A 54741-nucleotide genomic window follows, 5' to 3' on the forward strand; every position below is an offset into this window, starting at 1 on the left:
GCCGAAAGATCCTGCCGTGTGATCGCCAACGCCATCTCAGCCTCCCGAACCAACCACCGGGAGGAGCGAATCACGACCGGAGCGCTGGTGGGATCACATGCGAGTCAGCGATCAAGGCGGTTGGTATGAGATTGAAGTTGAGGTGGGTGGCCTCCGGGAGGCGCCGCCTCCCGGACCCTCTGCCGGGGAGCCAGCGGGCTCCCCGGGCCCCGCGATCTGTTGGAAGCGCCTGACGTCCTGGATGTTAGGCGACTGCCCTGTCCGCCCGCGCCGCCCCAGAAATCTGCCTGCGACACCACAGCCGGCGCTCTTCCCTCAAGACGCGGAGTCCGGGGTGGCCGCCGCCACCCTGGCGGAGGTCCGGAGGCAGAGCCTCCGGCAGCAACCATGACAACAGTTCAGGGCGAGAGCAGCCCGACCGTCGCTCCCGTCATGCAGCAAGCGATGGTGGCGGCGAGCAGCGAGGGCAGGCCGAGGCGCACGATCTCGGCGCGCCGTTCCGGGCAGAGGGCGCCCATGCCTGAGACCATGATGCCGACGCTGGCGAAATTGGCGAAGCCGCAAAGGGCCCAGGAGAGAATGAGCTTGGTGCGCGGTGCGAAGCCCGCCCCACCCTCCCCGGCCAGGTCGAGATAGGCGACGAACTCGTTCACCACCCCCCGGATGCCGAGGAGGCGGGCGGCGCCGGTGGCGTCCTCGGGGGCAATGCCCATGGCAAAGGCCAGGGGCCAGAGAAGGGTGCCGGCGATGGCCTCCAGCGTCAGGCCCGTCAGGGGTTCGATGATCATGTTCGCCAAGGCGACGAGCGCCACGAACACGATCAGCCCGGCCATGATGCTCAGCAGCAGCGAGAGCCCGTCCGAGGTGCCGCGGGTCAGCGCGTCCATGCTGCTGTCGTAGAGGCGCGGGGCCTCGATATCCGCGGCTTCGGGGGCGGTTTCGCCCGGGATCATCAGGCGCGCGGTCAGGATGGCGGCGGGGGCGCTGACGAGGCTGGCCGCGAGGAGCTGGCCCGCGGCGTCGGGCACGGCATTGGCCAGCATGGCGGCATAGACGACCAGCATGTTGCCGCTGATGGTGGCGAGGCCGGCCGTCATCACCACCAACAGCTCGGATCGGGAGAGCGAGGCGAGCCAGGGGCGGATGAAGAGCGTGGCCTCCACCATGCCGGTGAAGACATTGGCGGCCACGGAGACGCCGCAGGCGCCCGAGATGCCGAAGGCCGCCCGCAGCACGCGGGACATGAGCCGCACCAGGGCCGGCAGCACGCGCCAGTGATAGAGCAGCGCGGACAGCGCGCCGACCAGGAGCACGATGGGAAGGGCCTGGAAGAACAGGATGAAGGACGCCCCCGGCCGCGCCTCCGCGAAGGGCAGCGGAGCGCCGCCAAGATAGCCGAAGACGAGGCTGGTCCCGGCCTGGGTGGCGCGGGCCAGGGCATCCACCGCCGTCCCCACCAGGCCGAAGGCAGCGCGCAGCGGCGGGATGTGCAGCAGGGCGGCGCCGAGGACGAGTTGCAGCGCCAGTCCGGCGATGACCGCGCGCCAGGGAACCGGCCGGCGGAAGCCGCCCGCCGCCCAGGCCAGGGCAGCCAGCGCGATCAGGCCGATGGCGGACTGAATCTGGAGGGGTGTCACCCCCTCCCTTTGCCCCGGAGGTCGCGGGAGAGGCCCTGGGCCGCCAGCGAGGCCTCGTATTCCGGCCAGCGCCTGGCGTATTCGCGGCCGAGCTGGTGCAGCGTGTCCCAGGTGTAGATGCCAGTGTCGTGGCGATCATCGAAGACCAGGCGGACGGCGTAGTTGCCGACCGGCTCCACCGCCACGATCCCCACCTCCCGCTTGCCGTAGACCAGGGTTTTCTGGCCTGGGCCATGGCCCTGCACCTCGGCGGAGGGGCTTTCGACACGCAGGTATTCAGCAGGCAGGCGGAAGGCGCTGCCGTCGTCGAAGCTCACCTGCAGGCATCGCTCCGCCCGAAGGAGGCGGATTTCCGTGGGTGTCGGCACCTCGTCCGGTCCGGCTCAGTCGGCGAGGCGGCGGGCCTCGTCGGGCAGCATGATCGGGATGCCGTCGCGGATGGGATAGGCCAGGCCGGCGCCTTCGCTCACCAGCTCGCCGGCCGCGCGGTCATAGCGCAGGGGGCCCTTGGTGACGGGGCAGACAAGGATCTCCAGCAGGCGGGGATCGACGGCGGGGGCCTCGCCCACCGGAGCAGGGGCCGGGGCGGGCGTGTGGCTGGGCGTTTGGGTCATCGGAGGTGGTCCTCAGCTCGGGCGGATGTCTTGGCCCGACCCGGGCAGGCTGTCCATCCGCAGCATCGTCACCAGCATGACGGCGCGGGCGGCAGGGTCCGGCGCCTCCAGCAGCGCCTGCTTCTCGGCGGGCTCGAAGGGGCAGACCATGCCCAGGGTGGTGACGAGGGATTGGTCCTCCAGCCGCTCGATCGCCTCCCAGTTCGCCTCTATTCCCTTGACGCGGAAATAGGGGCGGAGGGCGCCGAGCAAGGCGGCGCGGTCGAGCGCGGGGTCGGGCGGGCGGCTCAGATCCGCGGCGAAGGGCGCATAATCGGGGCGAATGCAGCGATAGCCATCGCGCATCGGCCGCTCTTCCGCGACCCGGAAGCGGATCATGCCGGTGAGGGTGATGAGGAAGCGGCCATCCTCCGTCTCGGCGAAGGAGGACAGGCGGCCGAGGCAGCCGACACTGTAGAGGCCGGGACCGTTCGCCGTCAGCGGGAGTGCCTTGTCAGGCTGAATCATGCCGAAGCTGCGGGCATTCCCCAGGCTGGCCTCCACCATGGCCAGATAGCGCGGCTCGAAGATGTTCAGCGGCAGGCGGCCGCCGGGCAGCAGGAGCGCGCCCGGCAGAGGAAAAACCGCGATCTCCACGGGCAGCTTGCCGAGGCTGGTGGGCTGGAAGGGCATGACCAAACGCGTCCCGTTCGCCAGATGATGGGTGGAAACGCGCCAGGGCGCGTTTCCTGGCACGTCCCCTGGCGCATTTCCCTGCGCGCTTCCCTGGGAGGGAGCCGGTCGCGGTCCCGCGGGCCTAGCTGAACAGCATCGAGGAGAGCTTGCGGCGCCCCGCCTTGGTCGCCGGATCCTCGAAGCCCCAGGCCTCGAAGAACTTCAGGAGCTGCTTGCGGGCGGCCTGCTCGTTCCATTCGCGATCGCGGCGGAAGGCCTCCAGCAGCGCGTCGGCAGCGGCTTCGCGGTCATCGGCGGCGTTGAGGGCGACGGCCAGGTCGATCCGGGCCTGGTGGTCATTGGGGTCGGCGGCCAGGCGGGCCTCGAACTCGGCCAGCTTGCCACGCGCCTCCCGGCCGGCCTTGGCCAGTTCCAGGGCGCTGCGGACGGCGGTGATCTCGGCGTGGTCCTGGATCTTCGGGGGCACGCTTTCGATGACCTGGGCAGCCTGTTCCTCCTCACCCAGCTCCATCAGGGAGCGGGCGACGCCGGCGAAGGCGGCCGCATTTTCCGGCTCCTGCTGGGCCAGGGCGCCGTAGAGTTCCAGGGCGCCCTGGTGGTCGCCTTCCTCGGCGGCCTGCTTCGCCTCGGCTAGCAGATCGGCGGAGGGCATCTGGCCGCCGGCCAGCTTCAGCAGGTTCTCGGTGAACTTCTTCACCTCGCTCTCCGGCAGGGCGCCCTGGAAGAGGTCGGCGATCTGGCCCTGCCAGAAAGCGGCGACAGTGGGCACGGACTGGAGCGGCAGGCCGAGCTGGGCGAGCTGCTGGACCAGGGCGCGGTTCTTGTCGATATCGATCTTCACCAGCCGCACCCGGCCGCCGGCGGCGCGGACCACCTTTTCCAGCGTGGGGGTCAGCTGCTTGCAGGGGCCGCACCAGGTGGCCCAGAAATCCACCAGAACCGGCACCTCGCGGGATGCCGCCACGACATCCTGCATGAAGGTCTTCTGGTCGCCGTCCTTGATCAGGTCGTCGGCGGGGGTTGGAGTCTGGTCGAGAAGGGTGCTCATCGGTGCTTCCAGCGGCTCGGGTGGTCTCTGTTGCCCCATAGATGCGCTGTATGGGCGCTCAGGCAAGCGGTTGGGTCAGGTCGATCGGCTCGGGCGGGTGGCCGAGGGCTTCGAGGAGGCGGCGGAGATCGGCCGGGGATAGGGCCGTGGTGGCCGTGTTGGTGAGGGGATGGACGTTCACCGGGCCGGGACCCTCCAGCAGGCGGTGGTCCATCACGAGGCGGATGCTGCCCGGCGGGGCATTGATGAGGGCGAGCGGCGTGACCGAGCCGGGACGGACGCCGAGCCTGTCCCACAGCTCCTGCTCATTCGCCAAGGAGAGGCGGCCGGTGCCCAGGCGGCGTGCCAAGGCATTGATGGAAAGGGGCGTGTCCTCCTCTGCCACCACCAGCAGGAAGGGCTGCGGAGGTTTCGCGCGGAGGAAGAGGTTCTTCACATGCAGGCCAGGGAGGCTTCCCCGCAGTTCCTTGCTTTCGGCCACGGTGTGCAGCGCGGGGTGGCGATGGGTGGTGGCCTGGATGCCCTGGGCTTCCAGATGGGCGAGGAGGGATTCGGGGGTTGCCGGCATGGGGCCTTTGATCGATCGGCCCGAGGGGGGTTGCAAGGCCCGGCGGGTCATGACATACGGCCGCCACACACGGAGCGCGGGCGTAGCTCAGGGGTAGAGCACGACCTTGCCAAGGTCGGGGTCGAGGGTTCGAATCCCTTCGCCCGCTCCAATCTTCCTCAGGACAATCTGTCTCTGGTGAGATTGGGATCGCGCTTCTCCGTGTGTTTCCGCTGCATTTTCCGCGCCTACCTTGATACTTCGAAGGCGGAACGAGCGGCGTTTTCTTTCTCCAGAGAGCACTGGGTCTCCGGAGCTTGGGACTTGAGTGGGTCAGTCTACAAGCTCTAGCGCGTTGCAATTCTGCCGCTTTTGCTCTGAGCACCTGCCCGGAATTGGCAGCGCATTTCCTGGGGCGTTCCGTCCCTTCCACCAAAACATCATCGTCACACCCGAGCTTTAGCGGAGCGCCTTGGAGCCGTAGGCAGGGTGCTGTCGTTTGCTCGACAGACGCCGTTCATCTGCACAACAAGCACGAGGCACCACCATGGCCAATCTCCCTCCCCTTCCCCCGGCCGGTCGCGCACCGCAGGGCGGCAAGAATGCGACCGGCGGGAAAGCCAACCCGAAGGACGCCCGCGCTGGCGCCGGCAGCAGCGGCGGCAAGCAGGGCGGCGTGAGCAGCGCGACCCAGAGCAGCCGCAAGACGGGCGATCGCTGAGCGACGCTGCGCCAGCGTTTTCCTCCTCCATCGGTAAGGTTCTGAAGAATGGTCAAGCGACGCAAACAGGAAGACGCCGTAGGGGTTCTCGAATTCGAGGGACGCTCCAGTGACGACCCGACGTTCAAGCAGTGGCTCGCCGACCACAAAGCCCGGAATGGCGGGAAGCTCCGGGTGAGCAAGGGCGCCACAGGCGTTCGGGTCATGTTCAGCAAGGAAGCGGACATGGCTTTTTGGAAGGACCGCTCGGACGTGGAAGCGAAGGGCCGCAAGCCTCACGCGGCCTGAGGCAGGGGGGGCTCTCCTCCTCGGACGAGAAGCAGGAGACGTGCTGCGATCCTGCACGTCCAGGGCTGCACGTCTTGAAGCGCTTCGCGGGGCGGCACGAACGCGGCTGGCGGGAAGGCAAACCCGAAGGACGCCCGTGCTGGTGCCGGCAACAGCGGCGGCAAGCAGGGTAGCGTGAGCAGCGCGCCCCAGAGCAATCGTAAGACGGGGGATCGCTGAGGCAATGCGGCGCGCTCAGCCTGTGCGCGCGGCCGCCCCGGTAGTTGTTGGAGGCTCCTGAAGCTTCGAGCCTCGACCTTTGCTTCGTTGACATGGCCAAGCGTCAGCCGCAGCCTCAGCGAAACAACAAGTCTTCGGGCGGTGCGGTGCCTCGGCCCGTCCCAGGGAGACGGGACGGGAACTTCCAGATGCGCAGATCACGCCGTGCCATGTTGGCTGCGGCCATGGCGTTGCCCACTACGCCGGGCATCGTTTCGGCACAGGCGCCATACCCGTCCCGCACGATCCGCCTCATCGTGGCCTGGGCGCCGACAGGCGCGATCGACACCGTTGCACGCAAGCTGGCGCAGAAGCTCACGGAGCAGATGGGACAAAGCGTCATCGTCGAGAACCGCTCGGGTGCCGGCGGCAGCATCGGTGCGGCTGAAGCCGCCCGTGCCGCGCCGGATGGCTACACCCTCCTGGCAATCGACAGCACCTACGGCCTGATGCCGTTTCTGGTGAGCCGGCTGCCCTTCAATCACACTGAGGCCTTCCAACTCGTCACCATCAGCGCCTTCACGCCGGTGATCGCTGCCGTGCACCGCGATTCGCCTTATACAAGCCTACAGTTTCTGACCGAGGCTGCCCGGCGGCAGCCGGAAAAGATCACCTACGGCAGCGGCGGCGTCGGTAGCTCGGTGCACTTCGCCACGGCTGCCTATGAGCTGGCGGCCGGCGTGCGACTGTTCCATGTTCCCTATCGTGGTGGCGGGGAGGCGGTAACGGCACTCCTGGCCAAGCAGGTGGATGTCGTCTTCGCCTCGCCGGGCGCGGCGATGGGCAGCGGCGCCACGCTCCTGCGGCCATTGGCGATCAGCGGCCCGGGACGCCTGGCTTCCCTGCCCGAGGTGCCGACCTTCGCCGAGGCCGGTATGCAGGGCTACGACGTGATGCACTGGTCCGGTCTTGCGGTGCCGCGCGGCACGCCCGCGCCGATCGTGGAGCGACTCTACACCGAGGCGGCAAAGGCCCTGGCCTCTCCGGAGATGGCGGAATTTCTTGCCTCCATTGCCTGCCTACCCGGCGGCAAGCCCCCGGCTGAAGTCGAGCAACTGCTGGCCGAGGAGACCGTACGCTGGCGAAAGGTGGTCGAGGCCGCGGGAATTCGGCCGCAGTGAGTCACATGACGGCGCCGGCGCAATCCCATGACGTGATCGTGGTCGGCTCCGGCTGTGCCGGGCTGGCCACGGCCATCGCTGCGCGCGCATTCGGCTTGGACTGCCTTGTCCTGGAGAAGGCGGACCGGCTGGGCGGCGGCACCGCCATTTCCAGCGGGCTGCTCTGGGTCGGCGGCAACCACCTGCACGCCGCGGCTGGGGGCACCGACAGCCCCGAGGCCGTGAGGGCCTACCTCCGCTACGTCGGCGCCGACGGAATCGACCCGGCCCGGATGGAGACCTTCGCGGCCGAAGCGCCCCGCGCCCTGCGCTTCTTCGAGGCGGCCGGCATCCCGTTCCGCCTCAGCCCGCGACTTGACCACTACGGCATGGCGCCCGGCGCCAGCTCTGGCGGAAGGCTGGTCGAGACGCCGCCGATCGACGCCGAGGAACTGGGCGAGCACAAGGACAACGTCCTACTTCCGGCCGGCCCGCTCTACCGTCTGGGAGGACGCGAGGCCGCGGCCCTCGGCGGCCCCAACCGACCGGCCACCTGGGAAGCCGCCCTTGAGGCCGCACGCGCCCGCCCGGGCGTGCGGGGCAGCGGCGCCGCCCTGGTGAGTTGGCTCGTCCGCCTCGCAGCACGGAATGGCGTCACGATCCGCACCGGCACCGCGGCGGAGCGGCTGACAATGAAGGACGGGCGCGTGACGGGCGTCGTCACAGCCGACGGTGAAACCATCGCGTCGCGACGCGGCGTCGTGCTCGCCAGCGGCGGCTACGAGTCCAACCCCGACCTCGTCCACCGCTTCGAGGCTCTGCCGGGGTGGCAGTCCATGTTTCCAGAAAGTCTGACCGGCGACGCCCTGGTGATGGCGACCGAGATCGGTGCGGCCGTTCACGTTATCGGCAACAACCTGTCCCTGTTTCTCGGGTTCCGGAACCCGGAGGAGGCGCCGGGTGGCACGGCGGTGTGCCGCCTGTCCGGTACGCAAGAACTGCCCGCCCCGCACACGATTGTCGTCAACGGGGCCGGCCGGCGTTTTGCGGATGAGAGCTTCTTCCAGGCCGTCGCCCCGCGCCTGCGGGAATTCGACGTCCGAAGCCGCGAACAGCCTAACCTGCCTTGCTGGCTCATCTTCGACGCCGCCTATGCGAGGGCACACTCCTTTGGGGGAAGGTCGCCTGGCGCTGTCATTCCGCACTGGGCCGCACGCGCCAACTCCATCGCCGAGCTCGCCGGGGTCCTCGGCATCGATCGGGAGGGGCTGGCGGCCACCGTGCAGCGCTTCAACGACGACGCTCAACATGGAACTGACGGAGAGCACGGACGCGGCAGCTCACCTTGGGGTCTGACGCGCTTCGATCCGAGCACGACGCTCGGCCCGATCGAGGAAGCACCCTTCTATGGCATTCAGCTGCACCCGACGGCGCTGTCCTCGGCAGGCCTGCTCGCCGACACCACAGCGCGCGTCATGCACGTCCGCGGGCGGCCTATCCCAAGGCTCTATGCCGTGGGCAACGCCGCCGCCCGCACGGAGACAGGGTCCGGCTATCAGACCGGCTTCTCCCTCGCGTCCGGGCTGACCTTCGGCCTGATCGCGGCTCGAGACTTGGCAGCCAATGCGGGCCGCTCTTCGTAATTGATGCACCTCGGCAACGGCGCACATCAGAGCTGGTTGTTTTCTCGCCACCGAGTCCACTTAAGACCGGCGCGCTCCAGGGCAAACCGCTAATCGCGCTCGTCGGGCAGACGCGTGCACTCGCCATCGGGACCAGGAACAGGAACACGCGCAGGAGGTGGTCGATCCTCCGCGAGTGGATGGCGGATGGCGCCGCTTGATCAATGAGGCCCTCTCCGCGCATCCGCCAAGTGGCTACAGGTCCGAGTTTGGTCGGGAGCTGCCTGGCCGCTCCTGGGGCTAAATGCCGAGAAGCAGACATGCGGTTACGCCTGCGGCCTGGCCGCACACGGCCCTTTGCGGTTGTTCGCCTGCATCGAGAGGGCATGGCCGGTGCTACTCCACTGGCCATGCCCGCTCCTTATAAGCCACGAGCTTGGCTGATGGCCCTCTCAACAGGCGCTTGGTCACTCAGTGGTTTGGACAGGTCGAAGCGACGACGTGGCAGAAGCGGCGGCTGGGCCATGAACTTCGGCCGCGTTCCGCGATGAGGCTGCGCCGCATGAACGAGGAAAGGATGGCACAAATAGACCGTGCCCGCTTTCCCCGTCGCGAGAACCTCGTGCCTGCGGCTGGCTTCCTCGAAGCCGTTGCTGGAGAGGTCTCGCAGGGTCGCCCCCTCCTCCCCGTAGCGCGCAAGCCTGCGCGCGATATCCTGATGCGAACCGATGCGGATGCGGGTCGGTGCGTCGTCCTCTCCCACGTCGGAGAAGAGGAAGAGCATGAGGAGCGCGCGTCCCTTTGAGGCGAGATTGGCCCGCCACGCCATGAAGTCGGATGGATCGTCGCCTGGCAGGGCGAAGCTCACGTCCACATGCCAGCCATCATCCCCGGGCGCCTCTGCTGAAGGAAATCGGATCGGGAAGGTGCCAAGGCCACCGGGAGGCAACCAGTTCCCGGCCCCCGCGAGCGCATCATAGGCGGCGTGCAGGGCCGGGGTGTTGGCTGCATCGCGGAAGGGCTGATCCGTGTAGCCGCCGAGACGAATGACCGGTCTTGTCCAGCTCGATGGATCGTCCGGGTCGCAGCCGGTTTCACGCCATAGGATCGCGCGTCCCTGGTCTGCCAGGGATTGCGGGAAAGCATCATCAATCCGCACGAAGCCGTTGACGACGAAGCCCTCGATCTGCGCTGAGGTCAGCGCTTTGGTCATATCGGGCATGGAGAATTCCGTAGGTCCAGCTTGCCGCGACATGCGCGGCGGGAGGGCGCTAGGAGCTTCAGCGCCGTTGCCTGTCAGCAGTAGATCGCGCCTAGATAGGCGCGTGGCCGCTGGTCACTACGCCACGCGCTCACACGGCCGCATCTCAAACGACGTGGCAATGCGGACTGGTCGGGTCTCAGGCCGGTGTGTACTTGCCGCTTATCTGCCGCGCCGGCACCCCGATGGGCAGCGCCTTCTCGCCGCGCGCAACCAGCTTCTCGTTCTCTTGGGCCCGCGTCTCGGGGGTCCAACGCCGCTTCAGCTCGTCTCGTACGCGGAAGTGCAGCCGGCCGAGGCCTGCCGTCTCCAATTCTACCGTATCGCCGTCGTGCAGCGCGCTCAGGCCGCGGTGATTGGTACCCGTCGCCACCACGTCGCCGGGTTCCAGGGTGTGGATGCTGCTTAGCCAACTAATGCAGCGCGGGATGCGGTGCGCCATGTCGGAGGTGTTGAAGCCCTGCCGGAGTTCACCGTTGATCCAGAGGCGGATATCGAGCGACTGCGGATCGCCCACCTCGTCGGCGGTGACAAGGAAGGGGCCCATCGGCGCGAAGGTATCACGGGACTTGGCCTGGAAGAATACGTTGTTCGCGGGCGGCATGCCGCGCGCCGAGCCGTCGATGAAGTTCATGTAGCCGAAGACGTGCGTCATCGCCTCTGCCTCCGAGATGTTGGCGGCCCGCTTGCCGATTACCAGCGCCATCTCAGCCTCCGCCTCGAACACGATGGCGGGGATGTCGGGCAGCACCATGGTATCGCCAGGGCCGATTACGGCACCGGGCGACTTGTGGAAGGCATTGATCGGCGGCCGCTCGGATAGCGTGCCGTCCTCCATGTAGTTTACCGCCATGCAGTCGATCTGCCGCGTACGGGGAAGAGGGGCACGCAGTCGCGCTTCGGACAGCTTCTTGCCCATCTCCTTCGTCAGCTCTGCCTCGATCGTCGGCCTGAACGCGTCGAATTCCGCGATCAGGGCTGGCATCAGGTCCAGCGTGTCGCGGTGGGGCAGCGACGAGAGCAGCGGCGTCAGGTCGACGATAGCGTCGCCCTTGATGGCACCAACTCGGTAGTCATCGAAATACGTGAGTCGCAAGATTCTTCCCCCCGGTTCGCTTTCCGTCGCGGGCGGCGCCGGGCGCGCGACGGCGGCACGGAAGCCGCCAAGCACGGCGTCGTGCCGCCACCGGAATGCTATAGGCAAGCAGGGTGGCCATCAATGCGGGCTGCTGCGTAGGGCCCGCACGTGCCGCTGTGGCCTTGGTTTCGCTGCACCGCAAGATATGCCGAGGCGCCCCATGGCGCGGCAATTACCGCTTGTTCATCGGCGCCAAGCCGCTACGCTGGCTGAAAAGTGCAAACGAGGAAGCGGTTCCATGTTTAGCCACGCTGCCTTCGCGCCCGGCCATCCCGTGTCCCGCCGCGCGGCGCTCGGCCTACTCGCCGCGCCCGCGCTGGTTCCCGCCGCGCGCGCGCAGCCGCGGCCTCTGCGGTCGATCGTGTTCGTGCAGCCTAGTCCGTCTGCGATCAACTCCTACGCCCTCCATGTCGGCATCGGGGAGGGCTATTTCCGTGAGGAGGGCCTGTCTGTCCGCAGTGAGGCCGTGAACGGGTCGAGCCCCGTGCTCCAGGCACTCGCCTCCGGCCAGGCGCAGTTCGGCCGGCCGGGGCCTGCACCGGTGCTGCGGGCGCGGGCGCGCGGCGCGGACGTGGTGTTCCTTTACAACGGTCTGCCGCACTCCTCTTTCGGAATCCTGGTGCGGCAGAACTCGGCTTACCGCACGCCGGACCAGTTGCGCGGCAAGGTGATCGGCGTCGGCACGGCGGACGGGGCGGAGGTGGGCTTTGCGCGCGCCATCCTGAACGACCTGGGCATGCAGGAGCCGCGCGACTATCGCTTCATCCCGGTTGGGGACGGCGGCCCGGCGGTGGCCGGCTTCCTGCGCGGCGACATCGAAGCCTATGTCGGCGCCTCCGCCGATGCCGCAATCATGAACCACCGCGGCATGGCCGTGCGTGACATTACGCCGAACAAGTACCAAACCTTCTTTGGAAACGGCGTCGCTGCCATGCGTGCCTTCATCGATGGCAACCCACAGGTGGTAGAAGGCTTCGGCCGGTCGCTGGTGCGCGCCACGCACTTCGCCAACGTTCCCGCTAACCGCGAAAAGGTGCTGCGCCACCTCGCCGTCGGCAACCCACAGGAGCTGGAGGACCGGCGTTTCGCGAACGCGCTCCTCGACGCGGTCCTGCAGAAGGGTCAGCCACACGACCCCGCCAGGGGCTGGGGCTACCAGGACCCCGTGCACTGGGAGGCCTGGCACCGCAGCCTAGTCGAGAGCCGCGAGCTCGACGCCCCGCTGCCCGATCTTTCCGCCGCCTACACCAACCGCTTCGTCGAGGCCTGGAACCGGAGATGAGCAGGAGCCTCACGGCCGCTGAACTCCCCGCCGCGCCGGCTACCCGGGGCGACCGCACGGTCTTCGCGCTGCGTGGAGTCGGCAAGACATACGCGCGACGCAACATCGAGGCGCTGGGCCGGGTGGACCTGACTTTGGACGCCGGCACCTTCTCCTCCGTGATCGGGGCCTCGGGCTGCGGCAAATCCACCCTGCTCAAGATCATGGCGGGGCTGGTGCCGCCGACTTCCGGCAGCGTCATGTTGGCGGGGCGGCCCGTTACCGGCCCACGCCGCGACATTGGCATGATGTTCCAACAGGCGACGCTGTTTCCGTGGAAGACCACGTTAGAGAACATCGTTCTGCCGATCGAGATCCGCGACGGCCGCGCCGCCGCGCGCGTCCACCACGGCAACGCCCACGCTCTGCTGGAACTGGTAGGGCTGAAGGGCTTCGAGGGCGTCTACCCGAAGGAGCTGTCGGGCGGCATGGCACAGCGCGCGGCGATCTGTCGCATGCTAATCACCGAGCCGGAAGTGCTGTTGCTGGACGAGCCCTTCTCCGCGCTGGACGAGTTGACGCGCGACTTCATGAACATGGAGCTGCAACGCATCTGCCTCCAACGGGGCGCCACCGCCTTCCTGGTCACCCACTCCATCCCCGAGGCGGTGATCCTGTCGGACACCGTCTACGTCATGTCGCCTCGTCCTGGCCGCATCGTGGAGACGGTGGCGGTCGACCTGCCGCGGCCACGCACGCTGGATATGGTGACGACCCCGCGCTTTGGCGCACTGGTGGACCGCATCCGCAGCCACCTGGACAAGGGATCCTTCCTGTGAGCGAGGTCGCGCTTTCTGCCGCCCTGGAGACCGAGAACACGGTCTGGACGGAGCAGGATTCCTGGTTCGACCGCATCCCGCGCTCGGTGGCAATGGCCGCGCTGGCGGTCGTCGCGATCGGGCTGTGGCAGGCGGTGTCCTGGAGCGGCTTGATCTCGCCCATCATCCTGCCTTCGCCCGGGGACACACTGCGGCACCTGATTTTCGTGGGAGGCAACCTGTTGTCCGGCGGCTACATGCTACAGTCACTGTGGGTGACGCTGCAGGAACTGGTGCTGTCCTTCGCGCTGGCGGTCGGAATCGGTTTCGCCCTTGGCGTGCTGGTGGGGGAGACGGCCTTCGGCGAGCGCGCCGTAATGCCCTATCTGGTCGCGGTGGACACCATGCCCAAGGTCGCCTTTGCGCCGCTCTTCATTGCGTGGCTGGGCTTCGGGATCGAGAGCAAGGTGGCGCTGGCCACCTTCATTGCGACCTTTCCCATCGTGGTCGGCACGGCGGCAGGGCTGCACGCCTCCGACGAGAATGCCCGCATGCTGTTCAAAACGATGGGGGCGAGCCGCTGGCAGACACTGGTGAAGATGAAGCTGCCGACCGGCATGCCGCAGTTCTTCACCGGGCTGAAGATCGCTTCCGTGGGCGTCATGGCCGGCGTGATCACCGGCGAGTTCCTGGGCGGCGGCCGCGGCTTTGGTGAGCTGATCCGGGTGGCCTCCACCAACCTCGACACCGCGCGAGTCTTCGCGCTGATCCTCTACCTCAGCCTGCTCGGACTGCTAAGCTTCGGGCTGGTAGCCTGGGCACAGCGGCGGGTGGTGTTCTGGCAGAGTGCGAGCGTGGCGCGTGAGGTAGGGTAGCCATTGGCAATGTCCCGATCTGCTGGCCTTCGGATCTGTATAACTTCAAGAGGCCGTATTCGAGCGTCCACGCTGCTCAGCCCAGGTGCTGGGGAAGTATCCCAGCAGCGTGGGTAGGCTTGGGCTGCTGAGAACCTGGCCGTCGAGCACCGCCTCCACGATGTCCGGTGCCAGCAGCGTCAGCTGCAGCAGCCGTCCCATGTAACCGCGGTCCAGCTTCTCCGCCTCCGCCATCTCGCTGATCGACGCGTAGTGTCCCTCATCCGGCATGCGCTGGTACCGGAACGCCCGGGCCAAGGCCTTCACCAGCGCCGGTTCACCGCGCGTCTGCGTGGTCGCTGTTGTTTGGGCCGGTGTTGCCACACCATCGGGCATGACGACCGTTTTCCGCCCCGGCCCGCATGTCGTCGGCGACTTTCGTCCAGACGAAGGAATGCGGATCGGCGCTGTTGGTCTCAATTTAGCGGCGGATTGCCGTCTGCAGGATCTCCACCTAGGGGAACATGCCGCGTCGGATCTGGCACAGGGTGAGGTGGGCAAACCAGCCATCGACGAGGTTGGGAAACGAGGCGTTGGTTGGGCCGGCCGAACAGGTCGGCATGCGGACAGGGCGGCACCAGATGCGCCTGCAGGATGGCATGCACCTCGTTCTTGACCCGGGTGCGATGCCGCACGACCTGGTTGCGTCGCGCCACCAGCCGGCGCCGCCGCTCGGTGCCGGCATCGGGCACCCACACCTCGGGCAGGAAGCCCGCCGCGCGAAGCGAGGCCAGCACGCCGGCATCGATCTTGTCGGTCTTGACCTGGGGGTGAGCGATTGCCTTGACCTGCAGTGGGTTGGCCACGACCACCCGCGCCACATAGGAGCTGAGCACCCGCACCACCGCCATGGAGTTGCCGGTCGCTTCGACGACGACCTCATCCTCCTGGCTCAAGGTCCGCCCGAACCCCTCCAGGCCCGAGCGGGTCATGTCCACCCGTCCCGCTGGTCTGAGGCGTCCAGCCCCCAGAACACCACCTCCGCAAAGGTGCGGTGGATGTCCATGCCGATCACACGTCCCATCTCCTGCTTCTCTCCAGTGCAAAGACGGGAGCAGTGGGCAACACGACAACTACGGATCCGCGCTCTCGGCGCAACCGGGTCGGTCGCAGGGGCGGCCAGCTACTAACACGAGCTCTCGGCTCATTGTATACAGTGGCTTGCCCACTACGTGCTCCCGGTGCCCCTCGTCCCGGATGGTCTCACCATACGTCAGGACTGAATCTGTCCCAGCTGGATAAGCAGGCACCGCCACCCTCATAGCAGTTACGAACCCGATCGAGCGGCTCAGCGGCGAGATCAAGCGCAGGACGGATGTGGTCGGCATATTCCCGAACGAGGCGGCCGCCGTCCGACTGATCGGCACGATGCTGCTGGAGCAATCCAACGAATGGGCCACCCAGCGCCCCCGCTACATGACGCTGGAGACCGTCTCCGCCGTCAGCGATACTGGACCCATCAGCCCCGGCGCCGTGCCTGCCTGATAAACGGCTCAACCCGCCAGGGGACATCGCTCCTACACCACGCGATGAGACACGACCCAGATACGTCGGCAGCAAGGCAAACCCCAAGGACGCCCGCTCCGATGGCGGAGCCGGCAAGGGCAACCAGAGCGGTGTGAGCAAGGCCACGCAGAGCAGCCGGAGCCCGGGGGATCGCCAAGCGATGCTGCTTCAGCGTTCTCCGCCTTCATCGATAGGGATCTGCCCCATGGTCAAGCGTCGCAAGCAGGAAGAGATCTCCGGAGTGCTGGAGTTCGCGGGCCTCACCAGTGAGGACCCGACGTTCAAGCGCTGGGTTGCCGAGCACAGGGCCCAGAACGGCGGGAACCTCCGGATGAGCAAGGGCGCCACCGGTGTCCGGGTGATGTTCAGCAAGGAAGCCGACATGGCCTTCTGGAAAGCGCGCTCGGAGACGGAAGCGAAGGAGCGAAAGTCTCACGCAGTCTGAGGAATAGAGGCGGCTGCCCGTCTCAGAGCGCTCCACAGGGCGGCGGGAGCCGCGCAACCCCAAGCGCTCGCAAGACCGCCGTCGCCCGAGGCGCTTAATGGCGCGCAGGCTCTCGTTGCGCTCCGCCGCGCCGGTGGTTCTCGTCTTCCATGGCCTGCCGTTGCGCCGCGGTGGCACTACCAGGGCCGCCTCGCGGGCGGCAGAAGCCTCATAGACCCCTCGGGTGTCGTAAGCTCCATCTCCGCTGATGACCCCGATCCTCTCCTCTTCCGGCACCTGCGCCAGAAGTCCCGGCACGATCCCACCTTCGCCGTGCCGGTGGCCCGTCATCTCGACTGCGCGCACCTCGTGACTGTCCGCGTCGGTGATCAGGTGCACCTTGCGCCAGACGCGCCGCTTGTCAGCTCCGTGCTTCCTCACCTTCCACTCGCCCTCGCCGAGCACCTCCAATCCCGTGCTGTCGACAACCAGGTGCAGCGGTCCGCCTGGGGACGGTAGGGGATCGTCACCGTCAAATCCCTCTGACACCGCGAGAGAGTGCTGTCATGCGGCACCCGCCAGTCCAGGCCCGCCAAGCGGATCAGGCCGCCCGCCATGCCCTGGGCCGCCCGTGGGGGCGATTGGCACAGCACCTTCAGCGTCAGCACCGTCTGGATCGCAGCATCCGTGAAGGTCTGGGGCCGGCCACGCCGGCCCGTGCCCTCACCCCTTGCCAAGGCAGATCGGGCAAGATCCAAACTGTCAGGTCGCCGCGCGACCAGGGCCCGATCGTACTCACGCCAGTTCCGCGTAGGTACCGCCTCCGCGGCCGGCCAGAACCCGTTCCTTCCTCCACCTTGGCACCTCACCGTTGCTGATTTACGCAATAACGCCCAGAAAAGTGGAACGACCTGCTCTGCGCGGCCCAGCCATGCCTTCCTGTGCTGCGCCGGGCCGCTTGCGGAATGGGCGCCGACCTCCGTAGTAGACGGCGAAATCATGTGCAATGACGCCCAGCCCGGAGAGCTCAGGCCTTAGTCGGGTGGCGGTAGCCGATCTAACGAAGGATCATAGTTTGAAGGCGGTCATCCTATGTGCCGGCCAGGGCCGACGCCTGCTTCCGCTCACGGAGCATCTTCCGAAGTGCCTCCTTCGTGTTGCCGGCCGCACAATTCTTGAGTGGCAGCTTCTGGGACTTGCCGCGTCCGGAATTCGGGATGTCACCCTCGTCACCGGGTTCGAAGCCGACACGCTGGAGCAAACCCTCCCGGGCATCACCCCTCCCGGCATGCGGATCGGCACGATCTTCAATCCATTCTTCGCGGTTGCCGAAAACATCGGCAGCTGCTTCCTCGCCCGGGACGTGCTGCAGACACCGGACACGGTGCTGCTGAACGGCGACACCCTGTTCGCGGCGCCGGTGCTGCAGCACCTTCTCGCGGCGCCCGAAGCCCCTATCACCGTGACCATCGATCGCAAGCAGACCTATGACACCGACGACATGAAGGTCTCGGTGGATGGAACGCGACTGAAGGCGATCGGAAAGACGCTGCTGCCGGCCGAGACGAACGGCGAATCCATCGGCATGCTGCTGTTCCGCGGCAATGGCGGAGCCATGTTCGCCGCAGGGCTCGAGGCGGCGCTGAGGCAGCCGGACGGGCTTCGCCGCTGGTACCTCTCGGTGATTCATGGGCTGGCCCAGACCGGCGTGGTGGCGGTCACCTCGATAGAGGGCCTCCCTTGGGGAGAGGTCGACTACCCGGCGGACCTGGCGAATGCCGATGCCCTTGCCCGCTCCTGGGACGATAGCCTCCCGGTCCTGGCCGCCGAGCCAGCGGGGAAGAGGTGATGGCGGCCACCCCCCTCCCGTCACTGAACTCCCTTCCCAAGCGCCTGGGACAATTCGGCACCCTGGCCGAGGCTCTCGATTATGCCGCCGAGGGCGTGACAGGGCTCGGCTTCCATGACGGGCGGGGCGATCTGACGACGGCGCTGCCCTACCGCCAGCTTCGCCAGGATGCCATCGCCCTGGCGCGCCGCCTTCTGCATGCCGGGCTGGCGCGGGGCGACCGGGTCGCCATCGTCGCCGAGACCCATCCGGACGTCGTGAGGGCCTTCTTCGCCTGCCAGTATGTCGGCATGGTGCCGGCGCTGATGCCGCTGCCAGCCGCATTCGGGGGCCGCGAGACCTATATCGAGCATATCCGGCGCCTGACCCTGGCTGCACGGGCTTCGGCCCTCTTCGTGCCCGACACCCTGCAGAACTGGCTGGCTCCCCTGGCGCAGGAGGCCGGGCTCAAGGCCTTCGGCAGCGTCGCTGCGCTGGCACCCGCCCTGGATGACACCCCCCTGCCCGCCCCCACGGGCGAGGACGAAATCGCCTATCTGCAATTCTCCTCAGGCAGCACGCGCTTCCCCATGGGCATCGCGGTGACCGAGCGGGCGCTGATGGAGAACATCCGGGCCATCCTGCAGCATGGCCTCAAGGTCGTGCCGGAGGACCGGGCGGTGTCCTGGCTGCCGCTCTATCACGATATGGGTCTGGTCGGATTCCTCCTCGCGCCGCTGGCCGGCCAGGTGACCGTCGATCTCCTCTCGCCGCAGGAATTCGCGCGGCGGCCGCATCTCTGGCTGCGCATCCTCTCCGCCCACCGCGGCACCCTCTCCTACAGCCCCAGCTTCGGCTACGAGCTCTGCGCCCGGCGGGGGCGACCTGACCCCGCCAAGGGACCGGCACTCGACCTATCCGCCTGGCGCGCCGCGGGCATCGGCGGCGACATGATCCGCACGCATGTTCTCACCCGCTTCGCGGAGACCTTCGGCCCGGACGGCTTCCGCGCGGAGGCTTTCGTGCCGAGCTACGGCATGGCGGAGGCGACGCTCGCCATCAGCTTCACGCCGCTTGGAAGCGGGGTGCTGACCGACACGGTGGATCTCGACCGTCTGGAGCGCGACGGGATCGCCGCTCCCGCCAGTACCGAAAGCGCCCGCATCCGGGCCTTCGCCCTCTGCGGCCCGCCCCTACCCGGGACCGAGGTCGAGATCCGTGACGCCGACGGCACCGCCCTGCCGGAGCGCCGGATCGGGCGGATCCTGGTGCGTGGGCCGGGGCTGATGCGCGGCTATGACGACCGGCCGGAGGAGAGCGTGGCTGTCCTCTCGCCGGACGGATGGCTCGATACGGGCGATCTCGGCTACCGGCTGGACGGCCAGATCGTGATCACCGGGCGCGCCAAGGAACTGATCATCGTCAATGGCCGCAATGTCTGGCCGCAGGACCTGGAATGGTCCGTCGAGCACGCCCTGCCTTCGGTCCGTGACGGCGATGTCGCCGCCTTCGCGGTCGAGGAGGAGGGGACGGAGCAGGTCGTCCTGCTGATCGAGGCGCCCGGCGCCCCCGGCAATGCCGAGCGCGAGCGCCTGGCGGCCGAGGCAGCGGGCACGCTCCGCGCCCGGCATGGCGTGGAGGCCCGCGTCGTCCTGGTGCCGCGAGGGAGCCTGCCGCGCACTTCCTCCGGCAAGCTCAGCCGCATCCTGGCGCGCAGCCGCTATCTCGAAGGGACTTTCGCACCTTCCGCCGCAGAGTTGGCAGCCGCCCCGCGATGACGGACGCGCCGCTCGCGGCCGTCACCGGCGGGACCGGCTTTCTCGGGCGCCATGTGGTCGCTGCCCTGGCGCGCGAGGGCTGGCGGGTTCGCATGCTGGTCCGGGGCCAAGCGGCGCCCCTGGCGGAGGCGCCTTCGGTCGAGCTGGTGCGCGGCGACCTGGCGGATGTGGAGACGTTGCGTCGGCTCGTCCAGGAAGCGCAGGCCGTTGTGCATCTCGCTGGCCTCACCAAGGCCCCCCGGCGCTCGGATTTCTTCGAGGTAAACCGCGACGGCAGCGCCCGGCTTGCCGCCGCCGTCGCCGCGGCAGCGCCTTCCGCGCGCTGCGTCCTGGTCTCCTCCCTCGCCGCCCGGGAGCCGCAGCTCTCCGCCTATGCCGAAAGCAAGCGGGCTGGCGAGGCGGCAGCACTCGCCGAGCTCGGGGAGGCGGGGCGCTGGGTGGTGCTGCGGCCCTCCGTCATCTACGGCCCAGGCGACCGCGACGGCCTCGCCCTGTGCAAGCTGGCCTCGGCGCCCATCGTGCCGGTGCCCCGCGCGCCCGAGCCCCGGATCGGCTTCGTCCATGCGAGGGACGTGGCCGAGGCCATCGTCACCCTTTGCCGCTCGGGCCCCCTGGCAACGACATTCGAGGTCACGGATGAGCGCCATAACGGCTATGGCTGGCGCGAGATCCTGAAGCATGTTGCCGACCTGCTGCAGCGGAAGCCGCATTTCCTTCCGGTGCCGGATTCCGTGATGCTCGCCGCCGGCGCGGCGGCGGATGCCTGGTCCTCCGTCACCGGCCAGGTCACCCTGTTCGGCCGCGGGAAAGCCCATGAGATCCTGCACCGCGACTGGGCTTCGAGCCTGGAGCGGCAGCTTCCCGCCCTTGTCTGGGCGCCCCGCATCGCGCTGCAGCCGGGATTGCGCGAAACCCTGGACTGGTGGGCGAGCCTCGGCCTCCCCGGGGCGGTGGCCCATGGCTGAACTCCGGTCCAGTGCCAGGGGGTCCAGCGCCAGGGAGCCCGGCGCTATCGCCGGATCGCCTCGGCGCGGGCTGCGTCATAGTGGTGGAGGCAGTGGCTGTGGCCTTCCCGCGGGACGACGGGCCCCGACTGGTCCGATGCGGTCAGCCGGTCCCCATCGATCCGTCCTGCGGCAAGCCGGTCGGACGTATCTCCCCGCAGCGCCACCTCGCCTCCGGGAGAGACGGTCCCGACAAGGATCGGCCTCTGCACGGCGGAATGCCGGTGGCGCGAGCTGCGCATCTCGATGACGCCGGTCTCGACGCGGAACCAGACACTTCGTGGATTCTCCCGGCAGGCCGGGCTCAGGGCGAGCGGAAGCTGCCGGCCCCGGTACCAGCCGTCGAACCGCGTGGTAGCCTCGGGCCGTGGCGCATCCCGTGCGACCCCCGCCGGCGCGCCGCCGCCTTCCGCCGCGCAGCCGGCCAGCAGCGGCACGACCATCAGGGCGAGGGCCGCCAAACACGCCCGGAGGATTGGATGAGCCAGGCCAGCACCCCCACGGATCGTCTCCCCATGAATCGGCCGGTGGTCTTCATCCACACCAATGCCAAGCAGCGGCTGGGCGCCCTGGTGTCGGCCCATTCCTTCCGCCGCAATGCCCGCGACCCAGACGCCTTCGAGGTCCGGCTGCTCGAGGCCGAGCACTCCGCCCCGCTGCGCGCGGCGGAGGGGCGGAGCTTCCTCCGCGGGGGACACAGCCGCGTCTGGCATATGGACGACCTGCAATCCTTCACCCCACTCCGCTTCGCCGTGCCCGATGCCATGGGCCATCGGGGCGTCGGCCTTGTGGTGGACCCTGATGTCTTCGCGGTCGGCGATGTAGGCGAGCTCTTCGCCCGCGACCGCGAAGGGAAGGCGATATGGTGCCGCGCCCGGCCCGGACACAACGGCGCGCCGGACTACCTGGCCACCAGCGTCATGCTGCTGGACTGCGCGCTACTGCCCCATTGGCGCTTCGAGCCAATGCTGGAGGATCTCTTCGCCGGCCGGCTGGACTATGTGGAGATGATCGAGCTGCGGCGCGAGCCGCGCGAGAGCATCGGGCTGCTCGATCCCGTCTGGAACGACTTCGACCGGCTGAGCCCCGAGACCCGCCTGCTGCACACCACCAAGCGCCGGACCCAGCCCTGGAAGACCGGGCTGCCGGTGGACTTCACCCCGCGCGAGCGCGGCTTCGGCCCGATCCCGGCCGCGCTGGTCCGGCCGCTCCTGCGGCTCTGGACCGCCCATGCGCGCTACCGCCCGCATCCCGATGCCCGGCAGGAGGCCCTTTTCTTCGCCCTCCTCGCGGAGTGCCTCGATGGGGGCTCGGTCACCCGCGAAGAGGTGGCGGACGGGATCAGGGAGCGGCATATCCGGCCCGACTCCATGGTTCTGGTGGATCGGTACCGGGGCCACCTCCCGCGTCCGTCGGCAGCAGCCGCCTGATCCGCGCCGCCGCCAACTCGGCCACGACCGGGGGCTGGCCCTGCGCCGGCGCGTCCACCTCTCCGACGAGGCCGTGATGGTCGAGCATCCGCCAGAAGAACCAGAGGTCGCGCGGCCATCCGGCCAGGCCGCGCCGTACCAGCGCGCCCCAGGCCCGGCCGGCGGTGCGAAGGATGGGCGAGGCCTCACCCTCGCCCATATCGGCGAGGCGGAGGGCGCGCATCAGCCGCAGCCAGCCCCCCCCTGGCCCCGCCGAGTGGACCGGAACGAGCCCGACCGGCTTCCCAGTCGCCACCGCATCCGACAGCATCGCCGCGCTGTCCGCCGTGACAGCCAGTTCATCTGCGAGGGCCAGCAAAGCGGAATAGGGATTCTCCGCGCCCGGGCCACCCAGGAAGGCAGTCGGCACGGGCGCATCGGCGAGCACGGCCCGGACCCTGCGCTCGACCGCATCCGGCGTCCGGCGGCTGCCGATCGCCAGCACGCTCCCGCCCTGCGCCCCGGCGCGGGTGAGCAGTGCCCGGCAAGCCGCCTCGGCATCGGCCGGGTGGAGCCGCCAGGGCCAGGAATGGCCGCCCAGGACCAGGGCGAGCCTCGGCGGCGGGAAATCCTGCAACCGCCCGCCCCACCGCGCCGCAGCCTCGGCCAGCCGTGCCGGCGTCTGCCGGGTGAGGGAGATCGGGGCTTCGAGCACCGTGGGGCTTGGCGGAACGCCGTATTGCGGCGTGGTCACCACAAGGTCGAACCGCGCCGGGTCGCAGCGCGGCCGGCCGATCTGCACGATCCGGCTGCGGCCACCGGAGCGGGCGCGGATCCACCGCGACACCGGCACGCTCCGCCGCCCCACGCCGATGACCAGATCCGGCCAGGGCGGGGCCAGAAGGGCGCGCGATGCGGCGTCCAGGCTCGCGCGCCCAATACCGCCGAAACGCGTCGGGAGCAGCCGGAGCCAGTTATAGCGAAGGCGAAGCGGCTCCACCCGGCCACCCAGGGCTTCGGCCAGGGCCAGCACCTGGTTGTTGTCGCCGGTCCGGGGGCCGAGCAGCGCCCAGATGCGCGGCCGGTCCGGGTTCTGCCCTGTGTCCAACCAGATCTGACCTTGCCGGAAAAGCACAGGATGAAGACCGGCCGGGGCCCGGACAAGGGTACTGGGCGTGGTGGAGTGCGCGGCGCGCCATGCGCATAAGCTATGTGGCGGGGACCGCCCTCCCCTCCCGGGTCGCCAGCGCGGTGAACGTGCTGAAGATGTGCCGTGCCTTCGCGAAGGCAGGGCATCAGGTGACGCTCTATGCCCGCGGCCGGCAGGCGGATGCGCCATCCATCTTCGCCGCCTACGGGATCGAACCCTGTTTCGACCTTGTGCTGCGCGCGCCGCCCACGCTGCCCCTGGCGAAAAACCTGCTCTATCCCCTGCTCGTGGCACGGGCGATGGCCTCTCGGCCGCCGCCCGACCTCATCTATGGCCGCCACGCCTATGCCCTGGCCTGTGCCATCGGCCGGAGCGCTGCGCCCCTCGCCTACGAAACCCACGCCCTGCCCCTGCGGCGTGCCCGTCGCCTGGCCGAATCCTGGCTCTTCCGCCAGCCCCGCTTCGCCCTGCTGGTCGCCATCTCCCGCGCCCTTGCCGAGGACTACGCCGCAGGCATCCCGGCCCAGGCCGGGCGGCCGGTGATGGTGGCGCATGACGGTGCAGACCCGGTGGCGGATCCCGCCCCGCCGCCCGGTTCCTGGCCTGGCCGGCCAAGCGCGCCGCAGCTCGGCTATGTCGGCCATCTCTATCCCGGCAAGGGCATGGAGATGGTGGCGGCTCTCGCCGAGGCCCTGCCGGAATGCGACCTGCATGCCGTCGGCGGCACGGAGAAGGACCTGGCGAGCTGGCGTGCCCGCTGCGCCGGGAGGGCCAATCTCCATCTGCACGGCTATGTGCCGCATGCCCTCGTGCCGTCCTATCTCGCCCGGTTCGACCTTCTGCTCGCCCCGCCGGCGCCCAGCGTGGCCTCCGCGGCCGGACGGGAGATCGGGCGCTGGATGTCGCCGCTGAAGCTCTTCGAATACATGGCGGCGGGAAAACCCATCCTGGCCTCGGACATTCCGGCGCTGCGCGAGATCCTGCGCGATGGCGAGACCGCGCTGCTGCTGCCACCCGGGGAGACCGGAGCCTGGGCCGCCGCCGCCCGTGCCCTGCTGGCCGATACCTCCGGCGCCGCGGCGCTCGGCGACCAGGCCCGCGCCGCCTTCCTCGCGACCTATACCTGGGACGCCCGGGCCACTCGGATCCTCGCCCGGTTGCAGGACCTTGCCGCATGAACGACAGCTCGGGTCCCGCTCTGGGCGATGTCCTGTTCCGCCGCATCCTGCGGAATGCCGGGCTGGTGCTCGGTGGCAAGCTGGCGACGGCGCTGCTCAATCTGGCGGCCTTCAGCATCGCCATGCACAGCCTGGGCGCGACGCAGATGGGCGTGCTGGTCCTGGTGCACGGCTTCGCGCAGACCGCCTCCTCCCTCGTGAAGTTCCAATCCTGGCAGGCCGTGCTGCGCTACGGCTCCGGCAACACCGAGCCGGCGCGGCGGGCCGAGTTCCAGGCCATGCTGCGCTTCACCGCCGGGCTCGACCTGGGCTCCGCCGTGGTGGGCAGCCTTGCCTGTGCCGCCGCGGCCTGGTTCTTCGGCCCGTCCTTCGGCTGGCCACCGGAAATCGTGCCCCTCGCCGTGCTTTATGCCACCAGCACGGCCTTCCTGGTCACGGCGGCGCCGATTGGCCTCCTCCGCCTGTTCGACCGCTTCGACCTGCTGGCGCGACGGGATGCGCTGGGAGCCGGCTTCCGGCTGGCAGGGGCGGCGCTCGCGGTGGCGCTCGGCGCGGGGCTGCCCGGCTTCCTGGGCGCCTGGTACGCGGCGACGGTCCTTGGCGGGCTGGTGGTGATCGCCGCCGCCTGGCGGGAGACGGCCCGGCATGGGCTGCTGCGGCCCGACCCGGCGGGCCGTCGCCTGCGCGCAACGGAGGCGCATCCGGGGATCTGGGGCTTTGCCTGGTCCACGAACCTGATGACCACGCTTTCCCTTGGCTCGAGCCATGTCGCGACGCTCTGCGTCGGGTGGATGCTCGGTCCGGCCGAGGCCGCGCTCTTCTCCCTGGCGCGCCAGATCGGCGAGGCGGCGCTGAAGCCCAGCCGCTTCCTGACCCCCGCCCTCTATCCCGAGCTGGCGCGGCTGGCGGCGGCGCAGGACCGGGCGGCGCTGCGCCGGCTGCTCCGCCGGGGACTCCGCCTCTCGGCCGCCCTGGCGCTTGCCCTGCTTCTGGTCCTGGCTGCGCTGGGGGAATGGCTGCTCCGCCTCGTGGGCGGGGCGGAGGCTTCCGGCGCCTATCCCGTGATGCTGCTGCTGGCCACCGCCGCGTCCATCGGCTTCGCGGGCTTTGCCCTGGAACCGCTGCTGGTTTCGGTCGAGCGCCACGGCCTTGCGCTGCGGCTGCGAACCGTGGCCACGGCGGCTTATCTGCCCCTCGCCCTCATCGGCCTGGGGCTTTTCGGGCTGGCGGGGGCCGGCCTTGCCTCGGTCTTCTCAGCCCTGATCTTGCTGGCCGGGCAGGCTGTGCCCGCCCTGCAATGGCTGGCCAATCCTGCTCCGGCGGGGTCAGAACAAAACTTGCATTACAGTTCGGGGAAGCTTTTAACCACCCGGGCCCGGGGGGGCATGGGCGTGATTGACAGGGGAAAAGGCGATGCTGGACGAGCAGGCGGCCCTGCGGGAGATCACTGAGGCGCTCGAGGAATCAGGGAAGCTGACCGGCCCTGTGACGATGGAAACCAGCATCCTGCACGACCTGAGCTTCGACTCCGTCGGAGCCATTGATTTCATCATGCTGCTCGAAACCCGCCTCGATACCATCATCCCGATGGACCGGATGGCGGAGATCGAGACGATCGGAGATCTCGTTCGCGTGCTGACCAGCGAAACCGCGGCCTCCTGAACCATGCTGGCAAAATTTCGAGCCCTTCGCGCCGAGCACGCGGCCGTGTCCGCGGCTGGGCAGGACCCCTTCGGCGTGGCCTTCGATGCCGTGCTGTCCGCCACCGAGGCGATGCTGGGCGGGCGGCGCATCCTGCTGCTCGGCACCAATAACTATCTCGGTCTGACCTTCGACCAGGATTGCATCGACAGCGCCGTCGCGGCGACCGAGGCGCAGGGCACCGGCACCACCGGCTCGCGCATCGCCAATGGCACCTATGGTGGCCATGCGGCGCTGGAGCGGCGGCTGGCCAGATTCCTCCGCCGCCGGTCGGCGATGGTCTTCACCACCGGCTACCAGGCCAATCTCGGCGCGCTCTCCGCCCTGGCCGGGCGCGGGGACCACCTGCTGCTGGATGCGGACAGCCATGCCAGCATCTATGACGGCGCTCGGCTCGGCGGTGCGCAGGTCACGCGCTTCCGCCACAATGATCCCGACGACCTCCGGCGCCGCCTGCGCCTGCTCGCCAGCCAACCCGGCGAGAAGCTGATCGTCGCCGAGGGCATCTACAGCATGCTCGGCGACACCGCGCCGCTGCGCGAAATGGCCGCGGTGAAGCGCGAGGCCGGTGCCTGGCTGCTGGTGGACGAGGCCCATTCGCTCGGCGTGCTTGGCGAACAGGGCCGTGGCCTCGCGGAGGCGGAAGGGGTGGAGGAGGATGTCGATTTCGTCGTCGGCACCTTCAGCAAGAGCCTCGGCGCGATCGGCGGCTTCTGTGCCTCCGACCTCGACGGCTTCGATGCCCTGCGCCTTTCCGCCCGCGCCTATATGTTCACGGCCTCGCTGCCGCCATCCATCGTCGCCTCGGTGTTCCAGGCGATCGAGGTGATGGAGGAGAACCCGCAGCTGCGGGACAGGCTGCGGCGGAACGGGCAGCAGCTGCATGCCGGCCTTGCCGTCGCCGGCTTCGCCTTGGGCGCCATGCCCAGCCCCATCGTCTCGCTGCCCATGCCGGATCGCGAGACCGCGGTGATGTTCTGGAACGCCCTCCTGGCGGAAGGTGTCTATACGAACCTGGCCCTTGGGCCGGCCACGCCGGGCGGGAAGCCGCTGCTCCGCATGAGCGTCAGTGCCGCCCTTACCCCGGCGCAGATCGACACCGCCATCGCCGCCATCGCGCGGGTGGGCCGGACGCTGGGGCTGCTCCACAGCGCGCTGGCCGCGGCGGAGTAGGAAGCCTGGCCCCTTCGGGCTCCCCTCGGCCAGCGGCATAGGACCGGCGATGCAGGAGGCGGCAGCACCCCGTCCGTCAGCCCTCGGATTGCAGCCCGGGGCCTTCGCGGCATCCGGGCGTAACGGATTCGCCGTGGCGCTGCTGCTGCTTGCGGTGGCCGTGCTGGCGCGCCTCGCCTTCTACGGGAACCCGGTAATCGAAGGCGACGAGCAGTTCTACCTGCTTGTCGGCGACCGATTGCTGCAGGGGACGCTGCCCTATGTCGGGGTCTGGGACCGAAAGCCCGTCGGGCTGTTCCTGATCTATGCCGCCATCCGCGCATTGGGTGGCGAGGGCATCGTCCAGTACCAGATCGTGGCGACACTCTTCGCCGCCGGCACCGCCTTCCTCGTCACGCGCATCGCTGCCGAGGTCGCATCGTCACGGGGAGCGCTGTTCGCCGGAATCACCTACATCCTCTGGCTGAACGTCTTCGGCGGCGAGGGCGGCCAGTCGCCGATCTTCTACAATCTTCCCGTCGCCGGGGCCGCCTTGTTGACCCTATGGGCTGTCGCGCGGCCTGGATCCCCGGCGCGGCTGCTCGGGCTCGGCGCCGCGGCGATGCTCGCCATCGGCTTGGCGATGCAGATCAAGTACACGGCGGTGTTCGAGGGGATGTTCTTCGGCTGCGCCCTTCTCTGGGCCGGATGGCGCTCGCGTGCCGCTCCCTTGCGTCTCCTGCTCTGCGCCGCCGCCTGGATTGCCTGCGCCCTGCTGCCCACCCTGGCCGCGCTGGCCTCCTATGCCGCCATGGGCGAGCTCCAGGCCTTCGTCTTCGCCAACTTCACCTCGGTGTTCCAGCGCAACACGGCAGCGGTGGGCTCGGCGCTCGGGCGACTGGCCTCCATGGCCGGGCTTCTGCTCCCCCTGGCCGCATGCGCCGTGCTCGGGCTGCGGATGGCGCGCCGTGCCGCCGGGAAGCCGGAGGCGCTTCGCGTGGCGGGCTTCCTGGCCGGATGGCTGGCGATGGCCGTGGCGGGCGTGCTGCTGTTCGGCACTTACTACAACCACTATGCCCTTCCGCTGCTGGTGCCGCTCTCTGTCGCGGCCGCGTCGCTGCTCGGCTCATCCGCGGCGCGTCTGGGCCCCATTCCGGCCATGCTGGCGCTGTCGCTCGTGGCGGTAACCGCCACCGGGGTGATCACCGCCATGCACCTGCGCTCCCGCGGGAATGGCTCGGAGGTCCGGGCACTGGCCGAGGCGGTGACGCCCGGCGCCTCCCTCTACGTCTTCGACGGCGAGACCATCCTTTACTTCCTCACGCGAAGTCCCCTGCCGACCCCTTACGTCTTCCCGACCCATCTGAACGACCTGCGGGAGGTGGGCGGGATCGGCGTCGACCCCGTGGCCGAGCTGCGCCGCATCCTGGCCTCGCGCCCCGCCTTCATCGCCACGACCGACACCACGCGTCCCCGGATCAATCCGGCATCCTGGGCCTTGCTGTCCGAGGCACTGCGGACCGAGTACCAGCCGATCCGCAGCGTGAAGATCGGGAACCGGAACCGGGTGCTCTATCGGCGGCTTCGGTGACCAGGCCAGCCGGCGCCCGGCGTGAAGCCTAGCGCACAGCCCCACGCCGCCGCAGCCGCCAGAGCAGGAGCGGCGCCGCGAGCACGGGATGCCGGCGCTGCCAGTCCGTCAGCTCCACCGTCACGCCCGAATGGCGCGCGACCTTCGAGGCGAGGTAGTCCGGCCCACCATCGAAGGTGAAGGCGGCCTTGACGAGGCGCATCACGTTCAGCGCCTTCCCGCAGGCGCGGCGCAGCGCCCAGGACCGGTTCCAGTCGCCGACCGGCCCTGGCCGCAGCCGCCCCTCGCCATCCGTGGCAGCCGAAAGGCCGAGCCGGGCCAAAGCGGGCGGCAGCACCCGCCTGTACCAGTCAGGCGATGTGGCGAGCAGCCGGTCCGGCCGGTTGCCGCGTTCGGCGCGAAGCTCGGCGCGATAGGTATGGGCGAAGAGCCCGCGCCAATATTCATCCGGCGTGCCGGCGGGCGGCCCCAGCCGCACAGCCCAGAGGGCCGCGGTCTCCACCGCCTGGGCCACCGCCCTCTCCACCCGCAGCCGGGCCGCCGGATCACGTGCATGGACCAGGGTGGAGGGCTGGCAGAACCGGGCCCAGATCGTGGTGTCCAGCGCCTCGGCGCGGACCTTTCGCTCGAACTGGCGCAGGCTCATCACCGCCACCTTGGCGCGGACCGGACCGGCCGGGCCGTCGCAGCGCCAATGCAGGACGTTGGGCGGCAGAAGGGCGTTGAAGAAGGCCAGCAGCGGGCGGCGGTAGAAGGCCTTGCGCCCGCTGGTCAGCACATAGAGGTCCAGCAGGCCGGAGCCGTCACCGTCCCGCCGGCAGGCCCCGTAGAACAGCACCGCCTCCACGCCCGTGCCGTGCCGGGCCAGGATGTCCTCGGCCAGTTGCCGGGCGGCCAGCATGGCAGGGTTCGGCTCCGGCGGGGGGGACAACTCGGCTGCGACCAACCCCTCCAGCGCGTCACGGGTGGGCGTCGTCATGGCGTCACGAAGGCGACGTGCCCGGGCGCGGAAAGGATCAGTCCCTCCGGCCCCGGGTTGAACACTTCCCCATCCAGCACGAAGCCTGTGCGGAGACGGACAGCGAGCCGCTCCGCTTGGCCGCTGCGATAGCCCGCCCCCGGCATCCAGGGACGCGGCCGACCCTGGCGGGCTGCCCAGAGCGCCGCCAGCAGACGCTTCGGCGGTGCCGCCACATCGAGCCAGCGCACCGGCCCCTGCCCCTCTCCCCAGAAGGGCCAGAGACCCAGCATCAGCCGGTCGAGGGAGGTAGCCATCACCAGGAAGCGGTGGCCCTCATGCGGCGGCAGGCCTTCCGGCGCCACGGTCATGGGCGCGCCGGCCCGCAGCGGATGGTCGCTCTGCCAAACCGCGCGCCGCGCAATGCCCGCCAGGGCCAGCAGCACCGCGAGACGGTCATGGATGCCGCGGCGGTGCAGCGCCCGTTCGGCCAGCAGCTTCGCCTCGGTGAAGGCACCGGCGCCGAAGAGCAGGCCGCGCAAGGGTTCCGCTCCATCAAGTCCCGGCCTCGCGACCTCCAGCACCGGCAGCAGCCTCCTGCTCAGCGTTCCACGCCCGGCCGCCTCCCGCAGCTGCCCGAGCGCCGCCTCCCCAGGGCCTGGCGTGCCGAGCACGCGCGCGGCGAGGTTGGTCTTCCCCGTCGCCAGCAGCGCGATTTTGGGCGGATGCTCGCCGAAGGCTGCCGGCAGGGCCGTCAGCACCTCGCGCAGCGTGCCGTCGCCGCCCTGCACGGCCAGAAGATCCACCCCTTCGGCCGCAAAGCCCGCCAGGGCCGTCCTCAACTCCGCCCGGGTGGCCGGTGCCGCCCGCGGCAGTCCTTCCGCCTGCGCGCCGAGCCCGAACCGCCCTTCGCGCAGCGAGCGGCTCATCGGGTTGGTGATAAGGCCGATGCGTCGTGCACCGGCGGGTGCGCTCATCCTTCCAGCCAGGAGCGCAGCGGTGCGCGGCGCCGCGCCAGCCCCGCCTGCACCGTCACCACCACCTGCTCGAGGCAGCCGAAGACCGTCCAGGCCGCGACCGCCAGCATGCCCAGATCGGGCCGCCCGGCCAGGGTGCCCAGGCTGAGCAGCAGCAGATTCGGGTTCCGCCGCGCGATCCACAGTCGGAAGAAGCTGTCGAAGCGGCGCCAGACATGGATCTCCATGCCGTAGAGGGCGATGAACAGCCCCTCCTGCAGCCGCTGCAGCACATAGCCGCCGAAGACGATGGCGCCGATCGTTACGGGATGGGCGAGCGGAAGGCCCGCGGCGCCCAGGCCATAGATCCAGGCGAGCCACCAGAACGGCGGGTGGATCAGGTCGATGGCGTGGTCGAAGACATTGCCGAAGGGCGTCGAGGTCAGCGTCACCCGCGCCAGCTTGCCGTCCACCGTATCGAGGAAGGTCATCACCCAGGCGGCCAGCAGCCCAGGCAGGAAATAGCCTTCCGCGAATAGCCAGAGCGCCAGGAAGACCAGCACCAGGCTCGCCAGGGTCACCTGGTTCGGCGTGATGCCAAGGACGGCGCAGCCCCGCACGACATGGAAGGCGGGACGGGGCCAGACATGTTTGGTGATGGCATCGGTGACGCCCTTGTAGGAGCCGCCGAACATCTCCCATTCGGCCGCCCGGCGGGTCTCGGGGGCCAGCCGCAGGAGATAGGGGTTGCCGCGCTTGCGCAGCGCCTTGTTGTAGCTCTCCGTCAGCGCGGCGGGCCGTAAGGGTTTCAGCCCGGCGAAGGCCGCGTCCGCCGCCTCGCGTCCTGCTTCCAGCGCGGCCGCGACGGCGGCGGCGGATGCCCCGGCCGGCAGATGCGCCGCGACTGGCCGGCCATCCTCCGGCCGGCAGAGCAGCACGCCCGGGCTTTTCGCCAGGCCGGCGACCAGCGACGCGTCAAAGACATGGTCCGCCCGCAGGAGGAGCAGGCCAGTCCCATTGGGTGCGCCCGCGCCGTCCCAGGGCGCGACATCCGCGATCCCGGCCCGACCGAGGGCCCGGCGGAGCAGGACGGAGCCGGGCATGCTCCAGATCGGGACAGGCGATTCCCCCAGCAGCCGGGCCACGGGCGCGGCTGGCGCCGGCGCGGCGGACGGGCGAGATTGGGGCGCCCCATGTCCTTTATCCTCGCGCACCTCTCGGACTTGCACCTGCCTGTTCCCCCTGGGGCTCTGCGCCCGCTCGGGCAGCTCGCGGGGAAGCGCTTGCTGGCCTATCTGGCCTGGCGGCGCAAGCGCCAGCGGGCGGTGCCCTCCGATGCGTTGCTGGCGGATATCGCGGCCTCCGGCGCCGACCACATTGCGGTCACGGGCGATCTCACGAACCTTGCCCTGCCCGCGGAGTTCGCGGCCGCGCGGGACTGGCTGGAGCGGCTGGGCCCGCCCGACCGGCTGACGGTGGTGCCGGGCAACCATGACGCGACAGTGGCCGTGCCATGGGCCGCCGGCATCGGAACCTGGCAGGCCTGGATGACGGATGACGCGCCGGCCCCGGGCGCCGTTCCCTTCCCTTTCCTGCATCGCCGCGGGCCGCTGGCGCTGATCGGGCTTTCCTCCGCGGTGCCGACCATGCCCGGCTCGGCGGCAGGTCGGCTGGGCGCGGCGCAGCTTGCCCGCCTGCCGGCGCTGCTCGATGCCATGGGTCGCGAGGGGCTGTTCCGGGTCGTGCTGGTGCATCATCCGCCCGCCCTAGGGCCGGGTGGGCGGCGCAAGGCGCTGGGCGACCGTGCGGCGCTGCGCGGCATCCTCGGCCGACACGGGGCGGAGCTGGTGCTGCATGGGCATCACCACGTTCCGCTCCAGGACGAGCTTCCAGGGCCGGCGGGCCCGGTGCCCGTGCTGGGCACACCGCAGGCCCTGGCCACCGGGCGCGAAAGGCCAGGCTGGCAGCTGCACCGGATCAGTCGGGGCGGGGAAGGCTGGCAGCTCGAAACCACCCTCCGTCTCCAGGATCCGGCCACCGGCGCCTTCCGCGATGCCCGGCACTGGACGCGGCGGCTGGCGCCGTCGGTCAGTAGCGAAGCCGGATCGTCATGCGGGATTCACCCGGCGGCGCGGTGAAGCGCACATCGCTGAAGGACGGCAGGCCGATGGTGGTCGGGGCGTCGTTGGAGAAGCCGTAGCCTTCGGCGGGTATGCCGATCAGGTTGCGGTTGAAGTCGTGGTCATTGTTTTCGTCATGATAGACCGCGATGGCGTAGTCGCCGGGCGCGGAGAGCGCGAAGCAGGCCTCCACCGAGGGGGCCCGCAGCATGATGCGCTGGCGTGCCAGATAGGCGCGGCGGGCCAGGAAGGCCTCAGCCCGGGGGCCATAGATCGTGACGGTGACATTGCCCGCCACCCGGCGCGCTCCGGTGACCGTCACCCGCAGCCTTGGTCCTGCCGGCGCTTCCGGCGCGGCGCAGGCCGTGGCGCGGGGCTCGGCCGCCCGGGCCAGGCCGGCGCCCGCGAGCAGCGGGACTGCCAGGAAAAGGAGGGCCAGCACCGCGAGGCGCACCGGCTGTGACCCTGGCTGTACCCCTGGCGGAAACCCGGCGCCGGGCCCGAACTGGCGGGGCCTGGGGCCAGCACCTATAGTCCGCCCGAAGTGGTCCCGGGCTGTGCCAGGGCCCGCCTGGCTTACCCGTGATACCGGCCGCGCGAGATTCCACATGCCAAGCGCCACGCTCACCAAATTCGGTTATCCCGCCACGCTGATCGGCGAGACCGACCACTGGACCGTGCTTCTGCGGCCGCAGCAGGTCACGCTCGGCTCGCTGGTGCTGATCTGCCGCGAGCCGGTCACCAGCTTCAGCGCCGCCAGTCCCGCGGCCTTTGCCGACCTGCATGCCGCCGTCGCCCGGATCGAGGCGATCCTGCGGGAATTCGTCGGCTATGAGAAGATCAACTACCTCATGCTGATGATGGTGGACCCGGACGTCCACTTCCACGTCATCCCCCGCTACAGCGGCGAGCGCACCCATCTCGGCCGCAGCTTCCCCGATGCGGGCTGGCCCGGCCCGCCGGCGCTGGGCCAGGCGGTGGAGCCGGAGGATGCGCTGCGCGACGACCTCCTCCGGCGCCTGCGCGACGCCTGGGCAGCCGCCGGAGCGTGAGCCGCCGACCCGCCGCCGGCATCGACCGGGGGCCACCGGCCGCGAGCGGGCTGGTCAGCCGCTACATGCTGCGGCTTCTGGCGAAGCCGCTCGCGGGGACGCTGCTGCTGGTCTTGCCGGCGCTGCTGATGGAGCGGCTGCTGCGGCTGTTCAACCTGCTGGCCGGTGCCGGAAGCCCTGCTTCCTCCATCGTCGAGCTGCTGCTCTACCTGATCCCGCATTACCTCGGCCTGGCGGTCCCGGCGGCCCTTTTCCTCGCCGTCTATGTGGTCGTCGCGCGGCTGAGCCAGGACCATGAGCTGGATGCGCTGCAGGCCTCAGGCTTTTCGCTGGCGCGGCTGAGCTGGCCGTTCCTGGCGGTCGGGCTGCTCTGCGCGGCGATTGGTGTCGGGCTCTACGGCTATGTCCAGCCACTCAGCCGCTATGCCTATCGCGCGGCCTTCCATGCGCTGACCAATGCGGGCTGGAACGCCACGCTGGTACCCGGGGAATTCGTGCAGATCGGCAAGCAGTTGACGGTGTTCGTCGACCGCCGCGATGCCGCGGGCGGGCTCCTGCACGGCGTGTTCCTGCACCAGCGGCGGGAGGATGGCGCCGAGGTGCTGACCACCGCCGCCACGGGGCGGCTTCTGGTCAGCCCCGAGGCGAGCGAGCTGATGATGGAGCTGGAGGAGGGGCAGCAGGTCACGCGCCTTCCTAACGGGGAGACCTCGACGCTGAGCTTCGCCAGCTCGGCCCAGTCCCGGCCCTTCGTCCGGCGCCTTCCCATCTTCCGGATGCGGGGCGTGGATGAGCGGGAGATGACCCTGGGGGAACTCTGGGCGGCCGACGCCTCGTCGGACCCACCAGTGGCGCGCCGCCGCATGGAGGGCGAGTTGCACGGGCGGCTCGTGCGTGCGGCCTCCCTTCTGCTCCTGCCGCTGTTGGCGATGCCCATGGGGCTGGCGGCCAAGCGGTCCCGGCGATCGGTCGCCATCCTGCTGGGTGCCGTGATCCTGGTTGTCTATCAACAGGCGCTGCAGCTGATGGAATCCCTGGGCGATGTCGGGCGGATCGATCCGCGCCCCGCACTCTGGATCCTCTTCCTGCTCTTCGCCGCCTTCGCCATCGCGATCTTCCGGCACAGCAACCGGCATCCGGATGAAGGGGCCTTCGACAGCGTGCTGGCCCGGCTCGATGCGATCGCGAGCATCGTCGCAGGTTGGCTGCCGCGGCGGCTGAGAGCCTCTCCGTGATCTTTCCCAGGGTCATCGGGCGCTACCTGACGCTGGTCTTCCTTGGCCGGGCGCTGGCGGTGCTGCTGGGGCTGGCAGCGCTGCTGCAGCTCCTGGACCTGCTCGACAAGGCGAGCGACGTGCTGGCCCGGGGGGGCATCCTGGATATCGGCCGCTACGCGCTGCTGCGCCTGCCGACCACAATTGGGCGCCTCATCCCGCTGGCCGTGCTGGTCGGCGCGATCCTTGCCTTCCGGCGCCTTTCCGCCACGCTGGAGATGACGGCAATCCGGGCAGCGGGCATCGGCAGCTGGCGCATCCTGGGTGCGCTGGTGCCCGCCTGCGCCCTGGCCGTGGCCCTGCAGCTCGTGCTGCTGCTCGGCGTCGCGCCGCGGGCGGAGCGGGCCCTGGCAGACTGGTGGGACAGGCGGGAGGCGGTGGACCGCCCAATCGACCTGCCGCGCCGCCTCTGGCTGCGCAACGGCACCGATATCCTGGCCGCGGACGCGGTCTCCCGGGATGGCAGCGTGCTCGGGGGCGTGCTGCTCGTGCGCCGCGATGCGCAGGGCCGGGCTCTGGCCTGGATCGATGCGCGCCGCGCGGCCCATGGGCCGGAGGGCTGGCGGCTGGAGGAGGTGCGCCTCGTCCGGCCGGGCGAGTCCCGCGCCGCCAGCATGGTGGAGCTGCCCTGGCCGGAGGGGCCGCCGCCCCGGGCGATGCGGGACCTGGCGAGCCCGACGGAGTCACAGCCGCTTGGGCGGCTGCTGGCGGGCCGGCGGGGCGAAGGGCCCGTCACGCGGGGCCCGGCCTTCTATGCGACGCGGCTGCAGGCCACCGCGGCCATGGCGGTGGAGCCTTTCATCATGCTGCTGCTGGCCTTGCCTTCGGCCTTCGGCCTGCCGCGGCAGGATGGTGCCGCCCGGCGCGCGGCGATTGGACTCATGCTCGGCCTGGGCTATCTCGTCATCGGCGGCATGATGAACGCGGTCGGCGAGGCAGGCGGGCTGGGCCCGGTGCCCGCCGCCTGGATCGCGCCGCTGTGCTTCGCCATCGTCGGGCTCCTATGCCTCTGGCGCGAGGAAGCCTGAGGGCCTGCGCGGGGCGCGGTCCGGTATCGGGAACGGGAGAGCAGCATGTACGGTCCGTGGCGCGGCGGACGGAGCTTCGATCTCGGGCGCATGACGCTGCGGGAGCTGGTGGTCGCCTATGCCGCTCATCCGGCGATCCATCTCTATGTCCTGCTGGCGGTGCTGAGCGCCGGGCTTGCCGTGTATTGGGCGGAAGGTTCGGCCCTCCGCCCGCTGCTGGCGGTGCTGGCCACCATCTTCGCCTATCCGCTGGCCTGGTACCTGATCCACCGCTTCATCCTGCATTCGCGCTTCCTCTACCGCTCGCCCCTGACGGCGGCGCTGTGGAAGCGGATTCATTTCGACCACCACCAGGACCCTCACCGGCTGGACGTGCTGTTCGGCGCGCCCGTGACGACGGTGCCGACGATCCTGGCCATCCTGGTGCCCATGGGATGGTGGATCGGTGGCGGGCTCGCGGGGGTGGCGGCGGCGGTGTCGGCCGGTTTCGTCATCACCTGCATCTATGAATTCTGCCACTGCATCCAGCACCTGAACTTCAAGCCGCGCTCGCGCCTGCTGCGGCGGATGAAGGAGCTGCACCTCGCCCATCATTTCCACCATGAGGGCGGCAATTACGGCATCACCAGCTTCGTCATCGACCGGACCTTCGGCACCTACTACGCCGAAGCACGGCAGCGGCCGCGCAGCCCGCATGTCTTCAACCTTGGCTATGACCGGGCGGAGGCGGCCCGCTTTCCCTGGGTGGCCAAGCTGACTGGTGCCCCGCCGCGCGACCGCCCGGCCCGCCCCGGCGAGGCGGCGTGATCCCGCCGGGCGAGCGGGCCTCCTCCATCGAGATCCTGCCGGTTACCGATCGCACCGGCCTCGAGCGTTTCATCCGCCTGCCGCACACGCTGTTCCACGCCGATCCCGCCTGGGTGCCGCCGCTTCTGATGGAGCGCCGCGACGCCCTGTCGCCGAAGAAGAACCCTTGGTTCCGCCATGGCGAGGCCGCCTTCTGGATCGCTCGGCGCGACGGCCGCGATGTCGGGCGCATCAGCGCGCAGGAGGACCGACTGGCGCCAGGGACGGATGGGGCGCGGCCTGCCTATTTCGGCCTGCTGGCGGCGGAGGATGATCCCGCCATCTTCGCGGCGCTGCTGGGCGAGGCGGAAGGCTGGGTCCAGGCGCGCGGGCTCCGCCTGATACAGGGCCCTTTCAGCCTCTCGATCAACGAGCAGACCGGTCTCCTGATCTCGGGCTTCGACACCCCGCCCATGCTGATGATGCCGCATGACCCGCCCTATGCCGGGCCGCGGCTGGAGGAACTCGGCTACCGCAAGGCGCGCGACCTGCTGGCCTATGTCGCCGAGCCGTCCGTCCCGATGCCGCCCGCAGCGGCACGCGCCGTCGCGCGCGGCCTGCCACCGGGCGTCACGCTGCGGCCGATGCGCCGGGCCGCCCTGCGGGCGGAGGTCGAGGCGCTCATCGACATCTTCAATGAGGCCTGGGCGGGCAACTGGGGCTTCGTACCCTTCACCAAGGAGGAGGTGGCGCATCTCGCCTCCGAGCTGCGCCCCCTGCTGCACGAGCGGCTGGTATGGTTCGCGGAGATGGGGGGCAAGCCGGTGGCCTTCGGGGTCTGCCTCCCCAATCTCAACGAGGCGATCCGCGACCTCTCCGGGCGGCTGCTGCCCTTTGGCTGGGCGCGGCTGCTCTGGCGGCTGAAGGTCGCGGGCGTGTCCACCGCGCGTGTGCCGCTGATGGGCGTGCGCCGGCAATTGGGCAGGGGGATGCTGGGCCGGGTGCTGCCGCTGTTCCTGGTGGAAGCGATGCGACGGGAGGCGCTGGCCCTCGGCATCAAACGGATCGAGATGTCCTGGGTGCTGGAGGACAACTTGCCCATGCGGCATCTGGCGGAAGCCTTCGGCGCCCGCGTCTACAAGACCTACCGGGTCTACGAGAAGGAGCTTGCCGCGTGACGCCGGGCGGCGTGACCGCCCTGGTTCTCGCGGGGCAGCGCCGGGGGGTGGATCCGATGGCCGCGGCCGCGGGCCTGTCTCACAAGGCGCTGCTTCAGGTGGCGGGCGTGCCCATGCTGCTGCGCGTCCTTGGGGCTTTGCGGGCGACTCCAGGGATCGGCCGCATCGTGGTGTCGATTGAGACGCCGGAGACGGTGCTCGACGGCGTCGACGGCCTTGAAGGCGTGATCCTGCGCCGCTCGGCCACGAGCCCCGCCCAGAGCGCCGCAGCCGTGTTCGAGGAATTCGGCGCGCCCTTGCTGGTGACCACCGCGGACCATGCCCTGCTGACACCGGCGATGGTGACGCATCTGCTGACGGCGGCGCCACCGGAGGCGGCAGCGGTTGCGGCGCTCGCCCGGCGGGAGACGGTGCTGGCCGCCTTCCCGGGCACGCAGCGCACATGGCTGCACTTCCGCAACGGCGACTTCAGCGGCTGCAACCTGTTCCTCCTGGCCCGGCCCGAGGCTGCCCGTGCCCTCCGCTTCTGGCAGCGGTTGGAACAGCTGCGGAAGCGGCCATGGGCGATGGCCCGGATGCTGGGCGTGCTGACCCTTCTCCGCTATGCGCTCGGGCGCCTGACGCTGCGAGGCGCGCTGAATGGAATAGAACGGCGCTGCGCCATACGGGCCGCGGCTGTGGAGATGCCATTCGGGGCCGCCGCCGTGGATGTGGACAAACCGGCCGACCTCCTGCTTGTCGAGGCGACGCTGCGGGCACAAGCATGTTGATCGGCTGCCACTGACACCAGCTCGGATCGGGTGGATCCGTGAAATGGGTGCGCCCTGCCCGACCCGTTCATTCCCCGCCGCCGTGACGTGGACAGCCTCCGCTCGCTGGCCGTGCTGCTGCTGATCCCCTTCCACACCGCCCGGCTGTTCGACAGCGAGCCCTGGCACATGAAGGATGCTTCCGCGCCTTTCTGGGGCGCCGAGGTGACGCTGCGCATCATCGGCCTCTGGCAGATGCCGTTACCGTTCCTGCTGGCCGGCATGGCGGCGGCATGGGCGCTCCAAAGCCGCAGCACCGGCGCCTTCCTGCGCGAGCGGGCCGCGCGCCTGTTGCTCCCGCTCGCCTTCGGCATGCTGATCCTCGTGCCGCCCCAGCTCTGGGTGGAGAGAATCACGCCCGAGGCGCCGCTTCGCCAGAGCCCGATCGACTTCGCCGGTGGCTATTTCGACTTCCTGCCGCACCTCCTCGACTGCTGCTACCCGGCCGGGAACTTCTCCTGGCACCATCTCTGGTTCCTGCCCTACCTGTTCGTTTATGCGGTGGTGGTCGCCGGGATCTCGCGCCGTGGGGCGCTGCCTGGCCTGGCCCGTTGGATCGCGGCCGCGCCCTGGCGGCTGCTGCTGCCGGGCGCCGTGCTGGTTGGGATCGAACTCACTCTACGGCCCAGCTTTCCGAGCACGCATGACCTGGCCAACGACTGGGGCGACCATGCGCATTACCTCTTCCTGGTTCTGTTTGGCTGGTGGCTGGGGCGGAACCCGGCGCTGGAGCAGGCGGTACTCGGCGCCCGGCATGCCCTCACCCTTGCCGCCGGGGCCGGCCTGCTCCTCTGGTTCGCGGCAATTCCCGTGGCGCGCGGCGGTTTCGGTGTGCTGGAGTTTCCCTGGGCCGCGCGGCACGCTCTGCGCATCGGCACGGAATGGTTCGTCATGATCGGCATGCTCGGCCTCGCGCGGCATTGGCTCGATCGGCGGCTACCTGGGCTGTCAGCCTTCGCGCCGCTCTCGCTGGCCTTCTACATGTTGCACCAGACCGTCATCGTGGTGCTCGGCTGGGCGCTGTTCGGATGGACCGGGGAGCCGCTGCTGAAGGCCCTCGTGATCGGTGGCACTGCGCTGGTGATCAGCGTCGCCGGCGCGGCGCTTGTTTCCCGCCTCGCCTTGCTGCGGCCACTCTTCGGCATGGCGCCGAGGCGGCGTGGGTCCATCAGCATCGCCTGACGGGCGCGGCCCGGAACCCGTGTCGCCCGACCTGCGCATCCCGGAACGCGAAGTTCGCTGTCGGGACAAGGCCGTGCCGAAGCTGGCCCGACGCTCGTCCTCGAACGAGGCAGGATCGCGATGCTCGATGACCGAGGTCCTGCTCACGATAACAACAAAGATTCGGGCCAAAGCGGTGCGTTGACGGCCAGCCACCGAGCCGAATCGGGCTCCTTCTCATCGGACCTCAGAACCCGGCGCGCAACAAGGCGTTGATGCCGCACATCACCGCCGGAACACGTCATGGAACAACCTGAGCAACTCGCGACGAGCAAGCTCCAGAGCATGGTGGAGGGATTCTTCTGGCTGTTGCCCAATATCGGCATCGGCCTCCTCGTTCTGGTGGGCTTCTGGATCGGCGGATGGGTCGCGCGGCGTGCGGTATTGTTCGCCTTCGCTCGCCGCCATCGCGAGGACCTGGGCTTGCTGCTGGGCGGCTCGGCCCGCTGGGCCCTGATCGTCGCCGGATTTCTCGTCTTCGCGACGATCATCTTTCCGTCGGTGAAGCCCTCCGATCTTTTGGCAACACTGGGCGTGGGATCACTCGCGGTGGGCCTCGCCTTCCGCGACATTCTGCAGAACTGGTTCTCGGGCCTGATGATCCTCTACAGCCGGCCTTTCCGCATCGGCGACCAGATCGTCTCGGGTAGTCATGAGGGCACCGTGGAACGGGTGGAGGCGCGGGCCACACTCATCAAGACCTATGACGGGCAGCGGGTGCTGATCCCGAACAGCAATCTTTACACACGCAGCATCACGGTGCGGACGCATTTTCCGGTGCGGCGGAGCCAGTGCGACGTGACGATCGGATATGGGGATGATCCCGATGCGGCGGTCTCTGCCTTGGTGCAGGCACTCGCAAGGGTCGAGGGCGTGGTGAGCGATCCGCCGCCGGACGCGCGCGCCTGGGAATTCGCTGATTCCGGCGTGGTTCTCCGCGTGCGCTGGTGGACGGAAAGCAAGCGCAACAGGGTCGTCGCGGCCCAGGGACGGGCCGTCTCCGCCATCCGGAACGCGCTCCGGGAAGCCGGGGTGGATATCGCCTTCCCCACTCGCATGGTGCTGTTCCATGACCAGACGGAGGAAAGTGACGGAGACCGCGAGCGGCAGCGCGAGGGATGGCCGGCGGGAGAGAGGCCGCCGGCACCACGCCACCTCAACGAGCTGACCCTACGGCGCTCCGGACAGGATTGACGACCGCAACAACTTTGGGAAGGCCAGGCATCCCCCGCCCGGCCATCCCGCTTCACCTGGCGGGGCTGGCGGAGGCTGGCAGCCTGATCAGGTATCGCGCCGGCAAGGCCTCACCTCGGGCCTTCACCTCGTTGACGCTCAGGAATGCCGCATCGGCCCGGAGCGCCATATGAAGGGCCAGGCACCAGCACAGCCCGAGATATCCCCCGAGCACCGCGCCGATCCATGCCTCCCGAGCCATGACTTCGCAGCAGGCAGCCCCCAGGCTCACGGCGCCGAAGAACAAGAGCAGGGTCACCAAGCCGATAGTCCCGCGGCCTCCGTCTCCCAATGCCTTGCTTATCATGCGTTCCCCCCCCCCCGCTTCTTGAGGGACCTGTGGTCCCCAATGTCGAGCCAGCAGCCTCTTACACTAGCAGGGCTCCTCTGAGACTTGCATTATCGAAAGCTATCGACCTCCACCATTCTGGCGTCTTACCGCCTAGCCGGGCCCTTCTCACACTCGGAACGAGCCAGTTGGCTATTATGAGTTCCGCCAAATGGTGCTGCGCTCCGCCGCCCGCTCTCGGCGCCAGATAGGTTGGAGATACAGGCGGCAGGAAATTATCCCCGGCCCATGTCACGTACCAGCTCGCTCGTTTTCAGGCAGAGCGCCCATGACGGACAGAGGGACGAGATGAAGATCCTGGTGATCGGCGGAACCGGGCTCATCGGTTCAGAGCCTGTCAGCAGGCTTCGCGAGTGGGGGCATGAGGCGGTCCCGGCATCCCCGGCCCTGGGTGTGAACACCATGACGGGAGAGGGCCTATCCCAGGCAACGCTGGTCTACGAGCACATCTTTCCGAACGTCCCGGTCAAGAGCATCAAGGCCGTTCTCGTGGAGTATGGGCCAGGCGGCTTGTCGCCCGCCCACACCCATCCTGCCCCGGCCTTCATCTACGCCACAGTGCTGGAGGGAGCGATCCGGAGCCAGGTCAGTGACAGGCCCGCGACCGTTCACCGCGCCGACGAAAGCCTCTCCGAAGTGCCGGGAGACCGGCACGCCGTCAGCGAGAACGTGACGACACGGAACCCGCGCGCCTGCTGGCCGTGTTCGTCGTCGACACGGAGAAGACCAAACTGACAACGCCGTTCGGCGGCTGACATTACTTCCGGGATCATGCGCGGCATGACATCGCGGCGGCAGCCTACCCGTCCAGCTCCGCGCAGTGCTTCATCACCGCGGCACCTGTAAGGTTCCAGGTGGTAATACCGCCGACCATCAGGACCTGCACAAGTCCTTCGGCGAGTTCGGGCAAGGTCAGGCCAAGGCGCATGGCAGCGGCTGCGTGGTTCTTCGCCCCGTTCGTTTGCCCGGCGAGCGTGTCCAGCAAGGCGAAGATGAGCTCCTTCGTCTTCAGGTCCAGCGCGCCCCCGTTGCCGACATCCCGCATGACAAAGTCGCGCATAAGTCCGTAGCCTGCGAAGGCACCGGGGGCGTGCTCTGCAAGCAGGACGAAATTGTCAGGCACTCGGCCAAAGGTTGCCATGAAGCTCGCCATGCCTTGCTTGATCGCTGCGTCAGTGACATCGGTCATGTCCATCTCCATGCGGCATCAACTGCCAAGGCCACGTTCCGGGCGCGAGCAGCTTGCCATTGCACCATAGCAATCGTGCTCGGCAGCACCATGGCGGAGATCGGCTGGCGGCATGAACCTCAAGGCCAGGACCAAGCTACCTTTTGATCACCGGATAACAGGCTGCGCGCCGCCAGCGCTTTCACGAACCAAGCACCAGTGCCGCTTGTCGGCCACTGGCGCGCAGCCTTGAAAGAAGCTCGCGCGGCAGGAGCGATTGCCCTGTGTCTGCCACCGTTTCGCGACCAGGCAATGTTGCCAGTTTGCTTCGCCCGATGCCGCTCCCTCCAGATAGAGGGTCTCGAGCCATAGCGATCCCAGCCGGTTGAACACCGGGGCCAGTTCGTCGACCCATTCCCATTTCGCTGGCCGCGCCGGGCGCGCCAGGGCGATCGCGCCACGCGCCACGGCACGGCGATAGCCCTGCAGGAAATGGGACTCCAGCCGCACGCCGAAGGAACCACCTTGCAGGCCGATCACCGCCTCGGCGACGGTGGTTTCGCAGGTGTCGGGTAAGATCAGCGCCGTCGGGAAGGCCAGGGCGGTGCCGGGGAATGTGCCAGCCCGGGCGAAGAGATCGATGTCGAAGAAATAGCTGACCACCCTCATCCGCGCGGCCGTCGCCCTCAATCGGGCAAGCTCCTGGCCGGGTGGAATGCGGTCCCACTGCCGGCCGAGTACCGCCCAGACCTTTGCCGCCTGGGCATATGCAGGATCGGTCGCGGCCCAGTGCGTTTCCAAGTCGCGCCCGAAGCCGCGGCCCTCCCCGGCCCGCCGCTGCTTCAGCAGGCGCAACATCACTTCCTCCGCACCCACCGCACCCCAGGAGACGACATGCGCCAGCTTGTGCGGCACTTCTTCTGCATCCAGATAGGTCTGCAGCAGATAACCGAGGCCCTGCGCGGTGAGCCCACCCTGGCTCTGCCCGGTGAAGACCACCTCCCCTCCGTTCGGATCGCGCGCATAGGCAGCGGCGTCGTGGATCAGGCGGAGCGCGGCGGTGGAGACGAATTGCGCCCGCCCGAGCGTCAGGCCCGATGCCCAACTGCGGAAGTCGCGATGCGCGAAGACATGCGTGCCGGCAATGGCGTAGATCCGGTGCGGCGCCCGCCGCCGCATGGGGCGGGACTGCAGCACCAGCGCGGCAAATCCGGTGAAGGCATCCGTGTAGAGCCCGGCGACATCATAGTCGCGCAGTTCCCCCGCGGCTTCCGAATGCACCAGCCGCGCAGGTTCCCCGGCAATGGCGGCTTCGGCGCTGTGCCGGATGTCATATGCACGGTCGGCCGCCTTGACCGTGGCTTCGTCCAGCATCCAGAGCGGAGCGATTCGGGAGCGGGTATCCTCCCGCACGGCGGATGCCTCGTGCGGCGACAGATAGGTCGTGGCGTGATGCCCTTGCGGCGCGTTGAGTTCGCGCAGCGAGTCCAGATGCAGCTCGATTCGCAGCTGCCCTTCCGCGGTGCCGATGGACGTGCGGACGCCGTGTCGGGCCAAGACCTCGCGGGCGAAGGGCGGGAGACCGGAGAAGAGCAGGCTGAGACTCCGCCCGCCCTGCGCTTCGGCATCGGTGCACCGCGCCAGCTGCTCGGAGGCGGTACGACCGCGTAATTCCTGCGCCGACACTGCGGCGACAGAGAGGAAGCAGAGAAGAACGCTCGACACGGCCAGGAGTGTGCGGCGGAGGATCAGTGGGATGATACCGCTCATGCAGATCCGCTTTCGTGAGTACATAGCCCAGGCCGTCCATGCGCCGTGAGGTCCCCCTCAATGCATCCGCCCAATCATGGAGCGGACGGCGAAGAATGACGAATGCCCGGCGCGAAGACCACCGAGTGTGACCGGCAGGCTCCGCCCCGGCTCGGTGCCATTCAGCACCGGATCATGGACCTACCGGGATATGATGTTCACGGCACTCGTCACGACAGGATAGGGTGACGGAGTGCACGGTGAGCAGCCTGATCGGTGTGCAGGTAGCCTTCGCCATTGGTGAACAGCTGCCAGGGGGTGCATGCTTGGAGCCTCCTGCCAGGGCATTCAGGCCCCTGCCCGGCGTTAGCGCCGCGCCTCGAGTGCCAAGCGGGTCAGGGGCAGCAGGTCTGCCGCATAGCGCGCCTCAGGACGGCGCAACCAGAAGCTCCCGGATCCCGTCCACCACGAACTGCACCGCGAGTGCCGTGAGGAGAACGCCGAGGAGCCGCGACAACACGATGCTGCCCGTCCGCCCGAGAAGACCGGAGATGCGCTCCGATGCCATGAACACGCAAAGGCATGCCAGCATCACGGCGCATACGAGCAGCAGAAGTAGCAGTACGGCCATGACATTGCCATCGCTGCGGGAGGCCAGCAGGATCACCGCCGTGATGGCGCCTGGTCCGGCCATAAGGGGAATCGCCAGGGGAAAGGCTGCAATATCGCGCATATGATCCTGACGGACCGCGACCTCCGCCGTCGCCTGCTTTCGATCGGTTCGGCGTTCGAAGACCATCTCGAAGGCAATCCAGAAGAGGAGCAGGCCACCCCCGATCCGGAAGGCCGGCAGTTCCACACCGAGCCAATGCAGCAATGACTGTCCGCCAACGACAAAGAAGGTCAGGATAAGAAGCGCGATGAGAGTCGCCCGCAGTGCCACGATGCGCCGCTCATGCTTCGTCATCCCCTCCGTCACGGAGAGAAAGATCGGCGCGATGCCGACAGGATCCACGGTCACGAGGAGGGTGACCAGTGCGGAAAGCAGGGCATCGGTGCTCATCTGGTGCCATGAACCTCGGGCAGGACATGTGGGCTTGATCCATGCCTCGTGGCCAGCGGGCTGACCAGCCCCGTGCTTGGCGCCTCGGGGCCTCTCCACTCCGCCGCGACACAGCTTGCGAGCCCCGTCGCACAACGCGCACGACCAGCGCGCGTTGTGTGCCGAGGCACAGGGAAGGCGGGAGCAAAGCCATCGTGCAGGACCTGCGGAACAGCACCGTGGTGGTCACCGGTGCCTCGAGCGGCATCGGGCTGGCCCTCGCCCTGGCATTCGCCCGCCAGGGAGCCAAGCTCGTGCTGGCTGCCAGACAGCAGGAGCCACTCCGGGATGCGGCCAGGCTGTGCGAGGAAGCGGGATCGCCCCGCGCCCTTCCGGTGCCCACCGATGTATCCGACGCCTCCCAGGTCACCGCGCTGGCCCAGGAAGCGGCCGCTGCCTTCGGGCGCATCGACGTCTGGGCCAATATCGCCGGCGTGGCCGCCGCCGGGCCCTTCGAGAGCATCCCGATGGAGACCCAGGCGCAACTCGTCGCCATCAACCTGACCGGCGTGATGAACGGGTCCCATGTCGCGCTGAAGCATATGCTTGGCTCCGGCGGTGGGCAGGGCGTCATCATTAACATGGCCTCGATCGCCGGCCGGGTGCCGCAGCCCTTCACGGCCGCCTATAGCGCCAGCAAGTTCGGGGTCGCCGGCTTCACCGATGCGTTGCGATGCGAAGCGTTGGCGCGTTCCGGCGTGCAGGTCTGCGGCGTGTATCCCAGCTTCGTCGATACGCCGGCCCTGCGGCACGCCGCGAATTACACGGGCCGGGGCCTGCGGCCGGTGCCGCCGGTCCTGGACCCCGCTGTCGTGGCCGAGCGGATCGTCCAGCTCGCGCGTGCTCCGCGCCGCGCGGTGCATGTCGGCGCGCCGAACAGGCTCGTGCCGGTCTATGCGCTTGCCCCCGAGATCGTCGGCCGGCTGATCGGATGGCTGGGGATGCGGTTCCTCCTGCATCATGGCCCACCGGCCGCGGCAAGCAACGGAACGATCCTTGCACCCATGGCGGACGGAGTGGGGATGCGGGACGGCTGGGGCGGCGCCACGCAGCGGCGGGCGCAACATCTCGGACTGCTGGCCACCGTCGGTATCGCTACATTCCTGCTCGGGCGCCAACTGATCGCGCGGTCTTCAGCGGGAGCCTCCGCCCGCCGCTAGAGGAGGCGTGCTGCCGGCTGGTGACGCCGTGGGCGCGTCATGCTCCAGGGCCGGACGGCCGATCGCGGGCGTAGCGGAACCTCGGCCCCGTGGCGGCCGCAGCGGCACGGAGCCGCTTTCCCTCGCCAGGAAATGCAGCCTCGCCTTGTGGCGTCAGTGCCGGTGCTCCGACCCGATCACCCCATCCGGCGGGGCGGCGCCCGCGGGAAGGAGCATGTTGGCAAGCGCAGCCCTGGTGACGGCGAAGCCTGTCCGGTTCCGCATCAGCTCGATCTCCCCCCTCTGCGCATGGCGCGTGGCATGGGACATGAGGCGGAGCCGGATATCGCCCGCATTGCGAAGCGCCTCGTCCGCCATCGCGATGGCACCCTGGTGATGGGTCGTCATCATGGCGATGAAGCGCTGATCGAATTCGGCCGGGCCGGTGCGCCGCAGCGCCTCCATCTCCTCCTGCGGCAGCATTCCCGGCATGGTGGCGTGCTCCTCCGCACTGGCCGGCGGCAGGGCCTCGCCGAACCAGCTGCGCCACCACTGCTCGAAGATGGCGATCTCTCCCTTCTGGTCCGCCACCATCAGCCGCGCCAGAACGCCGAGCCGCGGATCCTGCGCCCGTTCCACGCCCAGCAGCCCGAGTTCCACCCCTTGCGCGTGATGGGCCGCCATCCGCCGCATATAGCCTTGGTCGAAGGCGACATCGCCACCCAGATGCGGAAGCTCCCGCCCCTGCCAGCCCAGGAAGGCCACCACGCCCAGCACGCAGATGCCGGCAGCAGCAAGGCCGTTCCACACCAGGGCGAAACGGCGATGGGGCGAGGTCCGCCGCCCCGATACCCAGTCACGGAGCCAGGGGAAGATCGGGTAGAGCGAGGCCGAGGTGAGATGCACCAGCAGCCCGATCCAATAGGGCTGGTTGAGGGTGAAGATGGGCTGCCAGAACGGCAGGACGGGTACCAGGAACAGCCATTCCGAGGCGGAGGTGAAGACGGCCCATGGCCCGGCAAGCAGCAGGATCGTGCCGGGGCGGAGGCCCGCCGTCCACCGGCCGAGCAGCCCGAAGAAGAGGACGGCCCAGGAGAAGTCGGCCCATTGGTGGAACAGGATGCCGCCGAGGATGACCAGCCAGCTCGGCTCCGTCTGGATCACGGGATCGCGGAACGGGATGGCCGCCACGATCATCCAGTCCACCACCACATCCCGGCCGATCCGCGCTGCCAGGAATTGCGAGATCAGGGTGGAGTAGGTGCTGGTGATCAGGCCGAGAAGGGCGGCGGCTTTCCAGTTGATGGCCCAGGCGGAACGCGACGCAGCCGCCATCACCTCCTTCCTCGCATGCCAAGACCCACACTCAGGGCCAGGAGGCCGATTGGCACCGCGGCGAGGAGTGCCAGCGAGGCGGTCAGGGATGTGGCCGTGCCAGGATCCGGCCGCCAGCCGCCGCGGGTAGTGGTGCCCTCCGCCACGGGATCGAACAGCGTGCCTTCCGTGGCCGGGGCTGGCTGCCCCGAATGCAGCAGGAAGCCTTCCATCATCTTCCCGGCGGTCCGCCCCGTCGCCTCTGGCGCCACTGCATAGGGCACCGCCAGCGCGTTGTGCAGGCCGAGATGCAGCGAGCGGCGCGGATATTGCGCCAGACTGACAATCCCCTCCGCCACCTTCTCGGGGTCCAGCACCGGCGGGATTGGACGCAGCGTCCGCCCGGTATAGTTCGCGGAATGTAGATTCGTGGGCGTGTCCACGAAGCCGGGATAGACGCCGCAAACCTTCACGCCCGACCGCGCGGAGACTTCGTCGCGCAATGCTTCGGTGAAGCCGGTGACGCCGTATTTGCTGGCGGTATAGGCCGCCGCGAAGGGCATCGGCATGCGCCCGCCGATCGACGACATGTTGATGAGGACGCCCCGCCCCTGGCGCAGCATGTGCGGCAACGCCGCGTGGCAGCCATTCATGACGCCGATGAGATTCACCTGCACCAGCCGCGCCTGTGCCTCGACGGGGATCTCCTCGAAAGCGCCCCACATGCTTAGCCCGGCCATGTTCACCCAGACATCGATGCGACCGAAGCGCTCCATGGCGGCCGAGGCGAGCGCCCCCATCTGTCTTGGGTCCGTCACATCGGCCACCAGGCCCACAGCCTCCGCGGCGCCGGTCTCATTGCAACGGAGGGCCGCCTGCTTCACCGCCTCCTCGCGCCGCGCCGCGAGGACGAGATTGCACCCGAGCCGAGCGAAGGCGAGGGCAGACGCCAACCCCATGCCGCTCGATGCACCGGCGATCACCACGGTCTGGTCGCGAAGGTTCCGCATGGCGGCGTTCCCGGACTGTTCAGAGGACTGTTCAGGATTGGCGCAGCGGTAACGCCCCCGGGTGCGAAGCGTTCCGCCCGGACTGTGCGGGCATCCATCCCACCGCACATCTGAGCGGGGCACTGTTCACGAACCGCCTCGGCCGCAGCAACGGCCCCATCCAATGCGCCGGTGAAACGCAGCGACGCCGCGCCGGTTAGCACAGGGTCCCCATCGCCTGGGGCCGGGAGACGCCTATGCGGCAGGAGCAGCGCGCGGAGCGCGCGCTGGACGCGCTCAGCTTCTTCGTTTCCGATGCCCGCTACGGGCTCGGTGCCTTCCTCGGCGTCTACCTGATGACCGAGCATGGCTGGGACGCGGGAAGCATCGGCGCGGCGCTCTCAATCGGCGGCCTGACCGGACTGGTGTCCCAGGCACCGCTCGGTGCGCTCGTCGACGCCGTGCGGGCCAAGCGGGCCCTGATCGCCATTGCGGTCGTGGTAGTCACGGCGACCTGCCTCGTGATCCCTCTCGCGCCCCAGTTCTGGTCGGTGGCGGTGGCGGGGCTGATCGGCGCGCTGGCCGGCGTCACCATCGGGCCGACCCTCGCCGCCATCGGGCTCGGCGTCGTCGGGCCCGCCCGCTTCGCCCGGCGGGCCGGGCGGAACGAGGCGCTGTTCCACGCCGGGGACGGCGCCATCAGCCTGGCGATCCTGCTCACCGCCCCCTTTTTTGGGAACCAGGTTCTGTTCTGGTCAATGGGCTTCACGGCCTTGGCGAGCGTCGCGGCGGCCGCGGCGGTTCCCCGGAATGCCATCGACCACGAGGTCGCGAGGGGCCTGCCACCGGGCGACATGGACCACACGGTGCGGCCCTCGGCCTGGAGCGTGTTGCTGGCGTCGAGGCCCCTGCTGGTCTTCGCGGCCTGCGGCGCCCTGTTCCACCTGGCCAATGCGTCCATGCTGGTGCTGGTGTCGCAGAAGCTCGCGCTGCAGAATCTCGGCCAAGGCATCGCCCTGACGGCAGCCTCGGCGATCGCGGCGCAATCCGTGATGGTGCCTGTGGCGGCGCTGGCCGGGGCGCGGGCGGATGCCTGGGGGCGCAAGCCGCTGCTGCTGGCCGCCTTCATCGCGCTCGCCCTGCGCGGGGCGCTCTACACCCTATCCGACAACACGGCCTGGCTGATCACGGTGCAACTGCTCGACGGCGTCGGCGCGGGGCTGATCGGCGCGCTGTTCCCGGTTGTGGTCGCCGACCTGACGCGCGGCAGCGGGCATTTCGCGGCTGCCCAGGGCGTGGTGGGCACGGTGCACGGGATCGGCGGCGTGCTCAGCATGGTGATCGCCGGCCAGCTGGTGGTGCATGCCGGCTACGACGTCACCTTCCTCACCCTGGCCGCGGTCGCCGCCCTGGGCGCTGCCCTGTTCTGGCTCGCCATGCCCGAAACCCGTGGGGCGACAGCACTGGCCACGGCCGGCCCTGCTGTTCCGAAGCCCGCAGAATAGGCCGGGGACGCTGCCCACCGTTTCACGAGACCAAACCAGCAGGAGTTGGCAGCACGCGAGGTTGGCCCACCTCATTGTCGGACCATCCAAGCGAAATTTCCCTTTGGTGAGATACCCTCACCCGCAAAACTCGGTTGTTTTCCGGCCAAACCACCGCAGCACAAAGAAACTATTGTCGGACAAGGCGTCGACAGGTACAGATTGAGCCGGGAAGGAAACAAGATTGTCGGACGACCTCACGCTCGAGAACTCTCCGCCGCGCAGCGGGGTGGTTGAGTTCATCGTCGAAGAAACCCGCCAGGCCATCAATTCGGGGCGCCTCGCACTGGGTCAGCGCCTTGTCGAGGCCGACCTCACCCGCCAGCTCGGCGTCAGCCGGTCATCCGTGCGGGAAGCCCTTCGCCGCCTCTCGGCCGAAGGCCTTGTCGACATCGTCCCCCATCGCGGCGCGGCCGTCCGGCGCCTCTCCCGCAAGGAGATCGCGGATCGCTACCAGATCCGCATCCCGGTCGAGGCCCTTGCCGCCGAGCTCGCGGCCCGCCGCATCGGCGAGGGGGAAAACGCGCAACGCTTCCGCGCCGCGACCCGCCTGCTGCCCGAAGAGGAGGCGCTGGGCCTGATGGCGGGCTACCGCGTGGCCAATCTGCGCTTCCACCGCACCATCGCGGACCTTTCTGGCAATCCACAGCTTGCCGCCCTCATCGAGCAGATGTGGCTGCCCTCTTCCAACATCGCGGCGCGCGACGCGCTCGGCCTTACCCAGTGGAACGACTCCATCCAGGAACACGCGGCGATCGGCGACGCGATTCTGCGCGGCGACACCGCCGAGGCCGCCTCCGCGATGCGCGAACACCTGCGCCGCGGCTGCGAACGCATCCTCGCCGCGCCGGAAGGCGCCTTCGGTTGAATAGGGAGACAAGGTCCATGCCGAACCAGGCCGCCAATCTTCGCGCCATGCTGGCGGGCGACGAGCTGATCGTCGCGCCGGGCGCCTATGACGGTCTTACCGCCACACTCGTGGCCAAGGCTGGCTTCAAGGCCATCTACATGAGCGGTGCCGCCACGGCTGCGAGCTTCGGCCTTCCCGATTTCGGCCTGGTCACCATGACGGAAATGGTCGCGACTGCCGGGCGCATCGCGCGCACGGCCGATCTTCCGGTGATCGCGGATGCGGATACGGGCTTCGGCGATGAGATGCATGTCTTCCGCGCCGTGCGCGAATATGAAGCACAGGGCGTGGCCGCCATCCATATGGAGGACCAGGAATTCCCGAAACGCTGCGGCCATCTCGAAGGGAAGGCCATCATCCCCCTGGATGAGTATCTCGCGAAGATCCGCGCCGCCGCCGCCGCCCGCCGCTCTCCTGATTTCACCATCATCGCCCGCACCGACTCTCGCGCCGTTGCCGGGTTCGAGGAGGCGATCCGCCGAGCCAATGCGGCGCTGGAGGCCGGCGCCGACGTCGCTTTCGTCGAGGCGCCCGAATCCGCGGAGGAGATCGCCGAGGTGCCGCGGCGCGTGAAGGGCCCCTGCCTCCTGAACTTCCACCGCGGCGGAAAGACGCCGAATGTGGACCTGCCCTGGATCCAGTCGCTCGGCTACAAGATCGCGATCGTCCCGGGACTCCTGCTCCGTTCCGTCGCCAATATCTGCGAGCAGATGCTGGCTGAGCTGCAGGAGACAGGCCGGCATCCCGTACCGGTCCGCGACCATTCGACCCGCGAGCTGTTCCAGAAATTCGGTGCCGACGAATGGGACGACCGGCGGGAGCGCTTCCGCACGCCCGGCCCCAGCCGGGCCGCTGCCGAGTAGCGCGGCCATGGCCTCGTCCCCACGCAGCCTCGTCGGCAAGATCTGGGCACGGCATGTCGTGACCGAGCGGGAGGACGGGCAGTCCCTCCTCTTCGTGGATCGCCACCTGGTCCATGAAGGATCGCGACGCGGCTTCGAGCTCATCGGCCAGCGCGGCCTGACCGTGCGCCGACCTGACCTGACCTTCGCCCTCCCCGACCACTATGTTCCCACCGCCGCCGTCACGGCGAAGCCAGCAGCGGCCAACATGCTCGCGCTGCTACGCGAGAACGCGCGGAAGTCCGGCGTCACGCTCTTCGATGTCGGCACGCGCCATCATGGCATCGTGCATGTGGTCGGGCCGGAGGCGGGGCTGACGCTGCCGGGCAGCATCATCGTCTGCGGCGACAGCCACACCGCCACCCATGGCGCGATGGGCGCCCTCGCCTTCGGGATCGGCGCCTCCGAGGTCTCGCATGTGCTTGCCACCCAGACACTTTGGCAGGCGCGTCCGCGTGACATGCGGATCCGTGTGACGGGCCGGCTGCCGGAGGGGGTTAGCGCGAAGGATCTCGCCCTCGCCGTCATCGCGCGGATCGGTGCCGCCGGCGGCACCGGGCACGCCATCGAATTTACCGGCGAGGCCGTCCGTGCCCTGAGCATGGAAGGGCGGCTGACCCTTTGCAACATGGCCATCGAGGCAGGGGCGCGGATCGGCACCGTCGCACCCGATGCCACCACTCTTGCTTACCTCAAGGGCCGCCCATATGCGCCACAAGGCGCTGCCTGGGACGCGGCGGCGGCGGATTGGCTCTCCCTGGCCAGCGACCAGGACGCCGCCTTCCACCAGGAGGTGGAGCTGGACGCGTCTCGCCTCGCGCCCATGATGACCTGGGGCACGAGCCCCGAGGATGCCGTGCCCATCACCGGCCGGGTTCCCGGCCCGCAGGACTACCGCGACCCCGTGCGGGCCGAGGCCGCCGCCCGTTCCATCGCCTATATGGGCCTGGAGCCGGGGCAGCCCATGGCCGAGATCCGTTTCGACCGCGTCTTCATCGGATCCTGCACCAATGGCCGGATCGAGGATCTGCGCGCCGCCGCGGCGGCGGTGCGCGGACGCAGGGCCATCATTCCCGCCATGGTGTCGCCGGGCTCCGAAGCTGTGCGCCAGCAGGCCGAAGCGGAAGGGACCGCCGCAATCCTCCGCGAGGCGGGCTTCGAATGGCGGACGCCGGGCTGCTCCATGTGCGTGGGGCTGAACGGCGACCTGGTCGATCCCGGTGCGCGCTGCGCCTCGACCTCCAACCGCAACTTCGCCGGGCGCCAGGGGCCAGGGGCGCGCACCCATCTGGTCGCCCCCGCCCTGGCCGCCAGCATCGCCCTGCATGGCCGGGCGCTGGGGGTGCATTAAGATGGAGGCCTTCCGCAGCCTGGAGGCCCTCGTCCTCCACCTCCCCATGCCGAACACGGACACGGACCAGATCGTGCCGGCGCGCTTCCTCTCCCGCGGTCGCTCCGAGGGCTTCGCGGACGCATTCCTGCAGGGGTTGCGCTTCCGGTCCGATGGAACGCCCATCGCCGATAATCCTGTCGACCGCGCGAAGGGAGCCGGCATCCTGCTGGCCGGTGCTAACTTCGGCTGTGGCTCGTCTCGGGAAGCGGCCGTCTATGCGCTGCAGGATTTCGGCATCCGCGCCGTGCTGGCGCCGAGCTTTGGCGACATCTTCTCGGGCAATGCCGCCAAGAACGGGCTGCTCTGTGGCATCTTGCCCGAACAGGATGCCGCAGAGCTTGGCACCGCATTGGATGCTGCGCCGGAGCCGGTGCTGCGCATCGACCTGACTTCCTGCACGGCCATGCTGGCGGATGGACGGGCCTTTACCTTCGGGATCGATCCATTCCGCCGTCGCTGCCTGCTTGAAGGATTGGATGAACTCGGCGTCACGTTGTCGCTCTCGGACCTGATTGCCGCCTTTGAGCAGCGTCCGCCGCCGGTGCCGCAGCCCGCCGTCCCCTAGGACGGCATGACCAAGGAGGGAACGAGATGAAAAAGGACCAGTTCACACCCCCGGCGCCGCGCGCCGTGGGTTCCGCTTCGGCGATTTGAGGAAGGAGCGGACCATGCCCCTTTCCCGTCGTGCGATCCTCGCCGCGCCGGGCCTGCTCCTGGCATGCAGCGCCTCCGCCACTCCGGGCTTTCCCACACGCCCCATCCGGGTGATTGCCCCGACCGCTGCGGGCAGCGGGTCCGACAGCTTCTTCCGCCTCGTTGCAGACCCGATGGCAGAGCTGCTCGGCCAGCCCGTCGTGGTCGATAACCGGGGCGGCGCGGGCGGCGTCATCGGCACCGAGGCCGTCGCGCGTGCCGTCCCCGATGGCTACACCCTTGGCTCCCTG

Annotated in this window: 57 protein-coding genes, 1 tRNA gene and 2 pseudogenes (1 of these 60 only partly in view); 36 read left to right on the forward strand and 24 right to left on the reverse strand. The window is 69.1% G+C overall.

Going from position 1 to position 54741, the window contains the following annotated elements; all coding sequences use genetic code 11:
* Positions 1 to 398: 398 nt before the first annotated feature.
* The 6 genes from GSE44_RS14860 to GSE44_RS14885 all read right to left on the reverse strand — a co-directional run bounded on the left by GSE44_RS14860 (position 399) and on the right by GSE44_RS14885 (position 4542).
* Positions 399 to 1637: a NupC/NupG family nucleoside CNT transporter gene (locus GSE44_RS14860; protein WP_159349622.1), complete on the reverse strand. Its 1239-nt coding sequence runs from the start codon at positions 1635 to 1637 to the stop codon at positions 399 to 401.
* Positions 1634 to 2005 carry a gamma-butyrobetaine hydroxylase family protein gene (locus GSE44_RS14865; RefSeq protein WP_159349623.1) on the reverse strand — a complete coding sequence of 124 codons (372 nt, stop codon included), beginning with the start codon at positions 2003 to 2005 and terminating at the stop codon, positions 1634 to 1636. The genes GSE44_RS14860 and GSE44_RS14865 overlap by 4 nt, the downstream gene beginning before the upstream one ends.
* A gap of 15 nt (positions 2006 to 2020) precedes the next feature.
* Positions 2021 to 2251 (reverse strand): Trm112 family protein, encoded by a 231-nt coding sequence (locus tag GSE44_RS14870; RefSeq protein ID WP_159349624.1) that lies wholly within the window; start codon positions 2249 to 2251, stop codon positions 2021 to 2023.
* A gap of 12 nt (positions 2252 to 2263) precedes the next feature.
* Positions 2264 to 2923: an LON peptidase substrate-binding domain-containing protein gene (locus tag GSE44_RS14875; protein WP_159349625.1), complete on the reverse strand. Its 660-nt coding sequence runs from the start codon at positions 2921 to 2923 to the stop codon at positions 2264 to 2266.
* A 124-nt stretch (positions 2924 to 3047) separates the two neighbouring features.
* Positions 3048 to 3974, reverse strand: a complete 927-nt coding sequence (locus GSE44_RS14880) for a tetratricopeptide repeat protein (RefSeq protein WP_159349626.1) — start codon at positions 3972 to 3974, stop codon at positions 3048 to 3050.
* 58 nt (positions 3975 to 4032) lie between these two features.
* Positions 4033 to 4542, reverse strand: coding sequence for a prolyl-tRNA synthetase associated domain-containing protein (locus GSE44_RS14885; protein WP_235924841.1), 510 nt, complete (start codon positions 4540 to 4542; stop codon positions 4033 to 4035).
* Positions 4543 to 4618: 76 nt separating this feature from the next.
* Between GSE44_RS14885 and GSE44_RS14890 the strand changes: the two genes are divergently transcribed.
* The 5 genes from GSE44_RS14890 to GSE44_RS14910 all read left to right on the forward strand — a co-directional run bounded on the left by GSE44_RS14890 (position 4619) and on the right by GSE44_RS14910 (position 8531).
* Positions 4619 to 4693: transfer RNA gene (locus GSE44_RS14890), tRNA-Gly, on the forward strand.
* A gap of 375 nt (positions 4694 to 5068) precedes the next feature.
* The gene (locus GSE44_RS14895) at positions 5069 to 5242 is read left to right on the forward strand and encodes a hypothetical protein (protein ID WP_159349628.1); all 174 of its coding nucleotides are present in this window, start codon (positions 5069 to 5071) and stop codon (positions 5240 to 5242) included.
* 48 nt (positions 5243 to 5290) lie between these two features.
* Positions 5291 to 5530: a hypothetical protein gene (locus GSE44_RS14900; RefSeq protein WP_159349629.1), complete on the forward strand. Its 240-nt coding sequence runs from the start codon at positions 5291 to 5293 to the stop codon at positions 5528 to 5530.
* Positions 5531 to 5937: 407 nt separating this feature from the next.
* Positions 5938 to 6909, forward strand: a complete 972-nt coding sequence (locus tag GSE44_RS14905; RefSeq protein WP_159349630.1) for a Bug family tripartite tricarboxylate transporter substrate binding protein — start codon at positions 5938 to 5940, stop codon at positions 6907 to 6909.
* Between the two features lie 5 nt (positions 6910 to 6914).
* Positions 6915 to 8531, forward strand: a complete 1617-nt coding sequence (locus GSE44_RS14910) for an FAD-dependent oxidoreductase (RefSeq protein ID WP_235924849.1) — start codon at positions 6915 to 6917, stop codon at positions 8529 to 8531.
* A gap of 400 nt (positions 8532 to 8931) precedes the next feature.
* Here the strand turns inward: GSE44_RS14910 and GSE44_RS14915 are convergent, their stop codons facing one another.
* The gene (locus GSE44_RS14915; protein WP_159349632.1) at positions 8932 to 9732 is read right to left on the reverse strand and encodes a phytanoyl-CoA dioxygenase family protein; all 801 of its coding nucleotides are present in this window, start codon (positions 9730 to 9732) and stop codon (positions 8932 to 8934) included.
* 178 nt (positions 9733 to 9910) lie between these two features.
* The gene (locus tag GSE44_RS14920) at positions 9911 to 10942 is read right to left on the reverse strand and encodes a fumarylacetoacetate hydrolase family protein (RefSeq protein ID WP_235924842.1); all 1032 of its coding nucleotides are present in this window, start codon (positions 10940 to 10942) and stop codon (positions 9911 to 9913) included.
* Between the two features lie 205 nt (positions 10943 to 11147).
* On the opposite strand from GSE44_RS14920, the gene GSE44_RS14925 reads away from it, so the two are divergent.
* From GSE44_RS14925 to GSE44_RS14935, 3 genes are read left to right on the forward strand one after another with little or no spacing between them, the layout of a single operon-like run.
* Entirely contained in the window at positions 11148 to 12191 is a 1044-nt protein-coding gene (locus tag GSE44_RS14925) for an ABC transporter substrate-binding protein (protein ID WP_159349633.1), read from the forward strand.
* Positions 12188 to 13009 carry an ABC transporter ATP-binding protein gene (locus GSE44_RS14930; RefSeq protein WP_159349634.1) on the forward strand — a complete coding sequence of 274 codons (822 nt, stop codon included), beginning with the start codon at positions 12188 to 12190 and terminating at the stop codon, positions 13007 to 13009. Before GSE44_RS14925 ends, GSE44_RS14930 begins: the two co-directional genes overlap by 4 nt.
* Entirely contained in the window at positions 13006 to 13863 is an 858-nt protein-coding gene (locus tag GSE44_RS14935) for an ABC transporter permease (RefSeq protein WP_201306078.1), read from the forward strand. Before GSE44_RS14930 ends, GSE44_RS14935 begins: the two co-directional genes overlap by 4 nt.
* Before the next feature lie 45 nt (positions 13864 to 13908).
* Here GSE44_RS14935 and GSE44_RS14940 read toward each other — a convergent pair whose 3' ends face one another.
* Complete coding sequence (locus tag GSE44_RS14940; protein WP_159349635.1) at positions 13909 to 14238, reverse strand: hypothetical protein; 330 nt, start codon at positions 14236 to 14238, stop codon at positions 13909 to 13911.
* 80 nt (positions 14239 to 14318) lie between these two features.
* Entirely contained in the window at positions 14319 to 14834 is a 516-nt protein-coding gene (locus GSE44_RS14945) for an IS110 family transposase (RefSeq protein WP_201306079.1), read from the reverse strand.
* A gap of 328 nt (positions 14835 to 15162) precedes the next feature.
* Here GSE44_RS14945 and GSE44_RS14950 point away from each other — a divergent pair.
* Positions 15163 to 15387: pseudogene (locus GSE44_RS14950) on the forward strand (transposase); the annotation flags it as partial.
* A 226-nt stretch (positions 15388 to 15613) separates the two neighbouring features.
* Positions 15614 to 15853, forward strand: a complete 240-nt coding sequence (locus GSE44_RS25730) for a hypothetical protein (RefSeq protein ID WP_235924843.1) — start codon at positions 15614 to 15616, stop codon at positions 15851 to 15853.
* Between the two features lie 84 nt (positions 15854 to 15937).
* Here GSE44_RS25730 and GSE44_RS26500 read toward each other — a convergent pair.
* Together GSE44_RS26500 and GSE44_RS26505 are read right to left on the reverse strand one after the other, a co-directional pair.
* A pseudogene (locus GSE44_RS26500) lies at positions 15938 to 16381 on the reverse strand (transposase); the annotation flags it as partial.
* Positions 16270 to 16833, reverse strand: a complete 564-nt coding sequence (locus tag GSE44_RS26505) for a transposase (RefSeq protein WP_408015111.1) — start codon at positions 16831 to 16833, stop codon at positions 16270 to 16272. The gene GSE44_RS26505 and the pseudogene GSE44_RS26500, both read right to left, overlap by 112 nt.
* A gap of 74 nt (positions 16834 to 16907) precedes the next feature.
* Here GSE44_RS26505 and GSE44_RS14965 point away from each other — a divergent pair, with 74 nt between their 5' ends.
* The 3 genes from GSE44_RS14965 to GSE44_RS14975 are packed head-to-tail and all read left to right on the forward strand — an operon-like array spanning position 16908 to position 20403.
* Entirely contained in the window at positions 16908 to 17681 is a 774-nt protein-coding gene (locus GSE44_RS14965) for a phosphocholine cytidylyltransferase family protein (RefSeq protein WP_235924844.1), read from the forward strand.
* Positions 17681 to 19438, forward strand: a complete 1758-nt coding sequence (locus GSE44_RS14970) for a fatty acyl-AMP ligase (protein ID WP_159349639.1) — start codon at positions 17681 to 17683, stop codon at positions 19436 to 19438. Before GSE44_RS14965 ends, GSE44_RS14970 begins: the two co-directional genes overlap by 1 nt.
* The gene (locus GSE44_RS14975; RefSeq protein ID WP_159349640.1) at positions 19435 to 20403 is read left to right on the forward strand and encodes an NAD-dependent epimerase/dehydratase family protein; all 969 of its coding nucleotides are present in this window, start codon (positions 19435 to 19437) and stop codon (positions 20401 to 20403) included. Before GSE44_RS14970 ends, GSE44_RS14975 begins: the two co-directional genes overlap by 4 nt.
* A gap of 44 nt (positions 20404 to 20447) precedes the next feature.
* Here GSE44_RS14975 and GSE44_RS14980 read toward each other — a convergent pair whose 3' ends face one another.
* Positions 20448 to 20903 (reverse strand): hypothetical protein, encoded by a 456-nt coding sequence (locus GSE44_RS14980; protein WP_159349641.1) that lies wholly within the window; start codon positions 20901 to 20903, stop codon positions 20448 to 20450.
* A gap of 18 nt (positions 20904 to 20921) precedes the next feature.
* Between GSE44_RS14980 and GSE44_RS14985 the strand changes: the two genes are divergently transcribed.
* Positions 20922 to 21872, forward strand: coding sequence for a hypothetical protein (locus GSE44_RS14985; RefSeq protein WP_159349642.1), 951 nt, complete (start codon positions 20922 to 20924; stop codon positions 21870 to 21872).
* Here GSE44_RS14985 and GSE44_RS14990 read toward each other — a convergent pair.
* Complete coding sequence (locus tag GSE44_RS14990) at positions 21784 to 22959, reverse strand: mitochondrial fission ELM1 family protein (protein ID WP_159349643.1); 1176 nt, start codon at positions 22957 to 22959, stop codon at positions 21784 to 21786. The genes GSE44_RS14985 and GSE44_RS14990 overlap by 89 nt on opposite strands.
* An 89-nt stretch (positions 22960 to 23048) precedes the next feature.
* On the opposite strand from GSE44_RS14990, the gene GSE44_RS14995 reads away from it, so the two are divergent.
* The 5 genes from GSE44_RS14995 (at position 23049) to GSE44_RS15015 (ending at position 28623) form a co-directional block, all read left to right on the forward strand.
* Positions 23049 to 24179 (forward strand): glycosyltransferase family 4 protein, encoded by a 1131-nt coding sequence (locus GSE44_RS14995; protein ID WP_159349644.1) that lies wholly within the window; start codon positions 23049 to 23051, stop codon positions 24177 to 24179.
* Positions 24176 to 25630 carry a lipopolysaccharide biosynthesis protein gene (locus tag GSE44_RS15000; protein ID WP_159349645.1) on the forward strand — a complete coding sequence of 485 codons (1455 nt, stop codon included), beginning with the start codon at positions 24176 to 24178 and terminating at the stop codon, positions 25628 to 25630. The genes GSE44_RS14995 and GSE44_RS15000 overlap by 4 nt, the downstream gene beginning before the upstream one ends.
* Complete coding sequence (locus tag GSE44_RS15005; protein ID WP_159349646.1) at positions 25593 to 25841, forward strand: acyl carrier protein; 249 nt, start codon at positions 25593 to 25595, stop codon at positions 25839 to 25841. Before GSE44_RS15000 ends, GSE44_RS15005 begins: the two co-directional genes overlap by 38 nt.
* A 3-nt stretch (positions 25842 to 25844) precedes the next feature.
* Positions 25845 to 27053 (forward strand): serine palmitoyltransferase, encoded by a 1209-nt coding sequence (gene spt / locus GSE44_RS15010; RefSeq protein ID WP_159349647.1) that lies wholly within the window; start codon positions 25845 to 25847, stop codon positions 27051 to 27053.
* Between the two features lie 133 nt (positions 27054 to 27186).
* Positions 27187 to 28623 carry a hypothetical protein gene (locus tag GSE44_RS15015; protein ID WP_159349648.1) on the forward strand — a complete coding sequence of 479 codons (1437 nt, stop codon included), beginning with the start codon at positions 27187 to 27189 and terminating at the stop codon, positions 28621 to 28623.
* 28 nt (positions 28624 to 28651) lie between these two features.
* On the opposite strand, the gene GSE44_RS15020 is transcribed toward GSE44_RS15015, so the two are convergent.
* From GSE44_RS15020 to GSE44_RS15030, 3 genes are read right to left on the reverse strand one after another with little or no spacing between them, the layout of a single operon-like run.
* A complete protein-coding gene (locus GSE44_RS15020; protein WP_159349649.1) occupies positions 28652 to 29602 on the reverse strand; it encodes a hypothetical protein in 951 nt (316 codons plus the stop codon).
* Positions 29599 to 30558 carry a diacylglycerol/lipid kinase family protein gene (locus tag GSE44_RS15025; RefSeq protein ID WP_159349650.1) on the reverse strand — a complete coding sequence of 320 codons (960 nt, stop codon included), beginning with the start codon at positions 30556 to 30558 and terminating at the stop codon, positions 29599 to 29601. The genes GSE44_RS15020 and GSE44_RS15025 overlap by 4 nt, the downstream gene beginning before the upstream one ends.
* On the reverse strand, positions 30555 to 31640 hold the full coding sequence (locus tag GSE44_RS15030) for a CDP-alcohol phosphatidyltransferase family protein (RefSeq protein WP_159349651.1): 1086 nt from the start codon (positions 31638 to 31640) through the stop codon (positions 30555 to 30557). The genes GSE44_RS15025 and GSE44_RS15030 overlap by 4 nt, the downstream gene beginning before the upstream one ends.
* Before the next feature lie 90 nt (positions 31641 to 31730).
* On the opposite strand from GSE44_RS15030, the gene GSE44_RS15035 reads away from it, so the two are divergent.
* Entirely contained in the window at positions 31731 to 32675 is a 945-nt protein-coding gene (locus GSE44_RS15035; RefSeq protein WP_159349652.1) for a metallophosphoesterase family protein, read from the forward strand.
* On the opposite strand, the gene GSE44_RS15040 is transcribed toward GSE44_RS15035, so the two are convergent.
* Positions 32626 to 33111 carry a DUF2141 domain-containing protein gene (locus GSE44_RS15040; protein ID WP_201306080.1) on the reverse strand — a complete coding sequence of 162 codons (486 nt, stop codon included), beginning with the start codon at positions 33109 to 33111 and terminating at the stop codon, positions 32626 to 32628. The two genes, GSE44_RS15035 and GSE44_RS15040, sit on opposite strands and share 50 nt — an antisense overlap.
* 154 nt (positions 33112 to 33265) lie before the next feature.
* Between GSE44_RS15040 and GSE44_RS15045 the strand changes: the two genes are divergently transcribed.
* From GSE44_RS15045 to GSE44_RS15080, 8 genes are all read left to right on the forward strand, one after another.
* Positions 33266 to 33709, forward strand: coding sequence for an HIT family protein (locus GSE44_RS15045; RefSeq protein WP_159349653.1), 444 nt, complete (start codon positions 33266 to 33268; stop codon positions 33707 to 33709).
* Positions 33706 to 34944, forward strand: coding sequence for an LptF/LptG family permease (locus GSE44_RS15050; protein ID WP_159349654.1), 1239 nt, complete (start codon positions 33706 to 33708; stop codon positions 34942 to 34944). The genes GSE44_RS15045 and GSE44_RS15050 overlap by 4 nt, the downstream gene beginning before the upstream one ends.
* Positions 34941 to 36011: an LptF/LptG family permease gene (locus GSE44_RS15055; RefSeq protein ID WP_159349655.1), complete on the forward strand. Its 1071-nt coding sequence runs from the start codon at positions 34941 to 34943 to the stop codon at positions 36009 to 36011. Before GSE44_RS15050 ends, GSE44_RS15055 begins: the two co-directional genes overlap by 4 nt.
* A gap of 45 nt (positions 36012 to 36056) precedes the next feature.
* Positions 36057 to 36818 (forward strand): sterol desaturase family protein, encoded by a 762-nt coding sequence (locus tag GSE44_RS15060; RefSeq protein WP_159349656.1) that lies wholly within the window; start codon positions 36057 to 36059, stop codon positions 36816 to 36818.
* Complete coding sequence (locus GSE44_RS15065) at positions 36815 to 37975, forward strand: GNAT family N-acetyltransferase (protein WP_201306081.1); 1161 nt, start codon at positions 36815 to 36817, stop codon at positions 37973 to 37975. The genes GSE44_RS15060 and GSE44_RS15065 overlap by 4 nt, the downstream gene beginning before the upstream one ends.
* Positions 37972 to 38745 (forward strand): NTP transferase domain-containing protein, encoded by a 774-nt coding sequence (locus tag GSE44_RS15070; RefSeq protein ID WP_159349657.1) that lies wholly within the window; start codon positions 37972 to 37974, stop codon positions 38743 to 38745. Before GSE44_RS15065 ends, GSE44_RS15070 begins: the two co-directional genes overlap by 4 nt.
* A gap of 87 nt (positions 38746 to 38832) precedes the next feature.
* A complete protein-coding gene (locus tag GSE44_RS15075) occupies positions 38833 to 39966 on the forward strand; it encodes an acyltransferase family protein (RefSeq protein WP_159349658.1) in 1134 nt (377 codons plus the stop codon).
* Positions 39967 to 40248: 282 nt separating this feature from the next.
* Positions 40249 to 41199, forward strand: a complete 951-nt coding sequence (locus GSE44_RS15080) for a mechanosensitive ion channel family protein (RefSeq protein ID WP_159349659.1) — start codon at positions 40249 to 40251, stop codon at positions 41197 to 41199.
* A gap of 52 nt (positions 41200 to 41251) precedes the next feature.
* On the opposite strand, the gene GSE44_RS15085 is transcribed toward GSE44_RS15080, so the two are convergent.
* Entirely contained in the window at positions 41252 to 41497 is a 246-nt protein-coding gene (locus GSE44_RS15085; RefSeq protein ID WP_159349660.1) for a hypothetical protein, read from the reverse strand.
* A 318-nt stretch (positions 41498 to 41815) separates the two neighbouring features.
* Here GSE44_RS15085 and GSE44_RS15090 point away from each other — a divergent pair, with 318 nt between their 5' ends.
* A complete protein-coding gene (locus GSE44_RS15090) occupies positions 41816 to 42322 on the forward strand; it encodes a cupin domain-containing protein (protein WP_235924845.1) in 507 nt (168 codons plus the stop codon).
* 64 nt (positions 42323 to 42386) lie between these two features.
* Here GSE44_RS15090 and GSE44_RS15095 read toward each other — a convergent pair whose 3' ends face one another.
* The 3 genes from GSE44_RS15095 to GSE44_RS15105 all read right to left on the reverse strand — a co-directional run bounded on the left by GSE44_RS15095 (position 42387) and on the right by GSE44_RS15105 (position 45567).
* A complete protein-coding gene (locus tag GSE44_RS15095) occupies positions 42387 to 42788 on the reverse strand; it encodes a carboxymuconolactone decarboxylase family protein (RefSeq protein WP_159349661.1) in 402 nt (133 codons plus the stop codon).
* A gap of 135 nt (positions 42789 to 42923) precedes the next feature.
* Positions 42924 to 44525: a hypothetical protein gene (locus tag GSE44_RS15100; RefSeq protein WP_159349662.1), complete on the reverse strand. Its 1602-nt coding sequence runs from the start codon at positions 44523 to 44525 to the stop codon at positions 42924 to 42926.
* 406 nt (positions 44526 to 44931) lie between these two features.
* Positions 44932 to 45567: a MarC family protein gene (locus tag GSE44_RS15105; protein ID WP_159349663.1), complete on the reverse strand. Its 636-nt coding sequence runs from the start codon at positions 45565 to 45567 to the stop codon at positions 44932 to 44934.
* Positions 45568 to 45761: 194 nt separating this feature from the next.
* Between GSE44_RS15105 and GSE44_RS15110 the strand changes: the two genes are divergently transcribed.
* On the forward strand, positions 45762 to 46766 hold the full coding sequence (locus GSE44_RS15110; RefSeq protein WP_159349664.1) for an SDR family NAD(P)-dependent oxidoreductase: 1005 nt from the start codon (positions 45762 to 45764) through the stop codon (positions 46764 to 46766).
* Positions 46767 to 46919: 153 nt separating this feature from the next.
* Here GSE44_RS15110 and GSE44_RS15115 read toward each other — a convergent pair whose 3' ends face one another.
* Both GSE44_RS15115 and GSE44_RS15120 read right to left on the reverse strand, forming a co-directional pair.
* Complete coding sequence (locus GSE44_RS15115) at positions 46920 to 48080, reverse strand: DUF305 domain-containing protein (RefSeq protein ID WP_159349665.1); 1161 nt, start codon at positions 48078 to 48080, stop codon at positions 46920 to 46922.
* Complete coding sequence (locus tag GSE44_RS15120; RefSeq protein WP_159349666.1) at positions 48080 to 49069, reverse strand: SDR family oxidoreductase; 990 nt, start codon at positions 49067 to 49069, stop codon at positions 48080 to 48082. Before GSE44_RS15120 ends, GSE44_RS15115 begins: the two co-directional genes overlap by 1 nt.
* A 236-nt stretch (positions 49070 to 49305) precedes the next feature.
* Here GSE44_RS15120 and GSE44_RS15125 point away from each other — a divergent pair, with 236 nt between their 5' ends.
* The 6 genes from GSE44_RS15125 to GSE44_RS15150 all read left to right on the forward strand — a co-directional run.
* Positions 49306 to 50553, forward strand: coding sequence for an MFS transporter (locus GSE44_RS15125; RefSeq protein ID WP_159349667.1), 1248 nt, complete (start codon positions 49306 to 49308; stop codon positions 50551 to 50553).
* Between the two features lie 223 nt (positions 50554 to 50776).
* Positions 50777 to 51460 carry a GntR family transcriptional regulator gene (locus GSE44_RS15130; RefSeq protein WP_159349668.1) on the forward strand — a complete coding sequence of 228 codons (684 nt, stop codon included), beginning with the start codon at positions 50777 to 50779 and terminating at the stop codon, positions 51458 to 51460.
* Between the two features lie 17 nt (positions 51461 to 51477).
* Positions 51478 to 52365, forward strand: a complete 888-nt coding sequence (locus GSE44_RS15135; protein ID WP_159349669.1) for an isocitrate lyase/PEP mutase family protein — start codon at positions 51478 to 51480, stop codon at positions 52363 to 52365.
* Between the two features lie 7 nt (positions 52366 to 52372).
* Positions 52373 to 53755: a 3-isopropylmalate dehydratase large subunit gene (gene leuC / locus GSE44_RS15140; RefSeq protein ID WP_159349670.1), complete on the forward strand. Its 1383-nt coding sequence runs from the start codon at positions 52373 to 52375 to the stop codon at positions 53753 to 53755.
* Position 53756: 1 nt separating this feature from the next.
* On the forward strand, positions 53757 to 54362 hold the full coding sequence (gene leuD / locus GSE44_RS15145; RefSeq protein ID WP_159349671.1) for a 3-isopropylmalate dehydratase small subunit: 606 nt from the start codon (positions 53757 to 53759) through the stop codon (positions 54360 to 54362).
* Between the two features lie 103 nt (positions 54363 to 54465).
* Positions 54466 to 54741 carry the 5' end (the start) of a Bug family tripartite tricarboxylate transporter substrate binding protein gene (locus tag GSE44_RS15150; RefSeq protein WP_159349672.1) on the forward strand. The gene runs 693 nt beyond the window's last position, so 276 of the gene's 969 nt are visible here — the first part of the coding sequence; it begins with the start codon at positions 54466 to 54468; its stop codon lies beyond the right edge, outside the window.

Origin of the sequence: Muricoccus harenae (assembly GCF_009848505.1) — a bacterium.
Classification (GTDB): Bacteria; Pseudomonadota; Alphaproteobacteria; order Acetobacterales; family Acetobacteraceae; genus Roseomonas; species Roseomonas harenae.

Coding starts and splice junctions, on each gene's coding strand:
- GSE44_RS14870 (WP_159349624.1), bottom strand. CDS start 2,251: ATGACCCAAACGCCCAGCCACACGCCCGCCCCGGCCCCTGCTCCGGTG.
- GSE44_RS14875 (WP_159349625.1), bottom strand. CDS start 2,923: ATGCCCTTCCAGCCCACCAGCCTCGGCAAGCTGCCCGTGGAGATCGCG.
- GSE44_RS14880 (WP_159349626.1), bottom strand. CDS start 3,974: ATGAGCACCCTTCTCGACCAGACTCCAACCCCCGCCGACGACCTGATC.
- GSE44_RS14885 (WP_235924841.1), bottom strand. CDS start 4,542: ATGCCGGCAACCCCCGAATCCCTCCTCGCCCATCTGGAAGCCCAGGGC.
- GSE44_RS14895 (WP_159349628.1), top strand. CDS start 5,069: ATGGCCAATCTCCCTCCCCTTCCCCCGGCCGGTCGCGCACCGCAGGGC.
- GSE44_RS14900 (WP_159349629.1), top strand. CDS start 5,291: ATGGTCAAGCGACGCAAACAGGAAGACGCCGTAGGGGTTCTCGAATTC.
- GSE44_RS14905 (WP_159349630.1), top strand. CDS start 5,938: ATGCGCAGATCACGCCGTGCCATGTTGGCTGCGGCCATGGCGTTGCCC.
- GSE44_RS14910 (WP_235924849.1), top strand. CDS start 6,915: ATGACGGCGCCGGCGCAATCCCATGACGTGATCGTGGTCGGCTCCGGC.
- GSE44_RS14915 (WP_159349632.1), bottom strand. CDS start 9,732: ATGCCCGATATGACCAAAGCGCTGACCTCAGCGCAGATCGAGGGCTTC.
- GSE44_RS14925 (WP_159349633.1), top strand. CDS start 11,148: ATGTTTAGCCACGCTGCCTTCGCGCCCGGCCATCCCGTGTCCCGCCGC.
- GSE44_RS14930 (WP_159349634.1), top strand. CDS start 12,188: ATGAGCAGGAGCCTCACGGCCGCTGAACTCCCCGCCGCGCCGGCTACC.
- GSE44_RS14940 (WP_159349635.1), bottom strand. CDS start 14,238: ATGCCCGATGGTGTGGCAACACCGGCCCAAACAACAGCGACCACGCAG.
- GSE44_RS14945 (WP_201306079.1), bottom strand. CDS start 14,834: ATGACCCGCTCGGGCCTGGAGGGGTTCGGGCGGACCTTGAGCCAGGAG.
- GSE44_RS25730 (WP_235924843.1), top strand. CDS start 15,614: ATGGTCAAGCGTCGCAAGCAGGAAGAGATCTCCGGAGTGCTGGAGTTC.
- GSE44_RS26505 (WP_408015111.1), bottom strand. CDS start 16,833: ATGATTTCGCCGTCTACTACGGAGGTCGGCGCCCATTCCGCAAGCGGC.
- GSE44_RS14970 (WP_159349639.1), top strand. CDS start 17,681: ATGGCGGCCACCCCCCTCCCGTCACTGAACTCCCTTCCCAAGCGCCTG.
- GSE44_RS14975 (WP_159349640.1), top strand. CDS start 19,435: ATGACGGACGCGCCGCTCGCGGCCGTCACCGGCGGGACCGGCTTTCTC.
- GSE44_RS14985 (WP_159349642.1), top strand. CDS start 20,922: ATGAGCCAGGCCAGCACCCCCACGGATCGTCTCCCCATGAATCGGCCG.
- GSE44_RS14995 (WP_159349644.1), top strand. CDS start 23,049: ATGCGCATAAGCTATGTGGCGGGGACCGCCCTCCCCTCCCGGGTCGCC.
- GSE44_RS15000 (WP_159349645.1), top strand. CDS start 24,176: ATGAACGACAGCTCGGGTCCCGCTCTGGGCGATGTCCTGTTCCGCCGC.
- GSE44_RS15005 (WP_159349646.1), top strand. CDS start 25,593: ATGCTGGACGAGCAGGCGGCCCTGCGGGAGATCACTGAGGCGCTCGAG.
- spt (WP_159349647.1), top strand. CDS start 25,845: ATGCTGGCAAAATTTCGAGCCCTTCGCGCCGAGCACGCGGCCGTGTCC.
- GSE44_RS15020 (WP_159349649.1), bottom strand. CDS start 29,602: ATGACGACGCCCACCCGTGACGCGCTGGAGGGGTTGGTCGCAGCCGAG.
- GSE44_RS15025 (WP_159349650.1), bottom strand. CDS start 30,558: ATGAGCGCACCCGCCGGTGCACGACGCATCGGCCTTATCACCAACCCG.
- GSE44_RS15030 (WP_159349651.1), bottom strand. CDS start 31,640: ATGCCCGGCTCCGTCCTGCTCCGCCGGGCCCTCGGTCGGGCCGGGATC.
- GSE44_RS15035 (WP_159349652.1), top strand. CDS start 31,731: ATGTCCTTTATCCTCGCGCACCTCTCGGACTTGCACCTGCCTGTTCCC.
- GSE44_RS15045 (WP_159349653.1), top strand. CDS start 33,266: ATGCCAAGCGCCACGCTCACCAAATTCGGTTATCCCGCCACGCTGATC.
- GSE44_RS15060 (WP_159349656.1), top strand. CDS start 36,057: ATGTACGGTCCGTGGCGCGGCGGACGGAGCTTCGATCTCGGGCGCATG.
- GSE44_RS15080 (WP_159349659.1), top strand. CDS start 40,249: ATGGAACAACCTGAGCAACTCGCGACGAGCAAGCTCCAGAGCATGGTG.
- GSE44_RS15090 (WP_235924845.1), top strand. CDS start 41,816: ATGTCACGTACCAGCTCGCTCGTTTTCAGGCAGAGCGCCCATGACGGA.
- GSE44_RS15095 (WP_159349661.1), bottom strand. CDS start 42,788: ATGGAGATGGACATGACCGATGTCACTGACGCAGCGATCAAGCAAGGC.
- GSE44_RS15100 (WP_159349662.1), bottom strand. CDS start 44,525: ATGAGCGGTATCATCCCACTGATCCTCCGCCGCACACTCCTGGCCGTG.
- GSE44_RS15105 (WP_159349663.1), bottom strand. CDS start 45,567: ATGAGCACCGATGCCCTGCTTTCCGCACTGGTCACCCTCCTCGTGACC.
- GSE44_RS15115 (WP_159349665.1), bottom strand. CDS start 48,080: ATGGCGGCTGCGTCGCGTTCCGCCTGGGCCATCAACTGGAAAGCCGCC.
- GSE44_RS15120 (WP_159349666.1), bottom strand. CDS start 49,069: ATGCGGAACCTTCGCGACCAGACCGTGGTGATCGCCGGTGCATCGAGC.
- GSE44_RS15125 (WP_159349667.1), top strand. CDS start 49,306: ATGCGGCAGGAGCAGCGCGCGGAGCGCGCGCTGGACGCGCTCAGCTTC.
- GSE44_RS15135 (WP_159349669.1), top strand. CDS start 51,478: ATGCCGAACCAGGCCGCCAATCTTCGCGCCATGCTGGCGGGCGACGAG.
- leuC (WP_159349670.1), top strand. CDS start 52,373: ATGGCCTCGTCCCCACGCAGCCTCGTCGGCAAGATCTGGGCACGGCAT.
- leuD (WP_159349671.1), top strand. CDS start 53,757: ATGGAGGCCTTCCGCAGCCTGGAGGCCCTCGTCCTCCACCTCCCCATG.